The 55831-nt window shown below is 65.1% G+C and carries 56 protein-coding genes and 1 tRNA gene (1 of these 57 cut by a window edge); 45 read left to right on the top strand and 12 right to left on the bottom strand.

The window, feature by feature from the left end; genetic code table 11:
* Positions 1–166: 166 nt before the first annotated feature.
* Entirely contained in the window at positions 167–1525 is a 1359-nt protein-coding gene (aroA, locus tag EOA23_RS02465) for a 3-phosphoshikimate 1-carboxyvinyltransferase (RefSeq protein WP_127302779.1), read from the bottom strand.
* Positions 1526–1719: 194 nt separating this feature from the next.
* On the opposite strand from aroA, the gene EOA23_RS02470 reads away from it, so the two are divergent.
* Both EOA23_RS02470 and EOA23_RS02475 read left to right on the top strand, forming a co-directional pair.
* The gene (locus EOA23_RS02470; protein ID WP_042645159.1) at positions 1720–2115 is read left to right on the top strand and encodes a TIGR02300 family protein; all 396 of its coding nucleotides are present in this window, start codon (positions 1720–1722) and stop codon (positions 2113–2115) included.
* A gap of 177 nt (positions 2116–2292) precedes the next feature.
* Positions 2293–2368, top strand: a tRNA-Ala gene (locus EOA23_RS02475).
* Between the two features lie 105 nt (positions 2369–2473).
* On the opposite strand, the gene EOA23_RS02480 is transcribed toward EOA23_RS02475, so the two are convergent.
* Both EOA23_RS02480 and EOA23_RS02485 read right to left on the bottom strand, forming a co-directional pair.
* On the bottom strand, positions 2474–2974 hold the full coding sequence (locus tag EOA23_RS02480; RefSeq protein ID WP_127302780.1) for a DUF6496 domain-containing protein: 501 nt from the start codon (positions 2972–2974) through the stop codon (positions 2474–2476).
* A gap of 62 nt (positions 2975–3036) precedes the next feature.
* A complete protein-coding gene (locus tag EOA23_RS02485; RefSeq protein WP_127302781.1) occupies positions 3037–3495 on the bottom strand; it encodes a YbhB/YbcL family Raf kinase inhibitor-like protein in 459 nt (152 codons plus the stop codon).
* On the opposite strand from EOA23_RS02485, the gene EOA23_RS02490 reads away from it, so the two are divergent.
* The 3 genes from EOA23_RS02490 (at position 3485) to EOA23_RS02495 (ending at position 4775) form a co-directional block, all read left to right on the top strand.
* A complete protein-coding gene (locus EOA23_RS02490) occupies positions 3485–3742 on the top strand; it encodes a hypothetical protein (RefSeq protein WP_127302782.1) in 258 nt (85 codons plus the stop codon). The two genes, EOA23_RS02485 and EOA23_RS02490, sit on opposite strands and share 11 nt — an antisense overlap.
* 97 nt (positions 3743–3839) lie before the next feature.
* Complete coding sequence (locus EOA23_RS36855; protein WP_281058740.1) at positions 3840–3965, top strand: hypothetical protein; 126 nt, start codon at positions 3840–3842, stop codon at positions 3963–3965.
* Positions 3966–4418: 453 nt separating this feature from the next.
* The gene (locus EOA23_RS02495) at positions 4419–4775 is read left to right on the top strand and encodes a hypothetical protein (RefSeq protein WP_245456240.1); all 357 of its coding nucleotides are present in this window, start codon (positions 4419–4421) and stop codon (positions 4773–4775) included.
* Positions 4776–4788: 13 nt separating this feature from the next.
* Here the strand turns inward: EOA23_RS02495 and EOA23_RS02500 are convergent, their stop codons facing one another.
* Positions 4789–5901: a lactonase family protein gene (locus EOA23_RS02500; RefSeq protein WP_127302783.1), complete on the bottom strand. Its 1113-nt coding sequence runs from the start codon at positions 5899–5901 to the stop codon at positions 4789–4791.
* A gap of 261 nt (positions 5902–6162) precedes the next feature.
* Between EOA23_RS02500 and EOA23_RS02505 the strand changes: the two genes are divergently transcribed.
* From EOA23_RS02505 to EOA23_RS02540, 8 genes are read left to right on the top strand one after another with little or no spacing between them, the layout of a single operon-like run.
* Positions 6163–6714: a MaoC family dehydratase gene (locus EOA23_RS02505; RefSeq protein ID WP_127302784.1), complete on the top strand. Its 552-nt coding sequence runs from the start codon at positions 6163–6165 to the stop codon at positions 6712–6714.
* 3 nt (positions 6715–6717) lie between these two features.
* A complete protein-coding gene (locus EOA23_RS02510; RefSeq protein ID WP_127302785.1) occupies positions 6718–7878 on the top strand; it encodes a CaiB/BaiF CoA-transferase family protein in 1161 nt (386 codons plus the stop codon).
* Positions 7875–9026 carry an extracellular solute-binding protein gene (locus tag EOA23_RS02515; protein ID WP_127302786.1) on the top strand — a complete coding sequence of 384 codons (1152 nt, stop codon included), beginning with the start codon at positions 7875–7877 and terminating at the stop codon, positions 9024–9026. Before EOA23_RS02510 ends, EOA23_RS02515 begins: the two co-directional genes overlap by 4 nt.
* A 25-nt stretch (positions 9027–9051) precedes the next feature.
* A complete protein-coding gene (locus EOA23_RS02520) occupies positions 9052–10236 on the top strand; it encodes a substrate-binding domain-containing protein (RefSeq protein ID WP_127302787.1) in 1185 nt (394 codons plus the stop codon).
* A gap of 55 nt (positions 10237–10291) precedes the next feature.
* The gene (locus EOA23_RS02525; protein ID WP_127302788.1) at positions 10292–11029 is read left to right on the top strand and encodes an ATP-binding cassette domain-containing protein; all 738 of its coding nucleotides are present in this window, start codon (positions 10292–10294) and stop codon (positions 11027–11029) included.
* The gene (locus EOA23_RS02530; protein ID WP_127302789.1) at positions 11022–11759 is read left to right on the top strand and encodes an ATP-binding cassette domain-containing protein; all 738 of its coding nucleotides are present in this window, start codon (positions 11022–11024) and stop codon (positions 11757–11759) included. Before EOA23_RS02525 ends, EOA23_RS02530 begins: the two co-directional genes overlap by 8 nt.
* Positions 11756–12697, top strand: a complete 942-nt coding sequence (locus tag EOA23_RS02535) for an ABC transporter permease (RefSeq protein WP_127302790.1) — start codon at positions 11756–11758, stop codon at positions 12695–12697. The genes EOA23_RS02530 and EOA23_RS02535 overlap by 4 nt, the downstream gene beginning before the upstream one ends.
* Positions 12698–12702: 5 nt before the next feature.
* Complete coding sequence (locus EOA23_RS02540) at positions 12703–13668, top strand: ABC transporter permease (RefSeq protein WP_189341477.1); 966 nt, start codon at positions 12703–12705, stop codon at positions 13666–13668.
* Between the two features lie 356 nt (positions 13669–14024).
* Here EOA23_RS02540 and EOA23_RS02545 read toward each other — a convergent pair whose 3' ends face one another.
* A complete protein-coding gene (locus EOA23_RS02545) occupies positions 14025–14864 on the bottom strand; it encodes an amidohydrolase (protein ID WP_127302791.1) in 840 nt (279 codons plus the stop codon).
* A 65-nt stretch (positions 14865–14929) separates the two neighbouring features.
* Complete coding sequence (locus EOA23_RS02550) at positions 14930–15718, bottom strand: IclR family transcriptional regulator (RefSeq protein WP_127302792.1); 789 nt, start codon at positions 15716–15718, stop codon at positions 14930–14932.
* 167 nt (positions 15719–15885) lie between these two features.
* On the opposite strand from EOA23_RS02550, the gene EOA23_RS02555 reads away from it, so the two are divergent.
* From EOA23_RS02555 to EOA23_RS02605, 11 genes are all read left to right on the top strand, one after another.
* Entirely contained in the window at positions 15886–17202 is a 1317-nt protein-coding gene (locus EOA23_RS02555; RefSeq protein WP_127302793.1) for a sugar ABC transporter substrate-binding protein, read from the top strand.
* Between the two features lie 119 nt (positions 17203–17321).
* Complete coding sequence (locus EOA23_RS02560; protein WP_127302794.1) at positions 17322–18218, top strand: sugar ABC transporter permease; 897 nt, start codon at positions 17322–17324, stop codon at positions 18216–18218.
* Positions 18219–18220: 2 nt separating this feature from the next.
* Positions 18221–19087: a carbohydrate ABC transporter permease gene (locus tag EOA23_RS02565; RefSeq protein ID WP_127302795.1), complete on the top strand. Its 867-nt coding sequence runs from the start codon at positions 18221–18223 to the stop codon at positions 19085–19087.
* A 5-nt stretch (positions 19088–19092) separates the two neighbouring features.
* Positions 19093–20190 (top strand): sn-glycerol-3-phosphate ABC transporter ATP-binding protein UgpC, encoded by a 1098-nt coding sequence (gene ugpC, locus EOA23_RS02570; protein WP_127302796.1) that lies wholly within the window; start codon positions 19093–19095, stop codon positions 20188–20190.
* A gap of 2 nt (positions 20191–20192) precedes the next feature.
* Positions 20193–21305, top strand: a complete 1113-nt coding sequence (locus EOA23_RS02575) for a mandelate racemase/muconate lactonizing enzyme family protein (protein ID WP_127302797.1) — start codon at positions 20193–20195, stop codon at positions 21303–21305.
* Between the two features lie 10 nt (positions 21306–21315).
* Positions 21316–21645 carry an L-rhamnose mutarotase gene (locus tag EOA23_RS02580; RefSeq protein ID WP_127302798.1) on the top strand — a complete coding sequence of 110 codons (330 nt, stop codon included), beginning with the start codon at positions 21316–21318 and terminating at the stop codon, positions 21643–21645.
* Positions 21638–22708 (top strand): Gfo/Idh/MocA family oxidoreductase, encoded by a 1071-nt coding sequence (locus EOA23_RS02585; RefSeq protein ID WP_127302799.1) that lies wholly within the window; start codon positions 21638–21640, stop codon positions 22706–22708. The genes EOA23_RS02580 and EOA23_RS02585 overlap by 8 nt, the downstream gene beginning before the upstream one ends.
* 8 nt (positions 22709–22716) lie before the next feature.
* Positions 22717–23163: a MaoC/PaaZ C-terminal domain-containing protein gene (locus EOA23_RS02590; RefSeq protein WP_127302800.1), complete on the top strand. Its 447-nt coding sequence runs from the start codon at positions 22717–22719 to the stop codon at positions 23161–23163.
* 16 nt (positions 23164–23179) lie between these two features.
* Positions 23180–23911 carry an SDR family oxidoreductase gene (locus tag EOA23_RS02595; protein WP_127302801.1) on the top strand — a complete coding sequence of 244 codons (732 nt, stop codon included), beginning with the start codon at positions 23180–23182 and terminating at the stop codon, positions 23909–23911.
* A gap of 38 nt (positions 23912–23949) precedes the next feature.
* The gene (locus EOA23_RS02600; protein WP_127302802.1) at positions 23950–25227 is read left to right on the top strand and encodes an L-fuconate dehydratase; all 1278 of its coding nucleotides are present in this window, start codon (positions 23950–23952) and stop codon (positions 25225–25227) included.
* A 66-nt stretch (positions 25228–25293) separates the two neighbouring features.
* Positions 25294–25953, top strand: coding sequence for a DUF2161 family putative PD-(D/E)XK-type phosphodiesterase (locus EOA23_RS02605; protein ID WP_127302803.1), 660 nt, complete (start codon positions 25294–25296; stop codon positions 25951–25953).
* Positions 25954–25981: 28 nt separating this feature from the next.
* On the opposite strand, the gene dgoD is transcribed toward EOA23_RS02605, so the two are convergent.
* Complete coding sequence (gene dgoD, locus EOA23_RS02610; protein ID WP_127302804.1) at positions 25982–27130, bottom strand: galactonate dehydratase; 1149 nt, start codon at positions 27128–27130, stop codon at positions 25982–25984.
* Between the two features lie 7 nt (positions 27131–27137).
* On the bottom strand, positions 27138–27827 hold the full coding sequence (locus tag EOA23_RS02615; RefSeq protein WP_127302829.1) for a FadR/GntR family transcriptional regulator: 690 nt from the start codon (positions 27825–27827) through the stop codon (positions 27138–27140).
* A 271-nt stretch (positions 27828–28098) separates the two neighbouring features.
* Between EOA23_RS02615 and EOA23_RS02620 the strand changes: the two genes are divergently transcribed.
* The 10 genes from EOA23_RS02620 to ugpC (EOA23_RS02665) all read left to right on the top strand — a co-directional run bounded on the left by EOA23_RS02620 (position 28099) and on the right by ugpC (EOA23_RS02665) (position 38927).
* A complete protein-coding gene (locus EOA23_RS02620) occupies positions 28099–29091 on the top strand; it encodes an arabinose ABC transporter substrate-binding protein (protein ID WP_127302805.1) in 993 nt (330 codons plus the stop codon).
* 71 nt (positions 29092–29162) lie between these two features.
* Positions 29163–30674: an L-arabinose ABC transporter ATP-binding protein AraG gene (araG, locus tag EOA23_RS02625; RefSeq protein WP_127302806.1), complete on the top strand. Its 1512-nt coding sequence runs from the start codon at positions 29163–29165 to the stop codon at positions 30672–30674.
* A gap of 9 nt (positions 30675–30683) precedes the next feature.
* The gene (araH, locus tag EOA23_RS02630) at positions 30684–31634 is read left to right on the top strand and encodes an L-arabinose ABC transporter permease AraH (protein ID WP_127302807.1); all 951 of its coding nucleotides are present in this window, start codon (positions 30684–30686) and stop codon (positions 31632–31634) included.
* Positions 31631–32395: an SDR family oxidoreductase gene (locus EOA23_RS02635; protein WP_127302830.1), complete on the top strand. Its 765-nt coding sequence runs from the start codon at positions 31631–31633 to the stop codon at positions 32393–32395. The genes araH and EOA23_RS02635 overlap by 4 nt, the downstream gene beginning before the upstream one ends.
* Before the next feature lie 177 nt (positions 32396–32572).
* Complete coding sequence (locus EOA23_RS02640) at positions 32573–33304, top strand: FadR/GntR family transcriptional regulator (protein ID WP_127302808.1); 732 nt, start codon at positions 32573–32575, stop codon at positions 33302–33304.
* The gene (locus EOA23_RS02645; RefSeq protein WP_127302809.1) at positions 33301–34503 is read left to right on the top strand and encodes a PLP-dependent transferase; all 1203 of its coding nucleotides are present in this window, start codon (positions 33301–33303) and stop codon (positions 34501–34503) included. Before EOA23_RS02640 ends, EOA23_RS02645 begins: the two co-directional genes overlap by 4 nt.
* A 27-nt stretch (positions 34504–34530) precedes the next feature.
* Entirely contained in the window at positions 34531–35808 is a 1278-nt protein-coding gene (locus tag EOA23_RS02650) for a sugar ABC transporter substrate-binding protein (protein WP_127302810.1), read from the top strand.
* Between the two features lie 276 nt (positions 35809–36084).
* A complete protein-coding gene (locus EOA23_RS02655) occupies positions 36085–37008 on the top strand; it encodes a sugar ABC transporter permease (protein ID WP_127302811.1) in 924 nt (307 codons plus the stop codon).
* Positions 37008–37856 (top strand): carbohydrate ABC transporter permease, encoded by an 849-nt coding sequence (locus EOA23_RS02660; RefSeq protein ID WP_126063068.1) that lies wholly within the window; start codon positions 37008–37010, stop codon positions 37854–37856. The genes EOA23_RS02655 and EOA23_RS02660 overlap by 1 nt, the downstream gene beginning before the upstream one ends.
* Before the next feature lie 3 nt (positions 37857–37859).
* A complete protein-coding gene (gene ugpC / locus EOA23_RS02665) occupies positions 37860–38927 on the top strand; it encodes a sn-glycerol-3-phosphate ABC transporter ATP-binding protein UgpC (RefSeq protein ID WP_127302812.1) in 1068 nt (355 codons plus the stop codon).
* Here the strand turns inward: ugpC (EOA23_RS02665) and EOA23_RS02670 are convergent, their stop codons facing one another.
* The 3 genes from EOA23_RS02670 to EOA23_RS02680 are packed head-to-tail and all read right to left on the bottom strand — an operon-like array spanning position 38928 to position 42095.
* On the bottom strand, positions 38928–39779 hold the full coding sequence (locus EOA23_RS02670; RefSeq protein ID WP_127302813.1) for a TIGR01459 family HAD-type hydrolase: 852 nt from the start codon (positions 39777–39779) through the stop codon (positions 38928–38930).
* Complete coding sequence (locus EOA23_RS02675; protein WP_126063065.1) at positions 39776–41050, bottom strand: FGGY-family carbohydrate kinase; 1275 nt, start codon at positions 41048–41050, stop codon at positions 39776–39778. Before EOA23_RS02675 ends, EOA23_RS02670 begins: the two co-directional genes overlap by 4 nt.
* A 4-nt stretch (positions 41051–41054) precedes the next feature.
* Positions 41055–42095 carry a class II aldolase/adducin family protein gene (locus EOA23_RS02680; protein WP_126063064.1) on the bottom strand — a complete coding sequence of 347 codons (1041 nt, stop codon included), beginning with the start codon at positions 42093–42095 and terminating at the stop codon, positions 41055–41057.
* A gap of 193 nt (positions 42096–42288) precedes the next feature.
* Here EOA23_RS02680 and EOA23_RS02685 point away from each other — a divergent pair, with 193 nt between their 5' ends.
* The 6 genes from EOA23_RS02685 to EOA23_RS02710 all read left to right on the top strand — a co-directional run bounded on the left by EOA23_RS02685 (position 42289) and on the right by EOA23_RS02710 (position 48981).
* Positions 42289–43071, top strand: coding sequence for a DeoR/GlpR family DNA-binding transcription regulator (locus EOA23_RS02685; RefSeq protein WP_127302814.1), 783 nt, complete (start codon positions 42289–42291; stop codon positions 43069–43071).
* On the top strand, positions 43068–44447 hold the full coding sequence (locus EOA23_RS02690) for a carbohydrate kinase (RefSeq protein WP_127302815.1): 1380 nt from the start codon (positions 43068–43070) through the stop codon (positions 44445–44447). Before EOA23_RS02685 ends, EOA23_RS02690 begins: the two co-directional genes overlap by 4 nt.
* Positions 44444–46000: a sugar ABC transporter ATP-binding protein gene (locus EOA23_RS02695; RefSeq protein ID WP_127302816.1), complete on the top strand. Its 1557-nt coding sequence runs from the start codon at positions 44444–44446 to the stop codon at positions 45998–46000. Before EOA23_RS02690 ends, EOA23_RS02695 begins: the two co-directional genes overlap by 4 nt.
* Positions 45997–46995, top strand: coding sequence for a ribose ABC transporter permease (locus EOA23_RS02700; protein WP_126063060.1), 999 nt, complete (start codon positions 45997–45999; stop codon positions 46993–46995). The genes EOA23_RS02695 and EOA23_RS02700 overlap by 4 nt, the downstream gene beginning before the upstream one ends.
* Before the next feature lie 83 nt (positions 46996–47078).
* Entirely contained in the window at positions 47079–48017 is a 939-nt protein-coding gene (locus EOA23_RS02705; protein ID WP_126063059.1) for an ABC transporter substrate-binding protein, read from the top strand.
* Between the two features lie 70 nt (positions 48018–48087).
* The gene (locus EOA23_RS02710; RefSeq protein ID WP_127302817.1) at positions 48088–48981 is read left to right on the top strand and encodes a sugar phosphate isomerase/epimerase; all 894 of its coding nucleotides are present in this window, start codon (positions 48088–48090) and stop codon (positions 48979–48981) included.
* A 4-nt stretch (positions 48982–48985) separates the two neighbouring features.
* On the opposite strand, the gene EOA23_RS02715 is transcribed toward EOA23_RS02710, so the two are convergent.
* Positions 48986–50791, bottom strand: a complete 1806-nt coding sequence (locus EOA23_RS02715) for an ABC transporter ATP-binding protein (protein ID WP_127302818.1) — start codon at positions 50789–50791, stop codon at positions 48986–48988.
* Between the two features lie 190 nt (positions 50792–50981).
* Here EOA23_RS02715 and EOA23_RS02720 point away from each other — a divergent pair, with 190 nt between their 5' ends.
* The 5 genes in view from EOA23_RS02720 to EOA23_RS02740 are tightly spaced (at most 56 nt apart) and all read left to right on the top strand, a layout consistent with a single transcriptional unit that may run on beyond the window.
* Complete coding sequence (locus tag EOA23_RS02720; protein ID WP_127302819.1) at positions 50982–52340, top strand: LLM class flavin-dependent oxidoreductase; 1359 nt, start codon at positions 50982–50984, stop codon at positions 52338–52340.
* A gap of 11 nt (positions 52341–52351) precedes the next feature.
* Entirely contained in the window at positions 52352–53125 is a 774-nt protein-coding gene (locus EOA23_RS02725) for a DUF427 domain-containing protein (RefSeq protein ID WP_126063055.1), read from the top strand.
* Positions 53126–53181: 56 nt separating this feature from the next.
* Positions 53182–54822, top strand: coding sequence for an ABC transporter substrate-binding protein (locus tag EOA23_RS02730; protein ID WP_127302820.1), 1641 nt, complete (start codon positions 53182–53184; stop codon positions 54820–54822).
* 31 nt (positions 54823–54853) lie between these two features.
* Positions 54854–55813, top strand: a complete 960-nt coding sequence (locus EOA23_RS02735) for an ABC transporter permease (RefSeq protein ID WP_127302821.1) — start codon at positions 54854–54856, stop codon at positions 55811–55813.
* A protein-coding gene (locus EOA23_RS02740) for an ABC transporter permease (protein WP_127302822.1) crosses the window boundary here: on the top strand, positions 55810–55831 show its beginning. The gene runs 866 nt beyond the window's last position; 22 of the gene's 888 nt are visible here — the first part of the coding sequence; it begins with the start codon at positions 55810–55812; the stop codon falls past the right edge of the window. Before EOA23_RS02735 ends, EOA23_RS02740 begins: the two co-directional genes overlap by 4 nt.

The raw sequence follows: 55831 nt of genomic DNA on the forward strand, positions 1-55831 counted from the left end.
CTTCGGGGGAGATTGGCAGCTTCGGCGCCCCGCCCGGTCCTGAGGCATTGTAGATTGGCGAAAGCCGATGCGACAGCTGATCTCCCCCCTTGTGGGGAAGATGTCCGGCAGGACAGAGGGGGGCGCTGTCCCGCCAGCATCTTAGTTCGGCTCCAACCCATCGCCGTCACTCAATCTCCGCGCCCAGGCCCTTCATCAGTCCCATGAATTCCGGAAAGCTCGTCGCGATCATGTTCGCGTCGTCGATCGTCACCGGCTTCTCCGTCGCCAGTCCCATCACCAGGAAACTCATGGCGATGCGGTGGTCGAGATGCGTCTTCACCGCGGTGTCCGGTCCGTTGGGGTGCGCGCCCAAGCCCTTGCCGCCCGGTCTGCCGCGAACCGCAAGCGAAGCTTCGCCCTCGGTGCAATCGACGCCGTTGAGCTTCAGCCCGGTGGCGACCGCCGCCAGCCGGTCCGATTCCTTGACCCGCAATTCCTCCAGCCCCTGCATCAGCGTCTCGCCCTCGGCGAAGCTGGCCGCGACCGCCAGCACCGGATATTCGTCGATCATCGACGGCGCGCGCTCCGGCGGCACCACCACGCCTTTCAATTCCGAATAGCGCACCCGCAGATCCGCCACGTCCTCGCCGCCGGCATTGCGTGGGTTGAGGATATCGATCCGGCCGCCCATTTCCTGCAATGTGAGAAGCAGGCCGGTGCGCGTCGGGTTCATCAGCACGTTTTCGATGACAATGTCCGAGCCCGGCACGATGAGCGCCGCGACCAGCGGGAAGCCGGCCGAGGAAGGGTCGCCGGGCACGGCGATCGTCTGTCCGGTGAGCTTGCCCTGACCCTCGATGAAGATGTGGCGCACGCCGCGCTCATCGGTCTCGACGGTCAGATTGGCGCCAAAGCCTTTGAGCATCTTTTCGGTGTGGTCGCGCGTCATCACCGGCTCGATCACCGTGGTGATGCCGGGCGTGTTCAGGCCGGCAAGCAGCACCGCCGACTTCACCTGGGCCGAGGCCATCGGCACGCGATAGGTGATCGGCGCGGCATGTTTCGGGCCGCGCAGCGTGATTGGCATGCGGTCGCCGGGCGCAGCCTTCAGCACCTGCACGCCCATCTGGCGCAGCGGGTCGAGCACGCGGCCCATCGGCCGGCCCGACAGCGAGGCGTCGCCGATGAAGGTGGTCTCCATGTCATAGGTGCCGACGAGACCCATGGTGAGGCGCGAGCCGGTGCCGGCATTGCCGAAATCGAGCGGCCCTTCCGGTTGCAGCAGCGCGCCGTTGCCGGTGCCGCGGATCACCCACTCGGCGCCGTTCTTCTCGATATGCGCGCCCATCGCCTTCATGGCGGCTCCGGTGCGCATCACGTCCTCGCCTTCGAGCAGGCCGGTGATGCGCGTCTCGCCCGAGGCAAGGCCGCCGAACATGAAGGAGCGGTGCGAGATCGACTTGTCGCCCGGCACGCGCGCGGTGCCTGCAAGGGCAGGGGATTTGCGGGCCGTGGCTGGTTTAGCGGCGGCGGAATGAGACATTTTGTCTTCCAAATGAAAGGCCGGCTGGCCGGCCCGGTTCGTCATGATGCGGCGGTCTCGTATCACGGCGCGCGGCAATGGTCATCCCCTTGGCGCAAGCCTTTGAAAAGCGGGTTTCGGGCACATGTCTTTTGGCTTTGACAGCACGGAAAACTGCGGTTAAGGGGACCATTCTTTTTTTGACGAGGCCTGACGTGGCAAAAGCTGAACTTGGCACCAAGCGTGTCGACCCCGAAACGGGTCGGAAATTCTACGATCTGAACAAGGACCCGATCGTCTCGCCCTATACCGGCAAGAGCTATCCGCGCTCCTATTTCGACGAAGGCAAGATTTCCGCCGTCGAGGAAGATGAGGAAGTCGCCGACAAGGAACTGGACGGCGACGAGGAGGAAGGCGCCGAAGTCGTCTCGCTCGAGGAAGCCGATGACGAGGCCAAGGGCGGCGGCGACGATCTTCCCGATCTCGGCGATGACGAGGACGATGTCGATCTCGGCGATGATGACGAGGACACCTTCCTAGCCGACGAAGAGGAAGAGGACGACGACGTCTCCGACATGATCGGCGTCGGCGATGACGAGGACGAGGTCTGATTTAAGACCTCGGCGCGATTGTTTGCCGGCGATTTTCGCCTGTGACGAAAAAGCGGTCTTTCGAGGCTTGATCTTGACCGAAGGCGGCGCTAGAAGCCGCCAGCACTAAACGACGGCGCGGTTCCCAACCGCGCCGGATCTCTTCGCCGGAAACGGCGCCGGCTGACTGCCGGGAGTGGGGCCATAGCTCAGTTGGGAGAGCGCTTGAATGGCATTCAAGAGGTCGTCGGTTCGATTCCGATTGGCTCCACCAAACAGTCCTTCCTGAGCAGATTTCTTGGCGGCAGAAACCGTCACCCCTGTTCACGCTTGTCTGCGCGGCGCCCGAGCCCGTAGGGACGGCTTGGACGCAATGCGGCTAACCGCGCTCGGCGCGGGTTCTGGCTGCCTTGCGCGCAGCCGCTGATCGTCCGGCGGCGCCTTTGGTCTGCGCGGCTTTCCTGGCCGCAGCCGACCGCTCTGCGGCCGTGCGGCTGGATGCAGCGCTCTTGGCCTGCCGCGACAGGGCCTTGCGGGAGGCGGTGCTTTTCGGCTCGCCCTCGAGCACCTTCGACACCGCCTTCGAGACCTTCGGCTGGCGCTTCGGCTTGCGTTCGCCCTGGCCTGCCTCGTAGGCATATTGGGCGCTCTTGCGCGTGGTCTCCTTCACGTCGCCTTTTTTGGGCGGCGGCAGGTCGACGCCCGCGCGGCGCGCTTCCGAAAGGCCGATGGCGATCGCCTGCTTGGTGGAGCGGGCGCCGTGCTTGCCTTGGCGGACTTTATCGATTTCCGCGTGAACGAACTCACCGGCCTGCGTGCTTGCCGATTTGCCTTCGCGCTTGTCCTTGCGCGCCTTTTCGATGGTTTTCTTGTCCGGCATTGTTTTTCTCCTTGTTCGAACGGGGCACGATCGAACGCCGACGGGCCGCTTGGGATCGCGCGTCAGCGGCTTTCATAGGTGCCGACAAGCTCGGCTGTGGCGATCATGTGCGGCCTCGCACGGGCCACAAGATCGGCTATTCCCGTTTCGCCGCCGGTTTCCAGCGTCTCCACGTCGAGTGCTGAAAGGCGGAAGTGATAGTGATGGACGCCATGACCTTTCGGCGGCTGGGGACCGTCATAATGGGCGTTGCCGAAGTCGTTCACGCCTTGGCGGAAACTCTCCGGCCCGGCAGTGCCTTCCGGCAGGCTGTCCCGCCCGGCGGGGATGTCATAGACCGCCCAATGGCGAAACATGCCGCGCGGCGCGTCGGGATCCTCGACGACAAGCAGGAAGCTCCTGGTCCCGGCCGGCGCGTTCTTCCATCGCAGGGGAGGAGACAAGTTGCCTCCGTTGCGGACATAGGGCTCGGGAATGGTCTGCCCGGTTTCAAAGGCTGGACTCTCAAGCGTGAAAGCCATGCTGAAACTCCTTGCTCTTATCGCGTTCTTCTCGAAGGAAATCGACAAACGATCTCTGCTCGGATCGGTGGAGCGCAATCGTTCCTGGTTTCTTGGGAACGCCGGGTACGGGCGGGAGTTCCAGCATCACGCCCCGCCGACGGCGGTCGATGAATGCTCGCAGGTGGAGCTATCGCCTCTTGGAAAACCACCCCGGACGGAAGCGACGCAGGCCGTATCCGGCGAAAGAGTTGGCAGGTCGGCATAAGAGCCGTTGACGCGGAACCGCAGGTCTCGAAGATTTTGCCGGCCGCATTTTCGGTATATTGAAGCGGGAAGGTGTCGGCGCAACAGGTAACAACGTCATGCGCGTTCTGGTCCGGATTGCGGTTATCGTCGCGATATTGTTGGCGTTGCTGTATCTGGGATTGTGGTATTCGACTGGCGAACAGGGCTTTCTGCTGCTCCCCGGCGGCGCGCCGTCTCAATAGATGGAGTGTCCGTCTCGCGGGCCTGTTCGCTTGAAATGGTCCTGACGTTTGAACTGGCCCTGACATTTAAACTGGCTTTGACGTTCCTGCGATGAATTCTCCGCTGGGCCACGGCGTCCCTGCGATGACCTGCTCGCCCGATTGTTTGGCCCGGGTACAAAGGAAAGTGCCCGAGGAAACCCCTATGCCGGCGGCGGCAACTAGGCTAAGTGGCTTCCTGTCAGAGGGATGCCTATGAGAATTCCGGTTTTGGGTGGGAAACTGGCACAGGGACGGGTTCGATCCGGATTGCTTGCGCGATCAAGCAGTCTCTTGCCGATGCTGGGGGTTGTGGCCGCGCTTGCCGCTTGCCAGTCGACTCCAGACACACAGCCCGTTGATGGTTCGCAACCTGTTGCTGACCCGCAACCCGCTCCGGCCGCTGCGCCCGCTCCGGCCTTGCCGAATTCGGCGGTGCTGGATCAGACGGTCGCGGTCGTTCCGCCCGCCAAGGGCGTTCCGGCGAGATATGCCGCCTTCTCCGGCATATGGGCGGGGCAGCTGAACGGCATGTATGATGGCAAGCTGGCCGTTCTGACTGTGTCCTCGGGCGGACAGGTGACGGTCAGCTACGCATGGGGCGATCTGGCCGACAACAAGCCGGGCGTCGCCGACGGCTCCGGCAGGATCGTCGGCAGTACCTTGAAGCTCGGGCGCCTGCCGAACGGTGCCGACATCACCGCCACAATGCCGTCGCCGGGAACGCTCAACGTCACCTACGCGCTCGCCGGCCAGACTTACACCGGCTCGTTCGCGCGAGTCGGCCAGTAAGCAACGCCAACCGCTAGGATCGAGACGTGTCGCGCGTGATCCGCACGCACATCGGCGTTCCGATCTCGATGGCATGCCCGGTGTCGGTGAGCCGGCCGCTCGCCTCGTCGCGGGCGAAGATCGAGATGCGGTCGGCATTCTGGTTGGCCGAGAACAGATGCTTGCCCGATGGCGTCAGCGCCAGGTTGCGGGGCGTCGCGCCGCCGCAGGGCGTGAAGTCGACCGTTTGGAGCTTTCCCGATTGCTGATCGACGGCAAAAATGGCGACGCTGTCGTGACCGCGGTTGGAGCCGTAGAGGAAGCGGCCGTCGGGCGAGATCTGGATGTCGGCGCAGTGATTGTGCGCGCGAGCCTCTCCGGGCACCGCCGGCTTGGTGTCGATGAGTTCAAGCCTGCCTGAAGCAGGATCAAACGCCAGCGACACGACCGTCGAGTCCAGCTCGTTCATGACGAAGACGAAGCGGCCGTTCGGATGCAGCGCGACATGGCGCGGCCCTGCGCCGGGCGCGAGCGCCGACGACGCGAGCTTTACCAGCGCGCCGCCCGGCTCGATCTGGTAGGAGACCAATTGGTCGATGCCGAGATCGGCGACGATGGCGACGCCGCCCTGGATGGTCTCGGTGACGCTGTGCGCATGCGAGCGCTCCTGCCGCTCTGCATTCGGGCCGGTGCCGGAATGCGCGACGCTCGCCAGCGGCGCCGTCAGGCCGCCATCGGCCGTAAAGCCGAACACGGCGACCGCCTTGTCGGGGCCGCCGCTGCCCATGCCGTAATTCGCGACCAGAAGCTTGCTGCCGTCGCGGGTGATCGTGTTGTGGGCGGTGATGCTGCCGAGCGATGGCTGCTTGTTGATATAGGCGAGCGAGTTTGTGGCGCGGTCGAAGCGATAGGCCGTGACCGTTCCCTCGCGCCAGGCGAAGACTTCCGAATTGGCATAGATCAGCGTCCCGTCCGGCGTCACCGACAGGAAGGTCGGATTGTCGACCTCATTGGTCTCGGCAACTTTTTGAACGGCAAGCGTTGCCTCGTCGAAGGCGTAGACGCCGAGGCCGACGCCGCGCGCGCCCTGGAAATAGGGCGCCTCGCGGTTGAGGCTGCCGACAAAGACAAGACAGGCGCTTTGCATCGATCTTCCTCCCTAAGCAGGTTCCGCAAAAGTGTCTTACGGTCTTGCGAAGAGAACCTGCGAAACAACAATGCCGGCGGCTCCTCCGCCTGTGCCGGCTTTGCAAAAATTTCGCCGATCGTCGCTTGCAAGGCAATCCCATATGTGAAAATATTATTCACAAAAGAAAATTGACGGGAGGAAAGCGATCATGCGTCTCGCCATCCGGCATCGTGTCCGGAACCGCCTTGCAGGCCGCGCCGAAAGCTCCCGGAGCACGGCATGAGCGCGTTCTCCCCGACCGTCGGCATCGCCTCGACGCATCCGGCCGACATGCCTGAGGCGCATGCCGACATCCCCGTCTGGAATTCGGAAAACTGGTTCTACGAGGACTGGCAGGTCGGCCACAAAATCCGCTCGCTCCGTCGCACCATCGCCGAGGGCGAAAGCCATATGTTCAATGCGCTCGTGCTGGATATCCACCCTTACGTCCAGGACCAGATGTTCGCCGAAAGGGAAGGCATTTTCGGCAAGCGCCTGGTGGCCGGCGCCTTCGTCTTTTCCGCCGGACTCGGCCTCGTCGCCACTAACTGCGTCAACGCCTTTTCCTATGGCTATGACAAGCTCCGCTTCATCAAGCCGGTCTTCATCGGCGACACCATTTATTCGATCCGCACCAACCTCGACAAAAAGCCGCGCTATCACGACATGGGCCTGATCCGCGCCAGCTATGAAGTCTTCAAGGGTGAAGGAGAGCTCGTGCTCTACTGCGAGCATCTGCAGACGGTGAAATACAAGAACCCGGCCGATTTCGTCGGCAAGACCGAGAAGTGAACCGTGGCCGCTGACGCTGAACTTCCGCTGACCGGCCTCGTGGTCGTCGACATGAGCCAGTTCCTGTCGGGGCCTTATTGTTCGCTGCGCCTGCTCGACCTCGGCGCGCGCGTCATCAAGATCGAGCGGCCGGATGGCGGGGATCTTTCGCGCCGGCTCTATCTCAGCGACACCGAGATCGGCGGCGATTCCACCATCTTCCACGCCATCAACCGCGGCAAGGAGAGCCTGGCCATCGACCTCAAGAATGAGGCCGACCTCGCCGCGCTGCGCGGCCTGATCGCCAAGGCCGACGTGCTGATCCAGAACTTCCGGCCGGGCGTCATCGAGCGGCTCGGCCTCGATTACGAGCATGTCAGCACTATCAACCCGCGGCTCGTCTACGCCTCGATCAGCGGCTATGGCGAGGACGGCCCCTGGGTGAAGCGCCCGGGGCAGGATCTGCTCGCACAGGCGCGCTCCGGCGTGATGTGGCTGAACGGCGACGAGGAGCAGGGGCCGGTGCCGTTCGGGCTGGCGATCGCCGACATGCTGGCGGGCGCGGCCTGCGCGCAAGGCATCCTCGCCAAACTGGTGCGGCGCGGCATCAGCGGCGAGGGCGGCCATGTCGAGACCAGCCTGCTCGAGGCGCTGGTCGATTTCCAGTTCGAGGTGCTGACCACGCATCTCAACGACGGCCGCCGCCTGCCGAAGCGCTCGTCCTTTCGCAGCGCCCATGCCTACCTCTCGGCGCCTTACGGCGTCTATCCGGCCAAGGACGGTTACCTGGCGATCGCCATGACGCCGATCCCGAAGATTGCCGATCTGCTCGACTTGCCCGAGCTCGACCCGTTCCGCGACAAGCCCGCGACCTGGTTCACCGCCCGCGACGAGATCAAGGCCATCATCGCCAGGCGCATCGCCGAAAAAACCACCGACGAGTGGCTGGCCATTCTCGAGCCCGCCGACATCTGGTGCGCCAAGGTGCTGACCTGGCCGGAGCTGATGGAAAACGACGGCTTCAAGGCGCTCGACATGCTGCAGACCGTGACGCGCGAGGACAATGTCTCGATCCTCACCACGCGTTCGCCGCTGCGCGTCGACGGCGCCCGCGCAAAGGTGGATCGTGCCGCTCCGCGCATCGGCGAGAACAGCGAGAAGATCCGCGCGGAGTTCGGCCTGTGAGCGGTGTTGTTCTGAAAGGCATGACCTGGAGCCATCCGCGCGGCTACGACCCGATGGTGGCGTGCTCCGCGCTATGGCGGGAAAAGACCGGCGTCTCGATCGAATGGGAGAAACGCTCGCTGCAGGATTTCGAGTCCTTTCCGGTGGAAGAGCTCGCCCGCGCCTATGATCTGATCGTCATCGACCATCCGCATGTCGGCCAGATCACCGCCGAAAAGTGCCTGGCGCCGCTCGATGTGGCCGGACGCGAGGCGGAACGTGCAGCGCTCGCCGAGGGAAGTGTCGGCAAATCCTATCCGAGCTACAATTGGCAAGGGCGGCAATGGGCTTTTCCGATCGACGCCGCCACCCAGGTGCAGGCCTGGCGGCCGGACTTGATCGAAGCCGCGCCGGTGATCTGGACCGAAGTGCTGGCGCTTGCCGAGCAGGGCCGCGTTCTCTTGCCGCTCAGGCCGCCGCATTCGCTGATGTGCTTCTACACTTTGGCCGCCGAACTCGGCCGGCCCTGCACGATCGACGGCTCGCTTGACCTCGTCGATGGCGAAACCGGCGAAACTGCCTTTGAGATGCTGAGCGAGATCGCGGCGCTCGTCGATCCCGCATGCCTGACGATGGACCCGATCGCGGTTTTCGAGAAAATGGCCGAGCCCGGCTCGCGCATCGCCTGCGCGCCGCTGATCTATGGCTATGTTTCCTATGCGGCGGCGGGTTTCCGGCCGCATCGCATCGCCTTTGCCGACATGCCGGTCGTCGGCGGCAACGGCCCGGTCGGCTCGGCGCTCGGCGGCACCGGCATTGCCGTCTCCGCCTTTTCCGCCCAACGCGAGGCGTCGATCGACTTCGCTTATTGGATCGCCAGCGGCGACGTGCAGCGCGGGCCTTATGCCGCCGCCGGCGGCCAGCCAGGCCATGCCGCGGCCTGGGAGGATGACGTCGTCAACGCTGCGACTGGCAATTTCTATCGCGACACAAGGGCGACGCTCGAAGGCGCCTGGGTCCGCCCGCGCCATGACGGCTACATGGCGTTCCAGCAGCAGGCCTCCGACCGCATCAATGAAGGCCTTGCAGGCAGACAGGACGCGGGCCGGGTCGTCGCCGACATCAATCGCCTGTTCCGGGAGAGTTTCGCGCCGGCCGCCGCCGGCTAGTTTCACTGCACCAAGGGAGGAAAAAATGACCAGCCTGATACGCGGCCTGCTCGCCGCAACCGCCTTAGTCTCGATCCCGTTCGCCGCCCATGCCGCTGACGTGAAGTCGGTGATCGACGGCCTGCCCGCCGACCTCAAGGCGCAATATGACGGCGCGCCGCAGAAAGTGCTGCCCTCGGCCTGGGATAATTTCACGCCGCCGGCGAAGCCCTGGAAGTGGTGCCATTCGGAGAGCTACCAGGGCAATCCGTGGCGCGTCTCGGTCACCAAGGAGCTGAAGCGACTGGTCGACGGCCTCATCGCCGACGGCACGGTGTCGAGCTTCGAAGTGTCGGATTCGAACAACGACCCGAGCCAGCAGATCAACCAGATCCGCGCCTTCATCGACAAGAAATGCTCGATCATCACCTCGATCCCGGGCTCGGCAACGGCGCTCGACGACGCTGTCGATGCGGCGGCCAAGGCGGGCATTCCCTTCATCACGGCGGCAGGTTCGATCACCAGCCCCAACGCCATCAATGTCGATTCCAACTATGCCCGCTGGGGCTACGACATGATGACGGCGATCGGCAAGGCGAAGCCCGACGCCAGCGTGCTGGTGGTCGAAGGCATCGCCGGTCATCCGATCGTGGTCCAGGAGAAGCAGGGCGCCGACAAGGCGCTGTCCGAGAACAAGGGGCTCAAGGTCGCGCGCACCGTCAACGGCAACTGGACGGCCAACGTCACCAAGACGGTGGTGCTGCAGGCGATTGCCACCAATCCGGCGCCGATCGACGCGGTGTGGACGACCGGCAGCGAAAGCCGCGTCGTCGCCGAAGCTTTTGCCGAAGCCGGCCGGCCGGCGCCGCTGATCACCGGCTCGATCACCGGCGATGCGCTCGGCTACTGGAAAGCCAATCCCGACAAGTATCGCTTCGAGGGCCATGCCGTGCTGCCGGGCTGGACGGCGCAGACTTTGTTCCGTGTCGGCGAGCGCATGCTCGATGGCCAGAAGCCGAAGCTCAACACGCTGCTGATCCCGATCCCGCCCGTGCACGCCGCCGAGCTCGACAAATGGTACAAGGACTGCATGACGCCGGATGCCGTGTCGGTCTTCCCCGTACCGCCGACCGACCCGATGCCGGAGGACGTGCTCGACGCCTATTTCGCCAATCCCGCGCCGACCAAGGGCTGGGATTATTCCAAGGTGCCGGACGCCTGCGCCAAGTGATGTTTTATGAAGCCGGTTCTTCTTGAGGAGCCGGCTTCTCTTTCCGGGAAGAAAAATGCTCGAGGTCCAAGGCGTTTCAAAGCGCTATGGCGAAACCGTCGCGCTGGCGGAGGCGTCGATCGCCTTCCGTCCCGGCACGATCCATACGATCCTGGGCGAGAACGGCTCGGGCAAGAGCACGCTGGTGAAGCTGCTGTCCGGCATCGTGCAGCCGGATGGCGGCGCGATCCTGCTCGATGGCAGGGCGTTTTCCGGCGCGCAGCCCGCCGCCTTCCAGGCCGCCGGCTTCGCCACCGTGTTCCAGGAGGTGCTGGTCGCGCCTGAACGTTCGGTGACCGACAACATCCTTCTCGGTCTCGACGGCCTGTGGCGACGAGGCGTGCCGCGCGGCGAGCGTCGAGCCCGGGCGCAGGCCGCGCTTGCCCGCTTCGCGGTGACGCCGATCGATCTCGACCGGCCGTGCGGCGAGCTGCCGCTTGCCGCTAGGCAGCTTGTGGTGCTCGCCCGCGCGGTCATCCGCAACCCGCGTGTCCTGATCCTCGACGAGGTGACGGCGGCGCTCGACTTCGCCGACCGCGAGTCGGTCTTTTCGCTGATGCGCGCCATCGCCGGCGCGGGCACGCTGATCCTGTTCATCACGCACCGCATGGACGAAGTGATGGCTTTGTCCGACCGCATATCCATCCTGCGCGCCGGCCGCGTCGTGAAGACCGAGGAGCGCGGCGCATCGACCCCGGCCGAGCTTCTGACCGCGATGGCACCGCAAACGGCAGCGGAGCTGGCGCATGGCTGAGACAACGGCGCTTCGCGTGCGGGGGCTGGTCATCGCGCCCGGTGTCGATCCGATCAGCCAGACCATCGCGCCGGGCGAGATCGTTGGTCTTGCCGGGCTCGACGGTCACGGCCAGGAACGTTTCTTGCGCGCGCTGGCTGGGCTCGAGCGTCCGATCGCGGGCGAGATCGCCGTCGACGGTAAGGCTGGCTCGATCACCAGCTTCCGCAAGGCCGTCGCCGGCGGCATTGCCTATCTGCCGCGCGACCGCCGTTCGACCGGCATTTTCCCGGCCCAGTCGGTGCTCGATAATTTCGCCATCTCCACCGTGTCGAGCGATCGTCGCTTCGGCCTCTTGAGCTTCGCGGCGCGACTCCGTCGCTACGAGACGTACAGGCAAAGGCTTGGCATCGTGGCGTCGCGTCCCGATGCGGCCATAACCACGCTTTCCGGCGGCAACCAGCAGAAGGTGCTTCTCGCCCGCGCCCTTGCGCTGGAGCCGAACTTCCTTCTGCTCAACGACCCAACGCGCGGCGTCGACGTGGCGACCCGGCACGTGCTCTACGACGTCTTTCGAGGCCTTGCCGCCGAGGGCATGGCGCTGGTGATCCTGTCCAGCGAGATTGAGGAGATATTGCTTCTGTGCCACCGCGTGCTGGTATTTCGCGAGCAGCGCGTGTCGGCCGAGTTCTCGGGCTCGGAAATGACCACAGACGCGGTGATCGCCGCCATGTTCGGACGCGCCGCATGAGCCCGGTCCTTCGCAAATTGCGCGGCGTCGGCTTTGCCGTGGTGATGCTCGTCGTGCTCCTGGTCCTCAACGTCGCGCTCAATCCGGCGCGCTTTCAGCCTTCGTCCTGGGGCACGCTGCTCGGGCTGGCCGCCCCTCTGATCGGCGCGGCCGTCGCCTCGGCGCCGGTGATCCTGGCGGGACGCGGCGGCATCGACATCTCCGTCGGCCCGCTGATGGGCTTCGTCAACGCCCTGGTCATCCAGGTCCTGTTCCTCAATCTCGGCATCTCTTCGCCATGGATCGTCTTACCGGCAGCGCTGTTGGTCGGGGCGACAGTTGGCGCCGCGAACGGCGTGCTTGCGACGATCGTCCGCATCCAGCCGATCGTGGCGACGCTCGGCACCTATCTGATCCTCACCGGCGTCACGCTCACCATCCTGCCGGCGCCGATCGGTCCAGCGCCGGACTGGCTGAAGGCCATGGCCGGGCCGCTCTCGATCGTGCCGCTGGCGCTGATCGGCTTGTGCTGGTTCCTGGTGCGCCGCACACCCTATTACGACCTGCTGATGGCCGTCGGCAGCGACGACCGCGCCGCCTATACAGCCGGCGTGCCGGTGACCAGGGTGCGCCTCATCGCCTATGTCCTGACCGGGCTCTTTGCCGCCGCCGCCGGGCTGATGCTCACCTCGCTGATCGGCTCGGCCGACCCCAATATCGGCCCGACCTACACGCTGATCGCGATTGCCGCGGTGGCGCTCGGCGGCGTCAGCCTTGCCGGCGGGCGCGGCGGTCTCGGCGGCGCCGCGATCGGCGCCATAGACATCTTCCTGCTGCAGAGCCTGCTCACCACCTTCAACGTTTCAACCTATGTGCTGCAGATCGCCTATGGCCTGATCCTCGTTATCGCCGTGGTGCTGACGGCGGTGCAGGAACGGCTGTCGAGGCGGAAAGGCTGATCGGGATGACAAGCAACTGGTTCCAGTCCACTAACGCCCGCATCGCCGGCGCCTTCGCGATGGCGCTGCTGCTGCAGTTCGTCGGCTCGCTGCTCATTCCCGGCTATTCGGCGCCCTTCGCCATCCGCGCGCTGCTGGTCATCGCCTCGCTGCTGGCGGTCGCTTCGATCGGCCAGACGCTGGTCGTCATCCTGGGCGGCATCGATCTTTCCATCCCCTTCGTCATCGGCTTCGCCAATGTCGTGGCGGCGCAGCTTTACGGTCAGGGCTGGAACTTCGCCCTGGTCTGCGGTCTCGTCGGTGTTCTTGCGATAGCGATCGGCGTGCTGAACGGGCTGATCTCGCGCGGGCTCAACATTCATCCGCTCATCGTCACGCTAGGCATCGGCATGGTTGTCCAGGGCGCAGTGCTGTTGTGGACCGGCGGCTTCCCCTCCGGCTCGGCACCGGAAGCCGTGTCCAGCTTCGTCTCGATCGGCGGCTCGGTCGGGCCCTTGCCTGTGCCCTTGCTGGTGCCTTGCCTCGTGGCGCTGACGGCGCTGATCGAGCTGGTGCTCGCCCGTACGGCCTATGGGCGCCGGCTCTATGCGGTCGGCAGCAACCCGGAGGCCGCGCCCCTGGCGCTGATCGACCCGCTGCGCATGTGGATCGTCACCTATGCCGCGAGCGCCTTCTTTGCGGCTGTCGCCGGCGTGCTTTTGCTCGGCTTCACCGGCTCAGCCTATGGCGACGTCGGCCAACCCTATCTGTTCCAGACGATCGCCGCCGTCGTGGTCGGCGGCGCAGCACTTGTCGGCGGCCGCGGCAGCTATCTCGGCACCATTGCCGGCGTCCTGGTGCTGACTGAAATCAACACGCTGCTGATCGGCCTCGGCTTCCGCCCATCGACGGTGCAGGCCGCGCTTGGCCTGGTCATCCTGCTTCTGGTCTCGCTCTACGGCCGCGAGCGCCACGTGCGGACGACGATCTAGGTGCAGCTGCTAATAGCACTGCACAGGGATTTTGGCCGGTTGGAGATTGGCCGAAACGCCCATCGCGATCGTCATTCCAGGGCGGAGCAGGAGCGAAGCTCCGTCGCGAAGACCCTGGAATCCATGCCGTTACCTTCGCCAAGGCGCGCAACGGAGCAAAATCCTGCACCGTGGCGGCGCTTCCAAGTCACGGCATGGATTCTATGGTCTGCGCCGCGTCGCTTCGCTCCTTGCTCCGCCATAGAATGACGAGGTTGGGGTGGCTTCAAGCAATCCCCGGCGTTTGCGCTGATTTCACGCAAATGAACGGAAATAGTGCGGTTCGCCGTTTCCGGGAAACGGCGAACCGCACTAGCCTAGCCAAGCCGCCACAGCCGGCGCGCATTGCCCGAAAGCAGGCGCGTCCGCTCCGACTCGCTCGCGCCGGCCAGCAGCGCGTGTGTGGCGGCGATCCAGGTGGTCAGCCCGCCGCCCAGCGTGCAGACCGGCCAGTCGCTGCCCCAGATCACCCGGTCCCAGCCGAACGAGCCTATCGTGTGCTCGACATACGGCCGGAGCGTATCGACCGTCCAGGTCGCCGGATCGGCATAGGCGACGACGCCGGAGATCTTGGCCGTGACGTTGGGGCGCCTGGCGATCGCTTCCATATGCTCGCGCCACGGATGCTCGGCATTGCCCTTGATGTCGGGCACGCCGCAATGGTCGAGGTTGAACTGGACGTCGGGCGCGAGATCGGCAAGCGCCATCGCCTTCGGGATCTGATGCGGCAGCACCACCAGGTCGAAGGTCAGGCCGGTGCCGGCCAGCCGCTTGATGTTCTGGCGAAACAGCGCCCCTTCCGAGACATCGTCGGGCACGACATGCAGCACGCGGCGGAAACCCTTGACGAACGGCTCGGCCTTGACCGTCTCCAGATAGGCCTCGAAACCGGCCTCCTCCGGCCGGCAGGCGGCGATCGCTCCGCGAAGCAGGCTCCCGGCCCGACCGGCGAGCGACTTCACATAAGCCGTCTCGGCGGCAATGTCGGCGGGATCGACATCGACCTCCATGTGCAGGACGCCTTCGATGCCCGAGCGCCGCGCGTCGGCAGCATATTCCTCATAGGAAAAGTCGCGGTTCAGCGCCGGCACGCCGGCCAGCCACGGGTAGCGCAGCGCGCTCTGGTCGATGAGGTGCAGATGCGTGTCGATGATCATGGCGGCGTCTCCTCCCTTTGCGCCAGACAATATCCCGCCTAAAAATCCATTATTCAAATAAGAAATTACGACGATTGCGGCACATCCGACCCAGCGAGCTGCGACAACCTTGCGGCGGCGTCCTGCAGGTGCCGAATCGTCAGCGTGATATCCGGCGCCGCAGGGGCGTTGACGAGGGTGATGTAGGGAATGGTCAGCGCCGCGATGGCTCTGCCGTCGGGTCCGAGCACCGGCGTCGAAAGGTTGTAGACGCCGGCGGTCTGCAGCGATGCCATCATCTCGTAGCCGCGGTCGCGCACCTGGTCGAGGCGGGCGAAGAACTCGGGTGTCAAATTGAGTTGTTCGGTGCTCTGCAGATGCTCGGCGATCATCATCTTGCGCTCTTCCGGCGAGCGGAAGGCAAGCAGCACATGGCCGGAGCCGGTGTCGAACAGGCTGATATGCGAGCCGACCCGGATCGAGATGCCCCAGTAGCGCGGCGCTTCCTGCTGGGCGATAACCACGGCGGCGCCGCGGTCGAACACCACCAATTGGTTGGCCTGCCATGAGGTTTCGGCCAAATCGCGCATGATCGGCGTCGCGTAGGAAACCAGCCGCCGCACCGGCGCGTGCAATTGCGCCAGCCCGAAAAGCTTGAGCGTCAGCGAATAGCGATCGCCGTCGATCTTGGTGACATAGCCGCGCCGCACCAGGCGGTCGAGCATGCGGTAGAACTCGTTCGGGCTGCGGTCGAGCCGCTTGGCGATCTCCGCCTGGGTCAGGCCGCCGTCCACGCTCGCCAGCAGCTCGAGGATGTCCAGCCCCTTGTCCAGCGCCGGCGCGCGGTAGCGGTCCCCGTCTTCTTCGTCGGCCACCTGCCCCTCCAGTGAATTTCGATCTGCATATATGCATGAAGTTCGTTCCGCTGAAAGCACATTCGTCTTGACCCGGCAATGAAAATGCTATTTGCATATGAATGAAGCTTAAGCGATCGGCTGCGCATCCGGCCGGCCGTCGCCGCGAGCTCGTGGGAGGAGAGAACATGACGAGACTGCTTCTAGGCGTTTCCGCCGGCCTGGCCGGCTTGCTGCTGAGCGGCACGGCGTTTTCAGCCGATCTGCCCGGTAAGTTTCCGGGCGTGACGATCGACGCGAAGCTGATTGGCGGTCAGCAATATGAGAAGCTCTACGAGCGCATTCCCGAATGGGAGAAGCTGACCGGCGCCAAGGTCAACATCCTGTCGAAGAAGAACCACTTCGACCTCGACAAGGAGATCAAGTCGGACATTGCCTCCAACTCGATCACCTGGTGCGTCGGCTCCAACCACACCTCGTTCGCGCCGCAATATCCGGGCATCTACACCGATCTCGCCAAGCTGCTGCCGAAGGAAGAGCTCGACGCCTTCGTGCCGGCCAACATCGCCGCCGGCACGCTGGACGGCAAGCTGGTCATGCTGCCGCGCGCCCAGTTCGACGTCTCGGCGCTCTACTATCAGAAGAGCCTCTACCAGGACGAAGCCAAGAAGAAGGCCTACAAGGACAAGTACGGCGAGGAGCTTGCTCCGCCGGACACGTTCGACGAGATGGCGCAGCAGGCCGAATTCTTCGCCAGCCCGCCTGACTTCTACGGCACGCAATATGCCGGCAAGGAAGAGGCGATCAACGGCCGCTTCTACGAGATGGTGGTCGCCGATGGCGGCGAATATCTCGATAAGGACGGCAAGCCGGCGTTCAACTCCGAGGCCGGCGTCAAGGCGCTCGACTGGTTCGTCAACCTCTACAAGGCCAAGGCGGTTCCGGCCGGCACCACCAACTATCTGTGGGACGATCTCGGACAGGGTTTTGCTTCGGGCACCGTGGCGATCAACCTCGACTGGCCGGGCTGGGCCGGTTTCTTCAATGACCCCAAATCGTCCAAGGTCGCCGGCAATGTCGGCGTCAAGGTCCAGCCCAAGGGCTCGTCCGGCAAGCGTTCCGGCTGGTCCGGCGCGCATGGCTTCTCGGTGACCGAGAACTGCGCCAACAAGGAAGCCGCCGCTTCGCTGGTCTGGTGGCTGACCAATGAGGACAGCCAGAAGCTGGAAGCCGCGGCCGGCCCGCTGCCCACCCGAACCAAGGTTTGGGAATGGGATCTCGAGCAGGCGAAGTCCGATCCGTACAAGACCGAAGTGCTGCAGGCTTTCCAGGAAGCCGCCAAGAACGCCTTCGCGGTGCCGCAGACGCCGGAATGGATCGAGATATCCAACGCCGTCTATCCCGAGCTGCAGGCCGCCATCCTCGGCGACAAGACGTCGAAGCAGGCGCTCGACGACGCTGCCGCCAAGGCAACGCAAATCCTCCAGGACGCAGGCAAGCTCTAGGCAGCCGCATCCCGCAGCCGCCTCCCCGCAAACCGGGGAGGCGGCCGCGTAGCCTCGCAAAATGGCCATCCTCGGTTTCGGCCGGGGCTGGATCACATCACCTCGCTGACAGGATCCCGATGAAGGGCTTGAAGCCATCCGCGCCGATTCTTCTGCTGCTGCCGGCTTTCGTCGTGCTGGCGGCCGTTGTGCTCGTGCCGCTGCTTTTGTCGCTCTATTCCAGCTTCACGCCCTTCCGCCTGACTCGGCCCGAGACCTTCTTCGTGCTGATCGGCTTCCGGAACTATGTCTCGATCTTGATCAACCCGGACTTCTGGTGGGCCTTCGGTCGCACCGTTCTCTTGCTCACCATCGCGCTCAATCTTGAAATGCTGCTCGGCCTCGGCCTGGCCATGCTGGTCGAGAAGGCGACGCGCGGCCAGCGCATCCTGCGCACGCTGATGATGTTCCCGATGATGTTCTCGCCGATCCTGGTCGGCTTCCAGTTCAAATTCATGTTCAACGACAATATCGGCCTGGTGAACAACGCGCTGCAGTCGCTGGGCATCACCCAGGACGCCATCCCGTGGCTGATCGAAAGCCACCTCGCCTTCACCGCCATCACCATAGCGGAAGTCTGGTCGTCGACCTCGATCTTCGCCATCCTGATCCTGGCCGGTCTGCTCGCCATGCCCAAGGAGCCGATCGAGGCGGCCCGCGTCGACGGCTGCACGCCTTGGCAGACCTTCCGCTATGTGACCTGGCCCTTCGTCATGCCCTTCGCCTATATCGCCATGACGATCCGCTCGCTCGATGTCGCGCGCGCCTATGACATCGTCAAGATCATGACCGATGGCGGCCCGGCCGGTCGCACCGAGCTGTTGTGGACGCTGGTCGGGCGCACCGCCTACAGCGATGCGCGCATGGGGCTGGCCAACGCCATGGCCTATTTCTCGATCCTGCTGTCGATCGCCTTCACCGTCTATTTCTACAACAAGCTCGCCGCGGCGCGCGCGCAGATCGGTGCGGAGTGGTGACGATGGACGAGAACGCCTCCGCCCGCCTGATCCGCCGCGCGCTGACCGTCGCGCATCGTGTCGGCCTGTTCATGGCCATGCTGCTGATCTGCCTGCCGGGCATCTGGATCGTGCTGTCGTCGCTCAGGCCCACGGTCGAGATCATGGCCAAGCCGCCGGTCTGGATCCCGCAAGAGCTGTCCTTCGATGCCTATGTCGCCATGTTCAGCGGCATCGGCAAAGGCGGCATTCCGGTGCTCGACTATTTCCGCAACTCGCTGATCATCTCGGTCACCTCGACGGTGATCGCGGTCGCCATCGGCATGGCCGGCGGCTACGCCTTCGCGCGCTATCGCTTCCGCGGCAAGTCGGGCATGTTCCTCGGCCTGATGCTGACCCGTACCGTGCCCGGCATCGCCATGTCGCTGCCGCTCTTCTTCGTCTATGCGCGGCTCGGCATCATCGACACGCATTTCGGCATGATCCTCGCTTATGTGGCGCTGAACATCCCCTTCACCATCTGGCTGATCGACGGTTTTTTCCGCCAGGTGCCGAAGGACCTCGCCGAAGCAGCCCAGATCGACGGCTGCACGCGCTGGCAGGCCTTCTGGCAGGTCGAATTCCCGCTGGCGCGTCCCGGCATCGCCTCGGCCGCCATCTTCGCTTTCCTCACCTGCTGGAATGAATTCGCGCTGGCCTCGCAGCTGACCCGTTCCGTCAACTCCAAGACGCTGCCCGTCGGGCTGCTCGACTACACGGCCGAGTTCACCATCGACTGGCGCGGCATGTGCGCGCTGGCCGTGGTGATGATCATCCCGGCGCTGACCCTCACCTACATCGTCCAGAAACACCTCGTCGGCGGCCTCACCTCCGGCGCGGTGAAAGGTTGAACTTCATGGCAACGGTTTCGCTGAAAAAGCTCACCAAGCGTTACGGCAACATGGAGATCGTGCATGGCATCGATCTCGACATCGCCGACCGCGAGTTCATCGCGCTGGTCGGCCCGTCGGGCTGTGGCAAATCGACGACCTTGCGCATGATCGCAGGCCTCGAGGACATCAGCGGCGGCAACATCGACATCGGCGGCCGCGTGGTCAACGACTTGCCGCCGCGCTCGCGCAACATCTCGATGGTGTTCCAGTCCTACGCGCTCTACCCGCATATGACGGTGCGCGAGAATCTCGGCTTCTCGCTGAAGATCGCGGGCGCCGCCAAGGACGACATGGACCGCCGTGTGGCGGAAGCCTCCGCCATCCTCGGCCTGGACGAACTGCTTGACCGTAGGCCTTCGCAGCTCTCCGGCGGTCAGCGCCAGCGCGTCGCCATGGGCCGCGCCATCGTGCGCGATCCGGATGTCTTCCTGTTCGATGAGCCGCTCTCCAACCTCGACGCCAAGCTGCGCACGCAGATGCGCACCGAGATCAAGAAGCTGCATGCCAAGGTGAAGTCGACGGTGATTTACGTCACCCATGACCAGGTCGAGGCGATGACGCTTGCCGACCGCATCGTCATCATGCGCTCCGGCCATATCGAGCAAGTCGGCACGCCGGACGAGGTGTTCAGCCGTCCCGCCACCCGTTTCGTCGCCGGCTTCATCGGCTCGCCGCCGATGAATTTGCACGAGGCGACCGTCAGCGACGGGCGGCTGGTCTTCAGCGGCGGCGACAGCCTGCCGCTGCCCGGACAGTTCAAATCGAAGACAGCGGCCGGCGACAAGGTAGTGTTCGGCATCCGCCCGGATGATTTCTATCCCACCGGCCACGGCCTGAGCTCGGGCGGCGAAACCGAAGTCCACCGGGTGGATCTGCCGGTCAGCATCACCGAGCCGCTCGGCAACGAAACATTGGTCTTCGCCGAGTTCAACGGCGCCGACTGGGTCTCGCGCATGCTCAATCCCAAGCCGCTGAAAGCCGGCGACAGGATCGGCATGAGCTTCGATCTCAGCCGCGCGCATCTGTTTTCCGCCGAAACCGGCAAGTCGCTTAGGAGCTGAGCATGGCGAAAATCGAGAAGATCGAACTGCGTATGGTCGACCTCGTGCCGAAGGTAAAGCGCACGGACGCCATCCAGAGTTTCGTCAGCCAGGAGACGCCGATCGTCACCATCACCGATTCCGACGGCGCGACCGGCACCGGCTACAGCTACACGATCGGCACCGGCGGCTCGTCGGTGATGCGGCTTCTCGCCGACCATCTCGCGCCGCGCCTGATCGGCCGCGACGCCGACCAGATCGAGGCGATCTGGCACGATCTCGAATTCACCACCCACGCCACCACCATCGGCGCCATCACCGCGATCGCGCTTGCCGTGATCGACACAGCACTTTGGGATCTGCGCGCGAGAAAACAGAACCTGCCGCTCTGGAAGCTCGCCGGCGGCGCCAAGGACCGCTGCCCGCTCTACACCACGGAAGGCGGCTGGCTGCATATCGAGACGCAGGCTTTGGTCGACGACGCGCTGGAAGCGAAGGCCAAGGGTTTTACCGGCTCGAAGGTCAAGATCGGCAAGCCGCACGGCTCGGAGGATTTTTCGCGGCTGTCGGCGGTGCGCAAGGCGGTCGGCGACGGCTACGAGATCATGACCGACTGCAACCAGGGTTTTTCCGTCGACGAGGCGATCCGCCGCGCCGAGCGGCTGCGTGACCTCGATCTCGCCTGGATCGAGGAGCCGCTGCCGGCCGACGACATAGACGGCCATGTGCGGCTGTCGAATTCGACGGCGACGCCGATCGCCGTCGGCGAGTCGCTCTATTCGATCAGGCATTTCCGCGAGTACATGCAGAAAGGCGGCGCCAATATCATTCAGGTCGATGTCGGCCGCATCGGCGGCATCACGCCCTGGCTGAAAGTCGCCCATGCCGCGGAGGCCTTCGACATGCCGGTCTGCCCGCATTTCCTGATGGAGTTGCATGTCAGCCTGGTCTGCGCCATCCAGAACGGCAAATATGTCGAGTATATTCCGCAGCTCGACGAGTTGACGGGCGCCAAGATGCGCATCGAGGATGGCCATGCGCTGGCGCCCAGCGAACCCGGCATCGGCATCGACTGGGACTGGGACGCGGTCAAGGCAAGAAGCATCGCCGAATTCACCACGGCGATCGTGAAATAGGGAGGCGGATATGCAGCGCATGGGAATGGTGTTGGGCCTGAAGCCGGAGAAGGTCGACGAGTATGTCCGCCTTCACGCCGCCGTCTGGCCGGACGTTCTCGCCATGATTTCGGCCTGCAACATCAGGAACTACTCGATCTACCTGAAGCGGCCGGAGAACCTCCTGTTCTCCTATTTCGAGTATCACGGCACCGACTACGCCGCCGACATGGCCAAGATGGCCGCCGACCCGAAGACACAGGAATGGTGGTCGGTCTGCATGCCTTGCCAGGAGCCGCTGGAAACACGCAAGGAATGCGAGTGGTGGGCGACGATGGACGAGGTCTTCCATCATGACTGAGGCCTTCGATCCGGCAGCGCTGGCCCAGTCCTGGCCAAAGCCGTCGAAGCCGCGCCCGATCGTCACCTTCGGCGCCGGCTCGATCGTCGGCGATGCGCATTTTCCCGCCTATCGCAAGGGCGGCTTCCCGATTGCCGGCCTCTACGATCCGGACCAGGCGAAGGCGCAGAAGCTCGCCGAGACATGGGGCGTGACGGCGTTCCGTTCGGTCGAGGAGGCGGCGGTGCAGGACGCGATCTTCGATCTGGCGACCCCGCCCGGTAGGCATGCCGAGGTGCTGAAGGCTCTGCCCGATGGCGCGGTGGCGCTGATCCAGAAGCCGATGGGCAATTATCTCGGCGAGGCGACCGAAATCCTCGAAATCTGCCGCGCCAAGAATCTCAGGGCCGCGGTCAACTTCCAGCTTCGCTTCGCGCCGATGATGCTGGCGCTGAAGGACGCCATCGCCCGCGGATGGCTGGGCCAGGTCGTCGATTTCGATGCGCTGCTGGCGCTCGACACGCCGTGGCAGCTCTGGGAGTTCCTGCTCAAGGCGCCGCGCGTCGAGATCGCCATGCACTCGATCCATTATCTCGACCTGATCCGCCAGCTTCTCGACGATCCGCTGGGCGTCCACGCCAAGACGCTTGGCCATCCCAACCACAAGGTCGCGCAGACCCGCACCAGCGCCATCCTCGACTATGGCGACACGGTGCGCTGTGCACTCTCGATCAACCACGATCACAAATTCGGCCGCCGCTACCAGGCCTGCGAGTTCCGCATCTGCGGCACCGAGGGCGCGGCCTATGTCAAGCTCGGCCTCAACCTCGACTATCCGCGCGGCGAGCCGGACATTCTGGAAATCCATCCGAAAGGCGGGTCGGAGTGGGTCACCGTTCCGCTTGCCGGCGAATGGTTCCCCGATGCCTTTGTCGGCCGCATGGCCAATGTCCAGCGCTTCGCGTCCGGCGAGGACGCCGAGCTTGTCAGCTCCGTCGAGGATGCCTGGCACACCATGGCGCTGGTCGAGGCCGCCTATAAATCGAGCGCCGCGCCGGCGACGCCGCTGGCCGCGAAGCCGTAAGGCCGGACATGGAACAGACCACCTATTTCGAGGATTACGAGATCGGCTCGTCGCGCGTTACCAGCGGCCGCACCATCACCGAGACCGACTTCGTCGTGCATGCCGGCCACACTGGCGATTTCTTCCCGCATCACATGGACGCCGAGTTCATGAAGACGACGCCTTTCGGCCAGCGCATCGCGCATGGCACGCTGGTCTTCTCGGTCGGCGTCGGCCTGACGGCGAGCGTCATCAACCCGGTCGCCTTCTCCTACGGCTACGACCGGCTGCGCTTCATCAAGCCGGTCTTCGTCGGCGACACGATCCGCACGCGCACCACCATCGCGGCCAAGGAAGACGACCCGAAACGGCCAAACGCCGGACGCGTCATCGAACGCGTCGAGGTTTTGAACCAGCGCGACGAGGTCGTGCTGGCCGCGGACCACATCTACATCGTCGAGCGACGGCCCGGCTGAAGGACGGAGATAAAGAATGACTGACATCACAGGCAAGGTCGTGGTCGTCACGGCGGCCGCGCAAGGCATCGGGCGGGCAAGCGCGCTGGCCTTCGCCAGGGCAGGCGCCATCGTCCATGCCACCGACATCAACGAGACGGCCCTGGCCGAGCTCGCCAGGTCGCCGGGCATCACGACGCGCAAGCTCGATGTGCTGAACGACGAGGCGGTGAAAGCCGCCTTTGCCGAGATCGGCCACGTCGACGTGCTGTTCAACTGCGCCGGCTTCGTCCATGCCGGCTCGATCCTGGAGATGAAGGACGAGGACCTCGACTTCGCCTTCAACCTCAATGTGCGCGCCATGATCCGCACGATCCGCGCCGTGCTGCCCGGCATGCTGGAGCGCGGCGACGGCGCGATCATCAACATGGCCTCGGTCGCCGGCGCCCCGAAGGGCGTGCCGAACCGTTTTGCCTATGGCGTGACCAAGGCGGCCGTCATCGGTCTCACCAAGTCGATCGCGGCCGACTATGTCGCCAAGGGCATACGCTGCAACGCCATCTGCCCAGGCACGGTCGAAAGCCCCTCGCTTCAGGGCCGCATGCAGGCGCAGGGCGACTATGAAGCGGCGCGCGCGGCCTTCATCGCCCGCCAGCCGATGGGCAGGATCGGCACGCCGGAAGAGATCGCCGACCTAGCCGTCTATCTCGCCGGCGCCACTTATACGACGGGACAGGCCTACAACATCGACGGCGGCTGGTCGATCTGAGGCCGTTACGGCGGTCCAATGACGAGCACGAGGCAGCAATGACGAAAATCACGGACCTCAGAACCTTCGACCTGCGCTTCCCGACGTCGCAAAGCCTCGATGGCTCCGACGCGATGAACCCGGATCCTGACTACTCGGCCGCCTATGTCATCCTCGACACCGATGTCCCGTCGCTGAAGGGCCATGGCCTCACCTTCACCATCGGCCGCGGCAACGAGATCTGCTGCGCGGCGATCGAGGCGCTGCGCCATCTCGTCGTCGGGCTCGATCTTGACTGGGTGAAAGAGGACCCCGGCCGTTTCTGGCATCACGTGACCGGCGACAGCCAGTTGCGCTGGATCGGGCCGGACAAGGGCGCCATGCATCTCGCAGTCGGCGCGGTGGTCAACGCGGTGTGGGATCTCTGGGCCAAGGAAGCCGGCAAGCCGGTCTGGCGGCTCGTCGCCGAGATGAGCCCGGAAGAAATCCTGCGCATCGTCGACTTCCGCTATCTCACCGACGCCATCACGCCCGCTGAAGCACTGGCAATCCTGAGGAAGGCCGAGGCCGGCAAGGCTGAGCGCATCGCCACGCTCGAGCGCGAGGGCTATGCCTGCTACACCACCTCGGCCGGCTGGCTCGGCTATCCCGACGACAAGCTCAGGCGTCTCTGCCAGGAAGCGGTCGACGATGGCTTCAACCACATCAAGCTGAAGGTCGGCCGCGACCGCGCCGACGACATCCGCCGCTTGCGGATCGCCCGCGAGGTCATCGGCCCGGACCGCTATCTGATGATCGACGCCAACCAGGTCTGGGAGGTCGACCAGGCGATCGATTGGCTGAAGGACCTTGCCTTCGCCGAGCCCTTCTTCATCGAGGAGCCGACCAGTCCCGACGATGTCGCCGGCCACGCCAAGATCCGCAAGGCTGTCGCGCCGATCAAGGTCGCGACCGGCGAGATGTGCCAGAACCGCATCATGTTCAAGCAGTTCATCGCCGGCGGCGCGATCGATGTGGTGCAGATCGATTCCTGCCGCATGGGCGGGCTGAACGAAGTGCTGGCGGTGCTGCTGATCGCCGCCAAGTTCGGCCTGCCGGTCTGGCCGCATGCCGGCGGCGTCGGCTTGTGCGAATATGTCCAGCATCTGTCGATGATCGACTATGTCGCCGTGTCAGGCAGCAAGGACGGGCGCGTCATCGAATATGTCGATCATTTGCACGAGCATTTCATCGAGCCCTGCGTGATCCGCGATGCCGCCTATATGCCGCCCCAGTCGCCCGGCTTCTCGATCGAGATGAAGGCGAAGTCGATCGAGGATTACCTGCACCGCGCCTGACATCGGTGCCCGTGATCGCGATGGTGCCGCTGGGCCGACCAGCCGCGAATCGGCTATGCCTGTGGCATGCAGGAAACCTCCCTCTATGAGCCGGTGAAGCGGTTTCTCGAGAGCATGGATTTCGCCGTCAAGGGCGAGGTCGGCGGCTGCGACGTGGTCGGCGTGCGCGCCGGCGAGCCGCCGGTCGTCGTCATCTGCGAGCTCAAGCTGCAATTCAACCTCGAGCTCGTCCTGCAAGCCGTCGACCGCGCGGCGGCCTGTGACGAGGTGTGGCTCGCCGCCTTGATGTCGGCGCGCGGCAAGGGCCGGGAGCACGACCGACGCTTTCGCGCGCTTTGCCGCCGCCTCGGCTTCGGCCTGCTGGGCGTCGGGAAGAAGGGCGAGGTGGAGCTGCTGCTCAGTCCCGCCGCCCTGCCGCCGCGACGCGACCCGCGCCGGCGCTCGCGCTTGGTCGAGGAACATCACCGCCGCAAGGGCGATCCGTCCGTCGGCGGCAGCACGCGCAAGAAGCCGATCATGACCGCCTACCGGCAGGAGGCGCTGGCCTGCGCCGCCGCGATGGCCGACGGCCCGAAACGGCCGCGCGACCTGAAGACGCTTTCGCCGCGCGCCGCGAGCATCCTGCAGCACAATTACTATGGCTGGTTCGCCCGCGCCGAGCGCGGCATCTACGCGCTGACGGAAGCCGGCCTCGCGGCGATCGCACCCGCGGCAGTGGCCCTATAAACCATCGCGTGGCGAAAAACTCGCCGGCTTACCATTCGGCAAACGAACCGTCCTTGTGGCGCCAGACCGGGTTGCGCCAGCGATGCCCTTCCCTGGCACGCTCCTTCACATGATCCTCGTCGATCTCGACGCCCAAACCGGGTCCGTCGGGGATCGCGACATAACCATCTTCGTAGCGGAACACGTCCTTGTTGGCGGCATAGTCGAGCAGGTCGTTGCCGGCATTGTAGTGGATGCCAAGGCTCTGCTCCTGGATGAAGCAATTGTAGCTCACGGCGTCGAGTTGCAGGCATGCGGCCAGCGCGATGGGCCCCAGCGGACAATGCGGCGCGACCGCCACGTCATAGGCTTCTGCCATTGCCGCGATCTTGCGGCATTCGGTGATGCCGCCGGCATGGGAGAGATCCGGCTGGATGATGTCGACGACAGCCTCCTCGAACACCGGCTTGAAGTCCCAGCGGCTGTAGAGCCGCTCGCCGAGCGCGATCGGCGTCGAGCCGAGCGCGGCGATCTCCTTCAGCGCCTCGCGGTTTTCGCTGAGCACCGGTTCCTCGATGAACATCAGCCGGTAGGGCTCCAGTTCCTTGACCAGGATGCGCGCCATCGGCCGGTGCACGCGGCCATGGAAATCGACCGCAATGCCGATATTGGGGCCGACGGCTTCGCGCACCATGGCGACGCGCTCGACCGCGGCGTCGATCCTGTCGTGGCTGTCGACGATCTGCAGTTCCTCGGTGCCGTTCATCTTGAGCGCCTGGAAGCCGCGCGCCACCACGTCCCTGGCGCCGGCGGCGACTTCCGCCGGCCGGTCGCCGCCGATCCAGGAATAGACCTTGATCGTCTCGCGCAGCTTGCCGCCGAGCAGCTCGTGCACCGGGACACCGAGCGCCTTGCCCTTGATGTCCCACAGCGCCTGGTCGATGCCGGCGATGGCGCTCATCAGGATCGGCCCGCCGCGATAGAAGCCGCCGCGATGGATGACGGTCCAATGATCCTCGATCAGACGCGGGTCCTTGCCGATCAGATAGTCGGCCAGTTCCTTGACCGCCGCTTCGACCGTCAGCGCCTTGCCTTCGACCACAGGCTCGCCCCAGCCGCTGATGCCGGCATCGGTCTCCACCTTGAGGAACAGCCAGCGCGGCGGAACGATATAGGTGGTCAGAGCGGTGATCTTCATGCCGGTCTCAGTTGTTCTTCAGTTTCTTGGCGCTGACAAGGTCGCGTGCGGCGAGATCGAGTATCTTGTTGGCCGCATTGCGCGCGGCGACGGCGTCGCGCATGCGCAGCGCCTCGACGACCTCGCCATGCGCCGCAGCCGCTTCCTTGCGCCGGACCGGCGAGATCGTCGCGGTGGCTTCCAGCGAAAACAGCAAAGCCGTGTCGATCAGCTTGCCGATCTGGCGGAAGATCGGGTTGTGGCTGGCGCCATAGACGATCTGGTGGAAGACGATGTCCGAGCGCGAGAATTGCGTCAGATCCTCGCCGGCGCCGGCCATGCCTTGCCAGGCCGCTTCGAGGTCGGCGATCTCCTGCAGCGTCGCGCGTGTCGCCGCGAGTTCCGCGACCAGCGGCTCGATGGCGCGGCGGGTCTCGAGGATCGCGTCGAACAGCTTGTCGTCCAACGCATGCGGCACATGCCAGGCCAGCACCTGCGGATCGATGATGTTCCAATTGTCCTGGTCGCACACCACCGTGCCGATGCGCGGCCGGGACAGCACCAGGCCTTTGGCCGCCAGCACTTTTAGCGCCTCGCGGATCACAGTGCGGCTGACGCCATATTCGACGCCCAGTTCATTCTCGGTCGGCAGCGATGACCCCGCCGGATAGCGGCCGGAGAAGATGTCGGAGGCGAGCGCCTTGGTCACGTCGGGCATGACGCGCGGGCGACGCGCCGTCTCGCGCTCTTGCTTGTCCTCGTCAGCCTTCTTCGGTGTTTCGTTCACCTCAGCCCCTCCTCCAAGGCAGCGAACCCTTCGGTTTGCGCGCAATTGGTCCGGCCTTAGCGGATGCGAGTGATTTGCGCCAGCGACCACTTGTCGGACTATCTATCTCATTTATCATACCAGATCAATTGACGGGTATGATAAAATTGACTACACACGATCAATCCGGGCTGAGCGCCCGGCCGTTTGCTGGGAGGTAATCATGCGACTTTTGAAAACCGCGCTCGTCGCGGGTGCTCTCGCCGTCTTGTCGGTCACCACGATCGCGTCGGCCTACGCTCAGGACAACAAGATCGGCTTCATCGTCAAACAGCCCGAGGAGCCCTGGTTCCAGGACGAATGGAAATTCGCCGACCAGGCTGCCAAGGAGAAGGGTTTCACCCTCGTCAAGATCGGCGCCGAGGACGGCGAGAAGCTGATGTCGGCGATCGACAATCTGGGAGCTCAAGGAGCGCAGGGCTTCGTCGTCTGCACGCCGGACGTCAAGCTCGGCCCGGGCATCGTCGCCAAGGCCGCCGCCAACAATCTCAAGCTAATGACGGTGGACGACCGTCTCGTCGGCGCCGACGGCAAGCCGCTGGAAGACGTGCCGCATATGGGCATCTCCGCCACCAAGATCGGCGAGGCGGTCGGTCAGGCGATCGTCGACGAGATGAAGGCGCGCGGCTGGAAGATGGACGAGGTCGGCGCGATCCGCGTTTCATACGACCAGCTGCCGACCGCCGTGGACCGCGTCGAGGGCGCGATCTCGGTGCTGAAGGCAGCCGGCTTCAAGGCGGAAAACATCTTCGACGCGCCGCAGGCCAAGACCGATACCGAAGCCGCGCTCAACGCCGCGACGGTTGTGCTAAACGCCCATGCCGGCATCAAGAAGTGGATCGCCTTCGGCCTCAATGACGAGGCGGTGCTGGGCGCCGTGCGCGCGTCCGAAAGCGTCGGCATTTCGGCCGACGGCGTGATCGGCGTCGGCATCGGCGGCGCGGAATCGGCGATCAACGAGTTCAAGAAGCCCGCCGCCACCGGTTTCGTCGGCACGGTGATCATCTCGCCCAAGCGCCACGGCTACGAGACGGCGCTCGACATGTATGACTGGATCGCCAACAACAAGGAGCCGGCTAAGCTGACGCTGACTGCCGGCGCGCTGGCCAAGCGCGACGACTACCAGAAGGTGCGCAAGGACCTCGGCATCGAATAGTCCTCCCTGTACAAACGGGCGGGGGCTTGATGCCGCCGCCCGTTTGGCATGCTCAAGAAGGATCGAGGCCCGTGTCCTTTCTCGAATTCTCCAACATCACCAAGACCTATCCTGGCGTCAGAGCCTTGTCGGATGTGTCGTTCGGCGTCGAAAAGGGCGCCGTGCACGGGCTGATGGGCGAGAACGGCGCCGGCAAATCGACCCTTATCAAGATCCTGTCCGGCGACCAGCATGCCGATGCCGGGGAGGTACGCATCGACGGCAAGGTCCAGGCCTATGCTTCGACCAGGAACGCCTTCGACAACGGCGTGATCGTCATCCACCAGGAACTGCAGCTGGTGCCGGAGCTGACCGTCGCCGAGAATCTCAGCCTCGGTCGGTTTCCAGCAAGCGCCGGCGTGATCGCCCGCCGCCGCATGCTCGACGATGTCGGCGCCAAGCTGAAATCTGCCGGCATCGACATCGACATGCGCCGCAAGGTCAAGACGCTGTCGATCGGCGAGCGCCAGATGGTCGAGATCGCCAAGGCGGTGATGCTCGACGCCCGCGTCATTGCGCTTGACGAGCCGACCTCGTCGCTGTCCTCGCGCGAAAGCGAGATCCTGTTTAAGCTGATCGACCGGCTGCGCGGCGAGGGCAAGGTCATCATCTATGTCTCGCACCGCCTCGACGAAGTGTTCCGGCTCTGCGACAGCCTGACGGTGCTGCGCGACGGCAAGCTTGCCGCGCATCACCGATCGCTCAAAGGTGTGACGCGCGACCAGGTCGTGGCCGAGATGGTCGGCCGCGAAATCTCCGACATCTGGGGTTTTCGCCCGCGCAAGGCCGGCGAGGTTCGCCTCAAGGTCGATGGCTTGAGCGGCGCCCGGCTGCGCACGCCGGCAAGCTTCGAAGCCCGCGCCGGCGAGATCGTCGGCTTCTTCGGCCTGATCGGCGCCGGACGCTCGGAACTTATGCGGCTGGTCTTCGGCGCCGACCCGCGCTCTGGCGGCACGATCGCCGTCGACGGCAAAGCGATTGCCGCCGACAGCCCGCATGACGCGATCCGCGCCGGCATCGTGCTCTGCTCGGAAGACCGCAAGCATGACGGCATCATCCAGGGCCGCTCGATCGAGGAGAACATCAACATCTCGTCCAGGCGCCATCACACGCGCTTCGGCGTGCTGAGCCGCGCCAGCGAGATCGAGACCGCCGAAACCTTCATCAAGAAGCTCAAGGTGCGCACGCCGTCGCGCAAGCAGGACATCGTCAACCTCTCCGGCGGCAACCAGCAGAAGGTCATCCTCGGCCGCTGGCTGTCCGAGCAGGACATACGCGTTTTGATCGTCGACGAGCCGACGCGCGGCATCGATGTCGGCGCCAAGTCGGAAATCTACGAGCTGCTCTACCAGCTCGCCGAGGACGGCATGGCGATCATCGTCGTCTCCTCCGAGCTGCCGGAGGTGATGGGCATCTGCGATCGCATCCTGGTGATGTGCGGCGGGCGCATCAGCGCCGAGCTCGCGCGCGGCCAGTTCGCCGAAAGGGCGATCCTGGCGGCCGCGCTCCCCGACAAGAAAACCCCCGACGCGATCGCATCCTGAGGATTTGTAATGACCGATCGATTGAAGAAGATCCTGCTCGGCGAACAAGGCCTCGTCGTCATCTTCATCGTCGCTTTCGCGCTGGTGTCGCTGCTCGTGCCGAACTTCCTCACCGACCGCAACATGCTGGGCCTGCTGCAGTCCGTGGTCACCGTCGGCATCGTCGCCTGCACGATGATGTTCTGTCTCGCGGCGCGCGACTTCGACCTGTCGGTCGGCTCCATCGTCGCCTTTGCCGGCATGGTCGCGGTGATGGCCTCGAACGCAACCGGCTCGATCCTGCTCGGCCTGCTCGCAGCCATCGCCTGCGGCGCCGTCGTCGGCTGGATCAACGGCGTCGTCATCGCCAAGTTCCGGATCAACGCCCTGATCACCACTCTGGCCACCATGCAGATCGTGCGCGGCTTCGCGCTGATCTCCTCGGACGGCAGAGCGGTGGGCATCAACAGCCCGGATTTCTATCAGCTTGCCCTGTCGAAGCTGCTAGGCATCCCGACGCCAATCTGGGTGCTGGCGGTGCTCTTCGCCATCTTCGGCTTCGTGCTCAACAGCACGGTCTTCGGCAAGAACACGCTGGCCATCGGCGGCAATCCGGAGGCCTCGCGGCTGGCCGGCGTCAATGTCGACCGGACGCGCATCTGGATCTTCACGCTGCAGGGCGTGGTCTGCGGCATCGCCGGCATCCTGCTTGCCTCGCGCATCACCTCCGGCCAGCCCAACGCCGCGGTGGGCCTGGAGCTTTCGGTCATCTCGGCCTGCGTGCTCGGCGGCGTCTCGCTGGCCGGCGGCAGGGCGACGATGTCGGGCGTCATCGTCGGCGTGCTGATCATGGGCATCGCCGAGAACGCCATGAACCTGCTCAACATCCCGGCCTTCTACCAATATATCGTCAGGGGCGTGATCCTGCTCCTGGCCGTGCTGCTCGACAATCTGCGCTCCTCCGCATTGGGGCGGCGCTGATGGGACGGCTCTCCGGAAAACGCATCTTCCTCACCGGCGCCGCGCAAGGCATCGGCTATGCCATCGCCGAGGCCTGCCTGCGCGAGAAGGCCGAGCTGTTCCTGGTCGACCGCGACGCGGAGCTGCTTGCCGAAAGCGCCGGCCGTTTGGGCAAGGTCGCGCATGTCGCTGCCGACATCGCCGACGCCCAGGCAATCGACGCCGCAATGCAGGCGGCGGCAAAGGCCATCGGCCCGATCAACGCCGTCATCAACAATGCCGGAGTCAATGTCTTCTCGACGCCGCTCGAGGCCACCGAGCACGACTGGACGCGCAATCTCGACGTCAATGTGAAGGGCGCCTGGCACTGCGCCAAGGCGGCGCTGCCGGGGATGATCGGGCAGGGTGGCGGTGTGATCCTCAACATCGCCTCCACCCACGCCTTCACCATCATCCCGCACACCTTTCCCTATCCCGTCGCCAAGCATGCGCTGCTCGGCCTGACCAAATCGCTGGCGATCGAATATGCCGGCAACAATATTCGCGTGAACGCGCTGGCGCCCGGTTATGTCGCCACGCAGAAGGTCATCGACTACTGGAACAGTTTCGACGATCCGGAGGCCGCGCGCGCCAAGACGCTGGCGCTGCATCCAGGCGGGCGCATCGCGACGCCCGAAGAAATCGCCATGGCGACGGTTTTCCTCGTCTCCGACGAATGCCCCTTCATCAACGCCGCCTGCCTCGTCGCGGATGGCGGCCTGAGCGTGCTTCACCACCCCTGACACAAGCCATAGATCGGAGGATAAAATGGCAAATGATGTCTTCGCAAAATCCCTGTCGGCAGGCCGGCAAGCACTTGCGCTCGGTGCAAGCGGCTCTCGCTCATTTCGACCGTTGACTCGCCTTCCGGTCTGTGCAGAAATTGGTTGGACCATTGAACCACTTTAGGCGCAGCCTGCTTGACCGATCTTTTGCCCCCGATCCAGACGACGGCCCGCGATGACGCGGTGCTGAAAGCGTTGGCGGGGTTCGTGCGGCAGGAGGCTCTTGGCCCGGGCGAAAAACTGCCGACGGAGCGCATCCTCGCCGAGCGCCTCAAGGTCAGCCGCAACACGGTGCGCGAGGCCCTGACCCGCTGGGAGGGGCTCGGCCTTGTCGAACGGCGGCAGGGCTCGGGCACCTATCTCAAGGCCGCCGTCTCGCCCGACATGCTGCACATGCCGCTGACATTGGCCGGCGGCAATGATTTCGCCGGCCTGATGGCGACGCTGGAAATCCGCCGCGCGCTGGAGGCGGAGGCGGCGGCGCTTTGCGCCATTCGCGCCGGCAAGGCCGAGATCGCCGAGATCGAGCGCAAGCTCGACCTCATGGAGGAGGCCTTCCGCACCCGCGCCGGCATGTCTTCGGACGAGGATTGGGAATTCCACCAGGCGGTCTTCCGCGCCTCCGGCAACCCGCTGTTCGAGCAGATCATCGCCGCCATGTACGAGATGTTCCACCGCTTCTGGGAACATCCGCTCGGCGTGCGCGATTTCGGCCACGCCAGCTTCCCCTATCACCGCACCATCTTCGACCGCATCGCAGCGCATGATCCGGACGGCGCTCGCGCCGAGGCGCTGAAGCTGATCGCCACCGTCGAGGACGATCTGAAGCGCGGCGCCGCCAACCTCAAACTTTCGGACCGCAGATGAACGAGCAGCCCAACACCTTCGATCCGGCCTCCCTGGCCAGCGACTATCTCGGCGACGCGGCGACGCTGCTGGCGCATGACGATCCGTTCCCCGGCGGCGCGGTGGTGCCGCCGATCTACCAGACGTCGCTGTTCACCTTCGCCAATTACGCCGACATGGCCGACACCTTCGCCGGCAGGAGAAAGCAGCCGATCTATTCGCGCGGCGACAACCCGACGGTGATGGAGTTCGAGGCGCGCGTGGCGGCCTTGGAAGGTGCGGAAGCCGCGCGCGGCTTCTCGAGCGGTATGGCGGCCATCAGCGCCACCGTGCTCGCCTTCGTCGGCGCCGGCGAGCGCATGGTGGCCGTGCGCAACTGCTATGGCGATGCCTACCGGCTGTTCGAACGCCTGTTTCCGCGCCTCCATATCAAGGTCGACTATGTCGACGGCTCGGATCCCGACGCGGTTGCGGCCGCGCTTCCCGGCGCCAAGCTGCTCTATCTCGAAAGCCCGACCTCGATGATGTTCGAGCTGCAGGATCTTGAGCATCTGACGCGGCTGGCGAAGGAGCAGGGCATTGTCACTACGATAGACAATTCCTGGGCGACGCCCGTCTTCCAGAAGCCGATCTCGCATGGCGTCGACCTGGTGCTGCATTCGGCCTCGAAATATCTGGGCGGCCACAGCGACACCGTCGCCGGCGTGGTGGCGGGCTCGGCCGCCCACATCAAGCACATCAACGAGCAGACCTATTCGCAGCTTGGCGGCAAGCTGTCGCCCTTCGAAGGCTGGCTCTTGCTGCGCGGCCTGCGCACGCTGCCGCTTCGCCTGCCGCACCACATGAAGAGCGGGCTCATCCTCGCCGAGCGGCTGAAGGCGCATGGCAAGGTCGAGCGGGTCAACCACCCCGCCTATTCCAACCATCCCGGCAAGAAGACCTTAGCCGGCTATGCCGGGCTGTTCTCGTTCGAGGTCACCGAGGATGTCGACATCCCGGCCTTCGTCGATGCGCTGAAATATTTCCGCATCGGCGTCAGCTGGGGCGGCCATGAAAGCCTAGTCGTGCCGGCAATGGCCTCGCTCGAGCAGACGCCGGGCATCAATTCGATGGCGCGCTTCGGCGTCAGCCCCCGAACCATCCGCTTCAATGTCGGATTGGAAAATGTCGAGGATCTCTGGGCTGACATCACCCAGGCCTTCGACAAGTCAAAAAAATAACGAGTGTACAAAATGGGAGTCCTGAACATGAAAAGACTGACCTTCATGCTTGCCGCCGTCGCCGGCCTGGCGATCTCCGCCAGCGGCGCGCTGGCCGACACCACCATCAAGCTGGTCGAGGTCATCACCAGCCCGCCGCGCACCGAATTCCTGAAGAAGCAGATCGCCGAATTCGAGAGCGCCAATCCGGGCATCAAGGTGGAGGTGGTCTCGCTGCCTTGGGGCCAGGCCTTCGAAAAATTCCTCACCATGGTGCAGGCCGGCGACACGCCCGACGTGGTCGAGATGCCGGAACGCTGGATGGGTCTCTATGCCAACAATGGCCAGCTCGAGGATCTCGGCCCCAACATGGCCAAATGGGATGACGCCAAGACGCTGGGCGACCGCGCCAAGCAGCTCGGCTCGACCGTCAACAACACCCAGTTCATGATTCCCTACGGCTATTATGTGAACGCGCTGTTCTGGAACAAGAAGCTGTTCAAGGAGGCCGGCCTCGACCGGCCGCCGGCAACGCTGGACGAGTTCGTCGACTTCTCCAAGAAGATCTCGGCCATCCCAGGCAAATATGGCTACTGCCTGCGCGGCGGTCCCGGCGCCTTCAACGGCATGCACATGTTCATGAACATTGCCGACGGCAAGGGCGGCTACTTCACCGATGACGGTGTCTCGACTATCAACGATGAAGGCTCGGTCAAGGGCCTGCAGATGCTGGCCGATATGTACAAGAATGGCCTGGCGCCCAAGGACGCCGTCAGCTGGGGCTTCAACGAGACGGTCACCGGTTTCTATTCCGGCACCTGCGCCATGCTCAACCAGGATCCCGACGCGCTGCTCGGCATCGCCGACAAGATGAGCGCCGACGACTTCGCCGTCGCGCCGCTTCCGGTGGGCCCGAGCGGCAAATCCTATCCGACGCTGGGCTATGCCGGCTGGGCGATGTTCGCCAATTCCCAGCACAAGGACGAGGCGTGGAAGCTGATGGCCACACTGCTGTCGCCGAAGGACAATCTGGAATGGGCCAAGGAAGTCGGCGTCGTCCCGATCCACAACGGCGCCGACCAGGACGCGCATTTCAAGACCGAGCAGTTCAAGGGCTGGTTCACCGAGCTCAGCGACAGCTCCAAATACGAAATGGTGACGCCGCCGACGCATCTGGAAAATCTCGGCAACTTCGTCGACCAGGTGGCGATCAAGAACTTCCAGGAAGTGCTGCTCGGCCAGAAGCCGGCCAAAGACGCGGCCGACGAATGGGCCAAGTTCCTGACCAAGGAGCAACAGGACTGGCTGGCCAAGAACAAGAAGTGACGCTGTCTTCGCCTTCTCCCCGTTCAACGGGGAGAAGGTGGCCCGATAGGGCCGGATGAGGGGCAGCGCCAGCATTTCTAGGTTCGCGCCTCTTTTCCTTCTCCCCGTTCTACGGGGAGAAGGTGTCACGAAGTGACGGATGAGGGGCAGCGCTGAGTTCTGAAAAGCTGGCGCCGCCCCTCATCTGCCTGCCGGCATCTTCTCCCCGTAGAACGGGGAGAAGGGCGCTGTCGCATACGCCAGCATCCACCTATCACCCCGTAGAGCCAAAAACGCATGACCTACGCAGTGTCCGAAATCCGATCCGCCGCCCGGCCGCGCAACAGGCGGCTGAGCAAGGCTGCGATCGAGCCATGGCTCTATCTTTCGCCTTCTATTGTCCTGCTGGTCCTGGTGCTTCTGGTGCCGCTGATCATCGGCATCAGCTATTCCTTCCGCAAATTCTCCGCCTTCAAGTCGCAATATGTCGGCCTTGCCCAGTACCAGGCGATGTTTTCCGACCAGGTGCTTGGACAGGCGCTGATCAATACGCTGTGGTGGACGGTCGCCAGCCTGTTCTTCCAGTTCTTCCTTGGGCTGGGCCTGGCGCTGCTGCTCGACAAGCCCTTCTACGGCCGCAAGGTCGTGCAAGCTGTCGTCTTCCTGCCCTGGGCGGTGCCGTCTTTTCTCTCGGGCCTCACCTGGGCGTGGCTGTTCAACCCGATCATCGGGCCGCTGCCGCACTGGCTGTTCGCGCTCGGCCTCAAGGCCGAGCCGACCAACGTGCTCTCCGACCCCGCCACCGCCATGTGGGGGCCGATCGTCGCCAACATCTGGTTCGGCATCCCCTTCTTTGCCATCACGCTGCTCGCCGCGCTGAAGTCGATCCCGTCCGAACTGCATGAGGCCGCGGCCATCGACGGTGCCTCGCCCTGGCAGCGCTTCACCAAGGTGACGCTGCCCTTCCTGGCGCCCACCATCGTCATCACTGTCATGCTGCGCACCATCTGGATCGCCACCTTCGCCGATTTGATCTTCGTCATGACCGAGGGCGGGCCGGCGGGCTCCACCAGCACGGTGCCGGTCTACATCTACGTCAGCGCCTTCAAGTCGCTGGACAAGGGCTATGCCTCGGCCGTCGCGGTGCTGCTCCTTGTGCTGCTCATCGCCTACGCCATCGGCCTGATCGCCATCCGCCGCACGCTGGTGAGGCACGTCTGATGATCGCCGGTCGCTCCACCTCCTCGCGCATCTTCGGCGGCATCGGCCTCTACGCGGCCATCGCGGCTTACGTGATCTTCGCGCTGTTCCCCATCTTCTGGACGCTGAAGATCTCGGTGACGCCCGAGCGCCTGCTCTATTCCGAAGGCATCACCTTCTGGCCGTCTGAGACCACGCTCAAGAACTTCGCCACCGTGCTCGAGGCCTCCGACTTCCCGCGCTATTTCCTGAACAGCGTCATCGTCTCGGTGTCGACGGCGGCGTTCGTCACGGTGATCGCCACGCTGGCCGGCTACGCCATGTCGCGCTTCACCTTCCGCGGCAAGGCGACTTTGGCGATCCTGTTGCTGCTCACCCAGACCTTCCCGCTGGTCATGGTCATCCCGCCGATCTACCGCATCATGGGCGATCTCGGACTCACCAACAGCCTGATCGGCCTGATCATCATCTACACGGCCTTCAACACGGCCTTCGCCACCTTCTTGATGCAGTCCTTCTTCGACGGCATCCCGAAGGACCTCGAGGAAGCGGCGATGATCGACGGCTGCACCCGCGCCCAAGCGATGCGCCGGGTGATCGTGCCGCTGACCTTGCCCGGCATGGGCGCCACGCTCGGCTTCGTCTTCACCGCCGCCTGGAGCGAATTGCTGTTCGCGCTGATGCTGATCTCCAGCGACGAGCAGAAGACCTTCGCCGTCGGTCTGCTCACCTTCATCGGCAAATTCGCCGTCGACTGGGGGCAGATGATGGCGGCCTCCATCCTGGCGCTGATCCCGGTCTGCGTCTTCTTCGCCTTCCTGCAACGCTATCTCGTCACCGGCCTCACCGCCGGCGCGGTCAAAGGATAAAAGATGGCATCCGTAACGCTGCAACATGTCGAGAAGGATTACGGCTCGCTGCGCATCCTGCACGGCGTCGATCTGGAGATCGCCGACGGCGAGTTCGTCGTGCTGGTCGGCCCGTCCGGCTGCGGCAAGTCCACGCTGCTGCGCATGATCGCCGGCCTCGAAGAGGTCACCGGCGGCGAGATCCATATCGGCGAGCGGCTGGTCAACGATGTCGCGCCGAAGGACCGCGACATCGCCATGGTGTTCCAGTCCTACGCGCTCTATCCGCATATGGATGTCTCGTCGAACATGGGCTTCAGCCTGATGCTGAAGAAGGCCGAGAAGACGACGATCGAGGGCAGGGTGGGCGCCGCCGCCAAGCGGCTCGGCCTCGACGCCTATCTCGGCCGCCTGCCGCGCCAGCTCTCCGGCGGCCAGCGCCAGCGCGTCGCCATGGGCCGCGCCATCGTGCGCGATCCGAAGGTGTTCCTGTTCGACGAGCCGCTTTCCAACCTCGACGCCAAGCTGCGCGTCCATATGCGCGCCGAGATCAAGGCGCTGCACCAGCAGCTTAAGACCACGTCCGTCTATGTCACGCACGACCAGGTCGAGGCGATGACCATGGCCGACCGCATCGTCGTCATGCATGACGGATATGTGCAGCAGGTCGGCCGCCCGCTCGAGCTTTACGACCGGCCGGCCAACACCTTCGTCGCCGGCTTCATCGGCTCGCCCGGCATGAATTTCTTGCCGGCTAAGGTCGCCAAGGGCGGCAAGGTCGATGCCGTGTTCGCCGACGGCCAGAAGCTTCGGCTGCCGGATGGTCTGCCGCTTAAGGACGGCGACGCTCTCACCATCGGTCTGCGGCCGGAGCACATCAAGCTGGTCGACGATGGTGCGCTCAAAGCCGAGGTCGAAGTAGTCGAGCCGCTCGGCCTGTCGACACAGTTCTATGTCAGGCTGGCCAACCAGCAGATCTGCGTGTTCGTCATGGGCCGCAGCGATGTCAGGCCCGGCGACACGATTCGGCTGGCCGCCGATCCCGCGGCGCTGCATCTCTTCGACCCGGCGAGCGGCAGCAGGATCGAATAGTCAGCGCCACCGGAACGCGTCCAGCATGTAATCCGGATGCGCGTCCAACTCGTCGAAAAGTCCGGCAAGGTCGCCGCTGTCGGCCAATATCCCGGATAGAACCAGCGCGGTCGCCACGCCGGCGGCTTGTCCGCCGGCGATATCGTGCTCGACACTGTCGCCGACACAGACCACGTCGCCGCGCGCTGGATTTCCTGCCAGCGCCAGCGCCGCTTCGTAGATCGCCGGGAAGGGCTTGCCGATACGGGTGACGCTGCCGCCGAGACGTTCGTAAAGGTCGGCGATTTCGCCGGCGCCGAAGCGCGGTCCGACCGCGGTCAGCATGATCCGATCCGGGTTGGTGCAGAAGCACGGCACCTGCCGCGCCGCTGCCGGGCCGAGAAGCCCGCGGTAGTGATCGAGGTCGTAGCGGTCGCCTTCGCTGGCCGCGATCAGCACCAGTTCGGCGTCGTCGCCGCGCTCGGTCAAAACAAGCGGCAGGCCCTCGATCGCCGAGCGGTCGCTGTCGCGGCTGATCAGCAGGCATCTTGTGCCGGCCGGAAGCGTGCCTTCGCGCGCCATGTCCGTGAAAATGCGCCAGGCCACCTCGCCGGATGAGACGAAATGGTCCCAGCTTCCCGCCTCGAAACCAAGCTTAAGCAGCCGCCTCTCATTGGGCTCCGCCCGCTTGCCGGAGTTCGAGATCAGCGCCACCGTTTCGCCGGCCCGCTTTAGCGCCGACAGGGCTTCGACCGCGCCAGGGTAAGGCCGCTGCCCGTCATGCAGCACGCCGAACTGGTCGAGCAGGAACACGTCGTAGCGCTCCGCGAGCGCTGCGATCCCGTCGAGATGCTCGGCATGTTTCTCGATCACAGCAGCCCCGCTTCGCTTGCGCCCTTGAGCGCCAGCCGTGCCGTGCCCGCGGCTGCCTCGTCGGACAGAGCGGCCCGGAATTCGACGCCGAGCTTTCGTTGCCGGATCGCGGTCCAGGCGGCATTGGCGGCGCCGCCGCCGACGCTGCGCACCGATGTCAGCCGGGGTGCGCCGAGTTCGGCAAGCCTCCGGTAGCCGAGCGCCTCGACGGCCGCGATCCCTTCCAGCATCGCCTTCAGATAGTCGGCGTCGGATCGCGGCCGGGGCAGGAGCCGCGGCTGCAGCGCCGGATCGGCAATGGGAAAGCGCTCGCCGGGCGAGCCGAGCGGATAATAATCGAGGCCGGTCTCCGTCGCGGGATCGATCGCCGCGCTGAGCTCGATGATGCGGGCAAGCGAAAAATGCTGCGCGAGCACCTTGCCACCGGTGTTCGATGCGCCGCCCGCCAGCCAGGCGTCGCCGAGCCGGTGGCTATAGATGCCATAGCGCGGTGCAAAGATCGGCCGGTCGGACAGGATCTTGATGGTCAGCGACGATCCGAGCGCGGTCACGCCGTCGCCGGCGGCCACCGCGCCCGTTGCCAGGAACGAGGCACAGCCATCCGTGGTGCCGGCAACGACGGCGACGTCGCGCGGCAGGCCAAACAGGCCGGCGGCGGCTGCCGTAAGCCTGCCGGTTACGCTGCCCGGCCTGACAACGGCAGGAAGAAGCTCCATGCGCATGCCGGTCGCCGCGATCCATCCCGGCCAGCGGCGCGCCTCGGCGTCGTAGCCGGTCTTCAGGCCGTTGTTCTCGTCGCTGACGTCGAAGCGGCCGGACAATTGTCCGGCGATCCAGTCGGCCTGGTGCAGCACGGCATGGATGTCTGGCAGGCGCTGGAACCAGAGCGTCTTGGCGAGACCGGATGTCGCCCCATGCGCGGCGCTTGCTTCCGGCGCCGCGCCGCCGATCGCGGCGAGGATGGCCGCATCGGGAACCTTGTCGTTGTACATCAGCGGCTCGGCCAGCGGCCGGCCGGCGCTGTCGATCGGCAGCAAGGTGCCGGACGTGCCGTCCACGGCGATTGTCCGCACCGCTCCGCGGTCGATTTGTGAGAAGAGTTCCCGTAGCGTCGCCTCGACCGCGGCCCACCAGACGGCAGGATCGCGGCCGTTCGCGCCGAAGCGATCGAGCGGCGCGGCGGCGCTCGCGGCGATGGAGAAGTCCGGACGCATCGCAACGGCACGCGACCCGGACGTGCCGATGTCGATGCCTACTGCGAGCGGCACCATTCACCTAACCCGCGGCGTTGAGTTTCTGGCGATACTGCTCGGCATCCCAGTTGACCAGCTCGTCATTCTCGGCGGCGGTGAGATAGTTCAATCGCGCCGTGATGTCGATGCGCGCGGTCACGTCGGCGAGGCAGCGCTGCATGGCGTCAGCGCCGGAGCTGGCGTCGCCGCGCATCAGCACGCCGGCGCCGGGAAAGAGCACCGCGACGGGATTCGTGCTCAGCCGAGCGGCGACGTCGGCGACCTGCTCGCCGGACCTTGCCACGACGGAGCCCCGGCCAAGAAAGATGACGTGGTCCGGATAGAGGCTGCCGGCTTCTGCGATGCGGCAGCTGTCCGGGTCGAGCGCCACCGCATGCGCCTCGACATCCGCCGGCAATCGGTAGCCGCTGGCGCCGGCAAGCGCCGTCAGCGCCGCGATATCCGGGGCTGCTGTCTGTCGCGCCGGGCGGGCCAGGAGCGATCTTACCCGATGCAGCAGACGCTCCGCCTCGGCCACCGTCTCCGCCGCGACGACCAGGCCGTGATTGCCGAGGATCAGCACGTCGACCCCCGGCCGGAGGCGTTCGGCAATGCCCTGGGCAAGCGGCAGGCCCGGCCGGCGATAGGGGACATACGCCCACGCAATCCCCTGAAGACGCCGCCCGGCCTCGGCCTCGCAATCGGCCTGGACGGCAAGTGAGATCGTCTCGACGCAGTGGACATGCAGCACGACCCGTTGCGGCATCAGCGCATGCACGGTGGTCTCGATCGATGGCCGCAGGCCGCGCGGATTGAGGGCATCGATGGCGAAGGCCTGCGGCTTGTCGGCGCTCGGATCGCGTCGTTCCACCGCCTCGATGAGCGGACCCATCGCCACCGGCACCATGATGTCGTCGGTCAGCGCGTCCTTCAGCCATGTGCCGGAGGCCTTGATCCACAGTGTGTCGCCTGCCTTCAGCGATGTGTTGCCGCCGGCTGCCTGGGTCAGGTGCGGATCGGCGCCGATGGCGGCCGAAAGCGCCCGCAAGGCAGCCAGCTCCTGCGCATCAACTGTGGTCGCCATGGCGATCTTCCTCCAACGGCTCGGTCGGTCTCGCACGATCTCCCGTCACGGGAGAGTGATGGGTGATGATATCGCAGATGCGAGCGATCTACGTCAACTGTGATCTACTATCATCAAAACTGGCTTGCAATCCGTCCGATGTTGAGTAAGTTGCACCAATTGCCGTGCAAATGGCATTGTCGGGAGGAAAAAATTGAGCGACTCCGGCCGCCAGCGTCAGATCGTCGAGCTATTGCGGGACCGGCCGTTCGCCTCGGTGCGCGAGCTGCAGGAGCGGCTCGGCGTCTCGGCCGCGACGGTCAGGCGCGACATCGACAAGATCGACGAGGCTGGCGAGGCCAGGAAGGTCTATGGCGGCATCTCGGCGCTCGACGGCGCCTCGCAAGCCGGCATCGCCTATGCCAGGCCGTATGACGAGAACCGAGATCTGGCGGTCGATGCCAAACGGCAGATCGCCGCTGTCGCCGCCACCATGGTGCGCGACGGCGATGCGGTCATCGTCCATGGCGGCTCGACCTGCTTCCATCTCGGCGTCAGGCTCGCCGACCGCAACATCCGCCTCTTCACCAATTCCATGCCGCTCGCCGCCTATCTCAGCGACCATGGCCACTGCAGCCTGACCATCGCCGGCGGCGATCTGCACCGCGAGCCCGGCATCATCCATTCGCTCACCCAGGCCACGCCCTTCTATGCCTCGAAGTTCTTTCTCGGCGCGCAGGGGCTGGGCCATGAGGGCGTGCTGGAATCTCATCCGCTGCTGGTGCGCTCGATCGTCGACCTCAGTCTCTGCGCCGACCAGATCGTGGTGCTGGCCGACAGCCGCAAGCTGTCGATCCATGCCCGCAACGTCGCGCTGCCGCTGTCGCGCATCGGCACGTTGGTGACCGATGACGGCCTTTCCGACGCCGACGCGCGCATGCTGGAAGATGCCGGCGTCACCGTGCGTATCGCCTCGACTTCGGGAGCCGTCCAGTGAAGATGGCGGTGCTCGATTTCGGCAAGACCAACTCGAAGCTGTTCGTCTTCGGGCAGGACGGGCGCATCGTCGACGAACGGCGCACGAAACCTGACTGGATACGTAAGGGCAGCCTCAGTGTGCTTGACGAAGCGGCCCTGCATGACTGGGCGCTGGACGCCGTCGACGAAGCCGCCGATGCCCACGGCATCGGAGGTCTGATGGTGTCCGGCCATGGCTGCACCTTCGCGCTGGTCGACGATACGGCGCTGACGCATCCGATCCTCGACTATGAGCAGGAGCCGCCGGCCGATATCGCCGCGCGGATCGATCGCCGCATTCCCGATTTCGCCGAGACCTTCTCGCCGCGCCTGCCGCTCGGCTTCAACTATGGCCGCCACATGCTGTGGCTGAAGGAAGTGGAGCCCGGCGCCTTCTCGGCGGCGAAGGCGATCCTCGGCTATCCGCAATATTGGAGCTGGCGCTTCGGCGGGCGCGCCGTTTCGGAGGTCTCCTATCTCGGCTGCCACTCGCATCTGTGGGCGCCGCGCAAGCGCGACTTCTCCTCGCTGGTCGACGCCGAGGGCTGGCGTGGTCAAATGCCCGCCTTCGCGCGCGCCGGCGCCGTGACCGGCGAGCGGCGCTTTGGCCGGGCCGGCAAGCCGGTCGCTATTCACAACGGCGTCCATGACAGCAACGCCGCGCTTCACGCCTATCGGCGGCAGGATCTCGGACCAGTCACTGTGGTGTCGACGGGCACCTGGGTGATCGTGCTCAACCCGGACTGCCCGCTCGAGGCGCTCGACCGCGAACGCGACATGCTGGTCAATGTCGATGTCGATGGCGGCCCGGTGCCGACCATTCGCTTCATGGGCGGGCGTGAATTCGCCGTGATCAGCGGCGATTGGCAGGGCGTGATCGCGCCCGCCTCAATACAGCGGGCGATCGAGGCCGGCACTATGGCCGTGCCGAGCTTTGCCCCGGGCGGACCGCTGTCGGGCCGGACGGGCGAAATCGTCGGACCGGTTTCCGATGCCGAGGAGCGCGCAGCCGTGGCATTGCTCTATGTGGCATTGATGATCGATCTGTCGCTCGATCTGATCCGTTCAAGCAACACCGTCATCGTCGATGGCGGGCTGAATACCGGCGGTCTGCTCGCCGCCCTGCTGGCCGCGTTACGGCCGGGCCAGCCCTTCAGGCAGGGCGCCACGCTGGAAGGCAGCGCCACGGGCGCCGCGGCGCTTGCCTTCGAGAGCGTTGGCCGCGAGTTCGCCGCCGAGACTCCGGAGCCGGTACGCGCCGCGGACTTCAAGGGTCTGGACCGCTACCGCGACGACTGGCGCGGCCTCATTGCCGGACGCCACATAGCCCGCGCGGCGGCAGGAGCTGCGCAATGAGCGCCGCCGCCCATGTCGAGGCACCGCAAAGGCCGGTGCTGGAGATGCGCCACATCTCCAAGACCTTCGGTCCCGTCCGCGCCCTGCAGGACGTATCGCTCACCGTCAATGCCGGTGAGCTGCATGCGCTGATGGGCGAGAACGGCGCCGGCAAATCGACGCTGATGAAGGTGCTGTCCGGCGCCTATCGGCCGGATGCCGGCGGCGAGATCCTGATCGACGGCACGTCGGTCGCCACCGGCGATCCGATCAAGGCCCGCGCCCAGGGCATCGCCGTCATCTACCAGGAGCTGTCGCTGGCGCCGAACCTGACGGTGGCGCAGAACATCTTCCTCGGCAACGAGCCGCGCAGGTTCGGCATCGTCGATCGCGACCAGTGCAATCGCCGCGCCAGGGAAATCGTCGAGCGGCTCGGCGTTTCCTTTTCGGCGCGCGCCCTGGTCTCCAGCCTGTCGCTCGGCGAGCGCCAGCTGGTCGAGATCGCCCGCGCGCTGTCGACCAGCGCCCGCATCATCGTCATGGACGAGCCGACCACCTCGCTGACCTCGCGCGAAACCGACCGCCTGTTCGAGGTGATCGCGACGCTGAAGGCGCAGGGCATCGCCATCATCTACATCAGCCATCGCATGGAAGAGGTCTATCAGCTCGCCGATCGGGTCAGCGTATTGCGCGACAGCGGCTATGTCGGCACCCTCGAGCGCGCCGACCTCAACGCCTCGCGCCTGGTCTCGATGATGGTCGGCCGCGATCTCTCGGCCTTCTACAAGAAGGATCACCGGCCGCCGGACAGCCAGCGCCGTGTGGCGCTGTCGGTGCGCGGCATGTCGGACGGCGGATTGCTGAAGGACTGCTCGTTCGATCTTCACCACGGCGAAGTCCTGGCGCTGGCGGGGCTGGTCGGTTCCGGCCGCACCGAGCTTGCCCGGTTGATCTTCGGCGCCGACCGCCGCAGTGCGGGCGAGTTGGAACTCGACGGCAAGCCGATTGCCATTGCTTCGCCGCGCGAGGCGCTGGAGGCCGGCATTGCCTACCTCACCGAGGACCGCAAGGAGCTCGGCCTGTTCCTCGACATGTCGATTGCGGACAACATCAATATGGGCGTGCTTGCGAAGGACGCGCGCGCCGGCGGTTTTCGCGATTTCACCGCCGCCGACAGGCGCGCGGCAAAGGCTATTGCGGACCTCTCGATCCGCACGCGCTCGGCGCAGGCCAATGCCGGCTCGCTGTCGGGCGGCAACCAGCAGAAGGTGCTGCTTGCCCGCCTGCTGGAGACCGAGCCCAAGGTCGTCATCCTCGACGAGCCGACGCGCGGCGTCGACGTCGGCGCCAAGTCGGAGATCTACCGGCTGATCGACAGCCTTGCCGGCAGGGGCATCGCCATCCTGATGATCTCCAGCGAGCTGCCCGAAGTGATCGGCGTGGCCGACCGCGTGCTGGTGATGCGCGACGGCGCCATCGCCGGCGAGGTGACGGCGTCGGAGGGCAGGCCGCTGCGTCAGGAAGAGATCATGGAACTTGCGACGGGAGCGGCCCAGGAAGGACCGACAAGATGACCGACAGCTCAACAGTGGCGAAAGCGGCGGATCAGGCAGTGGTCAGGAGCCGGCGGCTGCGCACGGCCTTCGCCGCGCTCGGCATGCTGCCGGTTCTGGTGCTGCTTGCCGTCGGCTTCCAGTTCATCAACCCGCGCTTCCTTACCGGCACCAACCTGCTCATCGTCAGCCAGCAGTCGTCGATCAATATCGTGCTCGCCGCCGGCATGACTTTCGTCATCCTCACCGGCGGCATCGACCTCTCCGTCGGCTCGATCCTCGCCGCCTCGGCGATGGTCGCGGTGCTGGTGTCGCTGGTGCCGGACTGGGGCATGCTCGGCATTCCGGCCGCCATCCTGCTCGGCCTCGGCTTCGGCGTCATCAACGGGCTGCTTGTCGCCTATATCAAGCTGCCGCCCTTCATCGTCACGCTGGGCTCGCTCACCGCCGTGCGCGGCGTCGCCCGCCTGCTCGGCGAGGACACGACGGTGTTCAATTCCGACCTGCCTTTCGACTTCATCGGCAATGGTTCGCTGTTCGGCATTCCGTGGCTCGTCATCATCGCGCTGACGGTGGTGGTGCTGTCCTGGCTGGTGCTCAAGCGCACCGTGCTCGGCACCTGGATCTATGCCGTGGGCGGCAATGCCGAGGCGGCGCGCCTCACCGGCATCAAGGTGCCGCTGGTGCTGCTCTTCGTCTATGGCGTGTCGGGCCTGCTCGCTGGTCTGGGCGGCGTCATGTCGGCCGCCAGGCTCTACGCCGCCAATGGCCTGCAGCTCGGCCAGTCCTACGAGCTCGATGCCATCGCCGCCGTCATTCTCGGCGGCACCAGCTTCGTTGGCGGCGTCGGCTCGATCTGGGGCACGCTGATCGGCGGGCTGATCATCGCCGTGCTTTCCAACGGGCTCATTTTGGCCGGTGTCTCGGACATCTGGCAGTACATCATCAAGGGTTTGGTCATCATCGTGGCGGTCGCCCTCGACCGTTACCGGCTCCAGGCCGGAGCAAGAACGTGATTGACCTTGGTCGCCGGCCAAGATGAGCCGGATTGTGTGTAACGCACCGTGAGAGGCGCGGAGCAATCGGAGGAAGCAAGTAAATGAAGACCATCGCCAAACTTCTCTGCGGCGCGGCTCTCGCGGCCCTCGCCATCGCGCCGGCATCGGCCAAGGACCTCAACAAGGTCGGCATCTCGGTCGGCCTGCTCGGCAACCCCTTCTTCGTCGCCACCATCAAGGGCATCGAGGACGCGGCCAAAAAGATCAATCCGAAGGTCGAGGTAACGTCCGTCTCGGCAGACTACGACCTCAACAAGCAGGTCTCGCAGATCGATTCCTTCATCGCCGCCGGCGTCGACGTCATCATGCTCAACGCCGTCGACGCCAAGGCGATCGCGCCCGCGGTCAAGAAGGCGCAGGCGGCCGGCATCGTCGTCGCCGCCTTCGACGTTTCGGCGCCGGGCGCCGACGTCACCGTGATGACCAACAACGTCAAGGCCGGCGAGGAAGCCTGCCAGTATCTGGTCGACCACACCGGCGGCAAAGGCAACTACGTCATTCTCAACGGCCCGGCCTCGTCGTCGATCCTGGAGCGGGTCAAGGGCTGCAAGAACGTGCTTGCGCAGCATGCCGACATCAAGGTCCTGTCCGACGACCAGAACGCCGAAGGCTCGCGCGACGGCGGCCTGAAAGTGTTCCAGTCGCTGCTCACCCGCTTCGACAAGATCGACGCGGTGTTCGCCATCAACGATCCGACGGCGATCGGCGCGCAGCTCGCCGCCAAGCAGCTCAATCGCTCGGAATTCATCATCACCGCGGTCGACGGCGCCCCCGACATCGAGAAGGAGTTCGCCTCCGGCACCTCGATGATCAAGGCTTCCGCCTCGCAGGATCCCTATGTCATGGCCGGCCAGTCGCTGACGATGGCGGCGGATGTGCTTGCCGGCAAGAAGCCGGCCGAGCCGACCGTGCTGCTCGATCCGAAGCTGATCACCGCCGAGAACCTGAAGGACTACAAGGGCTGGACGGCGGCCCGCTAAAAAGCCTGCTCCCAAGGCTGGCGCGGCCGGATCGGTCCGGCCGCGCCTCATTCATCGGACGGAGATGATCATGTCGCGCATTGGAATCCATTCTTTCGTCTGGTCTGCGAGCTCGGCGCAGGCGGATCTCGAACGCACGCTCGCCAACACCAAGGAAGCCGGCTTCGACTTGATCGAGTTCTCCTATCTCGATCCGGCCGATGTCGATATCGGCAGGCTCGCCAAGAGCATCGCCGATCTCGGCCTTGGCGTTGCGATCAGCATCGGCCTGCCGGCCGATGGCGATATCTCCAGCCCCGACAAGGCGGTCGCCGCGCGCGGCGTCGAGATCCTGAACCGCACTGTCGCCCTCACGCGCGACCTCGGCGGTCAAAAGGTCGGCGGCATCCTCTCGACCAGTCACGGTTTGCAGACCGAAGCACCGACGCGCGACCAGTGGAACCGCAGCGCCGGGACACTTGCCAAGGTTGCCGAGAGCGCCAAGGCTGCCGGGGTCACGCTCAATCTCGAAATCGTCAACCGCTTCGAGAGCAACCTGCTCAACACCGCCGCGCAAGGACTGGCCTTCATCGAGGACACCGGCTCCGACAACATCTTCCTGCATCTCGACACTTTCCATATGAACATCGAGGAGGCCGATGTCGGGCTGGCCATCCGCCACGCCGCGAAGAAGATCGGCTATGTCCATATCGGCGAGAGCCATCGCGGCTTCCTCGGCACCGGCAGCATCGACTTCGCCGCGATCTTCGATGCGCTGACGGCGATCGGCTACAGCGACGACCTCAGCTTCGAGTCCTTCTCCTCGGAGATCGTCGACGAGAACCTGTCGCGGAAGACGGCGATCTGGCGCAATCTGTGGACCGACAATATGGAGCTCGCCCGCCATGCGCGCCGCTTCATCGCGGTCGGCCTGGAGACGGCGCGGCGCAAGGCCGATCTCGTCTCGGCTTCGCAGCGGCCCTGAAGCTTCAGGACAATTCGCCGCGCCGCCAGCAGGCGATCAGATGGCCGTCGCCCGCATCGGTGGCGGGCGGTTCCGCTTTCAGGCAACCGGGCTGCGCCAACGGACAGCGGCCGGCGAATGCGCACCCGCTGTTCGAATTGATTTCGGCCGTAATCTCCGCCTGGACGGAGACCGCAGGTGACTCATCCGAAGACGCTGCCAGAAGCTGCTTCGTGTAGGGGTGGTTGGGCCCGCCAAATACCTGTTCGGACGTGCCGGTCTCGACCAGCCGACCGCGATAGAGCACGCCGATCCTGTCGGCCATGTAACGCACCACCCTGAGATCGTGGCTGATGAACAGGTACGTCGTGTTCCTGTCGCGCTGCAGATCGTTGAGCAGGTTGAGCACCGTCGCCTGCACGGAGACGTCGAGCGCCGAGGTCGGCTCGTCCAGCACCACCACTTTCGGCGCGCCGGCGAAGGCGCGAGCGATCGCCGCCCTCTGCCGCTGGCCGCCGGACAGCGAGCGTGGCTTCTGTTCCGCGGTTGTGTCCGCCAGCCGGACGGAGCGGAGAAGCTCGGCAACGCGGTTTTTCGCATCGCTCCGGCCAAGCCCGGCAAGCCGCCGCAGCGGCCGGCTGATGATCCGCCCGATCCGGTGGCGCGGATTGAGCGTGCGGTCGGGCGACTGGAAGACCATCTGCACGTCGCGCCGTTCGCCTGGCGCCCGCCTCTCGGCGCGGGGGGCCACCGTCCTGCCGAACAGCTCGACCGATCCTTCGGTGGGCGTCTGCAGCCCAGTGACGATCCGCGCCAGGGTCGATTTGCCGGAGCCGGATTCGCCGATCAGGCCAAAGGTCTCGCCCTGCTCGATGCGGAGGTCGACCTTGTGCAGCACCGCCTGGTCGCCGAAGGAATGACTGATCTCCTTGCAGGCGATGGCGGTCTGCCCGTCTCTTTGATCGAGACCGTTAACGGTCGCCTTGGGGCGATCGCGAATGGTCGTGCCAGTCTCGGCCAGCCGCCCGTCGCGCTTGGTGAAATTGAGCGCCGGGATCGAGGCGATCAGCGCGTTGGTATAGGCATGGGCCGGATTCTCGAAGACATCCGCGGCGCCGCCGCTCTCGACCACGGTGCCTGACTGCATCACCGCGACGCGGTCGCAGGAACGGCGGATCAGGTTGATGTCGTGGCTGATGAGAAGAATGCTGGTTTTGTGGTCGCGGCGCAAATCGTCGAGGATGGCGATGACTTCCGACTGCACGCTGGCGTCGAGCGCCGTGGTCGGCTCGTCCAGCACCAGCAGCGTCGGGTCGAGCGCGATGGCGATGGCGATATTGGCGCGCTGCTGCATGCCGCCGGAGAGCTCATGCGGATAAAGATCGAGCACCCGCTCCGGATTGGCGACCCGCACGCGTTTGAGCAACTCGGCCGAACGCCAGCGCGCCTCCTCGTGGCGCACCGGGCGATGGCGCATGATCGTCTCACCGATCTGCCGGCCGATCGTCATGGCCGGACTGAGCGCCGCGCCCGGATGCTGGTAGACGGCGGCGATACGATCGCCCCTTAGGCCACGCAGTTCTTCGCCGGAAAGCCCGCGGATTTCCCGGCCCTGGAACTCGATCGCCGAGGCCTCCAGGCGCGCATTGCCGGGCAGGTAGCGCAGGATCGCCATGGCCACCGAACTCTTGCCCGAGCCGGATTCGCCGACCAGTCCCAACGCTTCGCCCTGGCCTATTGTGAGCGACACGCCATTGACGGCGGATTGCCATCCTCTTTTCCCGCCATAGGCGATGGAAAGTTTTTCCACATTCAGCACCGAAGGGGACATCAAGACCTCGAAATCGCTTTCTGCCGGTGCCCTAATCAAGGGCAATCGCTTCCGCTTGCATAGTACATTACCTCTATAAAATTACTCGAATAAAGCCCAAGCGCAATCTAGCCTTTTGCAAATTGGAGATCGCGGGCCGCCGGACAAAACGGCGCCCGCCTCTCTCCCAGCGATTTGCAAGGAGGCCGGCATGGCGCGAAATCAGTTGATCCTGAGCGCATTCTTCTTCAACCCGCAGGGCGACCATCGCATGTCGTGGCGCCATCCGCGCGCGCCCGGCCGGGAAGTGCTTGGCTTCGACTACTATCGCGATCTGGTCCAGGCCGCCGAACGCGCCAGGATCGACACCATATTCGTCGCCGACCATGTGTCCATCTGGGATTCGGTGAAGAGCGGCGTCGCGCATTACGCCAATGCCCGCCTCGAGCCGCTGACGCTTCTGTCGGCACTGGCCGGCGTGACGAAACATATCGGCCTTATCACCACCGCTTCGAGCTCCTACAGCGAACCCTATAATGTCGCGCGCCTGTTCGCCTCGCTCGACCATATCAGTGGCGGCAGGGCGTCGTGGAACGTCGTCACCTCGGCCATGGACGAGGAGGCGCGCAATTTCGGCCGCGACGGCAATATCGAGCACGCCTTCCGCTATCAGCGCGCCGCCGAATTCCTCGATATCGTCAAGGGGCTGTGGGACAGCTGGGAGGACGAAGCCCTGCTGTTCGACAAGGAGACCGGCTACTTCGCCGATCCGGACAAAGTCCATGTGCTCGACCATCGCGGCGCGCATTTCAAGGTGCGCGGGCCGCTCAACGTCTCGCGGCCGCCGCAGGGCCACCCGCTGATCGTCCAGGCCGGTTCGTCGGAAGACGGCAAGAATTTCGCCACCGCCCATGCCGACGCCCATTTCGCCATCTACAGCACCAGGGAAGACGGCATCCGGTATCGCGAGGACATCAACGAGCGCCTCGCCCGTCATGGCCGGCGGCCGGAGAGCTTCAAGATCCTGCCCGGCATATTGCCGATCGTCGCCGCTTCCGAGGCCGAGGCCCGCGACAGGCAGGATTATCTCCAGACGCTGCTCCCCGATCGTGTCGGCATCGATCTCCTGTCGAGCTGGAGCGGCATCGATCTCTCGGCCTATCCGCCGGACGGCCCTCTGCCGCAGCTTCCCGACGAAAGCACCTTCAACGGCGGCCGCACCTCGCTCAACCGCGTCAAGCAGTGGGCGACGCAGAACCTGACGCTGCGCGAGATCGCGCGAAAACTCGCCAACAGCGGTTCGGTGCCGACCGTCGCCGGCACGCCGAAGCAGATCGCCGACCAGTTGCAGGACTGGTTCGAGGCAGGTGCCGCCGACGGCTTCAACCTGATGTTCCCGCTGCTGCCGGAAGACTGGATCAACTTCGCCGAACAGGTCGTGCCGGAGCTGCAGCGCCGCGGCGTCTTCCCGACCGAATACGCGCCCGGAACGCTGCGCGACCGCTTCGGCCTCGCCCGCCCTGCCAACCGCTTCGCCGAGCAGCGCGCCAACCAGCGCGCCGTGTCCTGAGGAGAGCCGTCATGACCGCCGCACCGAGATTGCAGCCGCGCGAGGCGACCGCGCCGCAACTGATCAACGTCCTGCACAGCCCCAAGCGCATCCGCGTTAAGTTCGGCGGCCGCGTCATCGCCGACAGCCGCAACGTCCTGGTGCTGCGCTCCAACCATTTCCTGCCGATCTACTTCTTCCCGCTGGCGGCCGTCGACCAGTCGGTGCTGAAGCCGTCGAAACAGGGCCAGCAGCATCCGATCGGCGGCGAGACGAAATACTGGGACATCGAAGCCGGCGACAGGCGCGCCGCCGATGCCGCCTGGTCGTTCACGGCGCCGCCGGATGAGAACCTCGCGCCGCTCGCCGGCCGCGTCGCCTTCACCTGGAACCTCGTGGACCAGTGGTTCGAGGAGGACGAAGAGGTCTTCGTCCATGCCCGCGATCCCTATGCGCGCATCGACGTGCTGCAGAGCTCCAGCCATGTCGAGATCTGGTTCGACGGCGAGCCGATCGCCGACAGCCGCCGTCCCGTGCTGCTCTTCGAAACGCACCTGCCGACGCGCTTCTACCTGCCGCCGGAGGATGTCCGGCTCGACCGGTTGAGGGCCTCGTTGACGAGGACCCGATGTCCCTACAAGGGCATCGCGTCCTACTGGTCGGGCGTGCTCAAGGACGGTTCGCTGCGCGAGGACATCGCCTGGGCTTACCGCGATCCGATCGCCGAGATGCCGAAGATCAAGGGCCTGATCGCCTTCTATCCGCAAGCAGTCGACCGCATCCATCTCGACGGCCAGCCGGTCTGATCCGGCCCCGTCTTCTCCGCTTCATTTCAGAAACCACGATTTTCACAGAGGCAAAAATGACCAAACGCAACGAAATCGACGCCCTTCGCAATCTCTCCGGCGACATCTGGAACGTCGCCGTCGACGAATACGCCAAGGGCTATCTCAAGCGTCGCGACCTGTTGAAATACGCCGCGCTCATCGGCCTGACCGGCTTTGCGGCTTCGCAAGGCCTCGGTTTCTCCCGGGCCCGCGCAGCTGCCCCCGGCGGCACTGTTCGGGTCGGGCTCGGCCAGCCGACCAAGGCGATCGATCCGGTCACGGTCACCGATCCGGCCAGCATCGGCGTGCTCAGCCAGGTCGGCGAATATCTCATCCTCGACGATCCCAAGGACGGGCTGCAGCCGAAGCTCGCTTTGTCCTGGGAAGCCGACGAGACGGCCAAGCGCTGGACTTTCAAGCTGCGGCCCGGCGTGAAATTCCATGACGGCCGCACCGTCACCGCCAAGGACGTGGTGGCGAGCTTCGAGCGTCTGGTCGATCCGAACAGCGGCTCCTCGGCGCTCTCCGCCTACAAGGGCATCCTCTCCAAGGGCGGCGCCAAGATCGTCGACGACGAGACGGTCGCCTTCGATCTCGACCAGTCGAACTCGAATTTCCCCTTCTATGTCTCCTCCGACGTCTACAACGCCGTGATCCTGCCGGCCGACTATGCCGGCGACTTCGAGAAGAATTTCAACGGCACCGGTCCGTTCAAGCTCGAATCCTTCCGTCCCAAGCAGGGCGCCAGCTTCGTGCGCAATCCCGATTACTGGGGCGACAAGGCGCTGCCCGACCGGGTCGAGATCAAATTCTTCGACGACGAGCAGGCGCAGGTCGTGGCGCTGCAGGCCGGCCAGCTCGACGTCATCCCGAGCACCACGCGCCTGGAACTCGCGATCGAGGGCAATGCCAATTTCAAGCTGCTCAGCGTCCAGGCGAGCTCGCACGACGCCGTGCATCTGAGGACCGACCAGGCGCCGTTCACCGACAAGCGCATCCGCCGGGCCCTGGCTCTCACCCTCGACCGCGAGGCCATCGTCAAGGGCCTGCTCAAGGGTCGCGCCATCGTCGGCAACGACACCCCGTTCGCGCCGATCTTCCCCTCGGCCGATCCGTCGGTGCCGCAGCGCAAGCAGGACATCGCCGAGGCCAAGCGTCTGCTGGCCGAAGCGGGCGTGCCCAACGGCTTCGAGGTGACGCTGACCACCGAACGCGCCTACGACATTCCCGACTACGCCGTGATCATCCAGAACTTCGCCAAGAAGGCTGGCATCGACATCAAGCTCAATGTCCTGCCGCAGGATGCCTATTACGGTTCCGCGACCTTCGGCAGCTCGCCATGGCTCGATTCCAATCTCGGCATCACCGATTTCGGCCATCGCGGCACGCCCGACATCTTCCTCAACGCGACGCTGAAGAGCGATGGTGCGTGGAACGCTGCGCATTTCAAGAATGCGGACTATGACGCATTGCTGGTCGAATACGGCAAGGCCCGCGACCTGCAGACGCAGCGCATCGCGGCCGGCAAGATCCAGACCCTGCTGCTCGACGAGACGCCGGAAATCATCAGCTACTTCTCGCAGTATAGCCGGATCGCCAGTGCGAAGGTCGAGGGCGTGCGCTTCACCGCCATCTCGCATCTCCTGCTCGACCGCGTTTCCTTCGTCCAGGCATGATGCGCAAACGCCAAACCGGCCGGGGCACCGGATGCTGACCGGCCGCGCCTTGTCGGCGCGCGCGGCCTCGCTGCTCCTCACCTTGTGGCTGGTTAGCGCGCTGGTCTTCCTCGCCGGGCAGGTCCTGCCCGGCGATGTCGCGCGCGTCATGCTGGGTCCCTTCGCCGATGCGCAGGCCGTCGCGGCGCTGAACAGACAGCTCGGCGCCGACCAGCCGGTGCTTGTCCAGTACTGGCGCTGGTTCAGCGCGGCGCTTGGCGGCGACTTCGGCACGTCGCTGTCGATGCGCGCGCCGGTCGCACCCTTCGTGCTGGCAAGCCTCGGCCGCTCGGCGGCCCTTGCCGGCATCATCCTTTTGTTTCTTGTGCCGCTGGGCGTCGGCGCGGGCATCGTCGCGGGCTTGAACCAGGGTCGGCTCGCCGATCGGCTGATCGTGCTCGCCGGCATCACCTTCGGCATCGTCCCGGATTTCGTCTCCGGCCTGCTCCTGCTCCTGGTCTTCGGCCTGTGGCTGGACTGGCTGCCGATCACCGGTGCCGCGCCCGATGGCGTAGGCTTCTGGACGAGCGGTTACTATCTGATCCTGCCGGCGCTGCCGCTGGTGCTCAACCTCGCCGGCTATCTGGCGCGCATGACGCGGGCCGGCGTCATCGAGGCGCTGGCCGCCGACTATACGCGCACCGCCATCCTGAAAGGGCTTGATCGCCGGCAGGTCATTGTCCGCCACGTGCTGCCCAACGCGCTGACGCCGACCATCGCGGTGCTGGCGACGCAGAGCGGCTACATGCTCGGCGGGCTGGTGGTGATCGAGGCGCTGTTCGGCATCCAGGGCCTCGGCAATCTTGTGCTCAATGCCGCCAAGTCGCGCGATTTCCCGATGCTGGAAGCAGGCGTGCTGGTCATGGCGACGATCTTTGTCCTGTCGGCCGCGGCCGGGGATCTCGTCCAGGCGCTGCTCGACCCGCGGCAGCGGCGGCGGGCGTCGTTATGATGGATCTCCTGGAGTTCC

The organism is Mesorhizobium sp. M2A.F.Ca.ET.042.01.1.1 (genome assembly GCF_003997405.1).
Classification (GTDB): domain Bacteria; phylum Pseudomonadota; class Alphaproteobacteria; order Rhizobiales; family Rhizobiaceae; genus Mesorhizobium.

What these genes read in the sequence shown, in the direction of transcription:
- aroA (WP_127302779.1), bottom strand. Translation starts at nt 1,525, where the DNA reads ATGTCTCATTCCGCCGCCGCTAAACCAGCCACGGCCCGCAAATCCCCT.
- EOA23_RS02480 (WP_127302780.1), bottom strand. Translation starts at nt 2,974, where the DNA reads ATGCCGGACAAGAAAACCATCGAAAAGGCGCGCAAGGACAAGCGCGAA.
- EOA23_RS02485 (WP_127302781.1), bottom strand. Translation starts at nt 3,495, where the DNA reads ATGGCTTTCACGCTTGAGAGTCCAGCCTTTGAAACCGGGCAGACCATT.
- EOA23_RS36855 (WP_281058740.1), top strand. Translation starts at nt 3,840, where the DNA reads ATGCGCGTTCTGGTCCGGATTGCGGTTATCGTCGCGATATTGTTGGCG.
- EOA23_RS02500 (WP_127302783.1), bottom strand. Translation starts at nt 5,901, where the DNA reads ATGCAAAGCGCCTGTCTTGTCTTTGTCGGCAGCCTCAACCGCGAGGCG.
- EOA23_RS02505 (WP_127302784.1), top strand. Translation starts at nt 6,163, where the DNA reads ATGAGCGCGTTCTCCCCGACCGTCGGCATCGCCTCGACGCATCCGGCC.
- EOA23_RS02520 (WP_127302787.1), top strand. Translation starts at nt 9,052, where the DNA reads ATGACCAGCCTGATACGCGGCCTGCTCGCCGCAACCGCCTTAGTCTCG.
- EOA23_RS02525 (WP_127302788.1), top strand. Translation starts at nt 10,292, where the DNA reads ATGCTCGAGGTCCAAGGCGTTTCAAAGCGCTATGGCGAAACCGTCGCG.
- EOA23_RS02530 (WP_127302789.1), top strand. Translation starts at nt 11,022, where the DNA reads ATGGCTGAGACAACGGCGCTTCGCGTGCGGGGGCTGGTCATCGCGCCC.
- EOA23_RS02535 (WP_127302790.1), top strand. Translation starts at nt 11,756, where the DNA reads ATGAGCCCGGTCCTTCGCAAATTGCGCGGCGTCGGCTTTGCCGTGGTG.
- EOA23_RS02540 (WP_189341477.1), top strand. Translation starts at nt 12,703, where the DNA reads ATGACAAGCAACTGGTTCCAGTCCACTAACGCCCGCATCGCCGGCGCC.
- EOA23_RS02545 (WP_127302791.1), bottom strand. Translation starts at nt 14,864, where the DNA reads ATGATCATCGACACGCATCTGCACCTCATCGACCAGAGCGCGCTGCGC.
- EOA23_RS02555 (WP_127302793.1), top strand. Translation starts at nt 15,886, where the DNA reads ATGACGAGACTGCTTCTAGGCGTTTCCGCCGGCCTGGCCGGCTTGCTG.
- EOA23_RS02560 (WP_127302794.1), top strand. Translation starts at nt 17,322, where the DNA reads ATGAAGGGCTTGAAGCCATCCGCGCCGATTCTTCTGCTGCTGCCGGCT.
- EOA23_RS02565 (WP_127302795.1), top strand. Translation starts at nt 18,221, where the DNA reads ATGGACGAGAACGCCTCCGCCCGCCTGATCCGCCGCGCGCTGACCGTC.
- ugpC (WP_127302796.1), top strand. Translation starts at nt 19,093, where the DNA reads ATGGCAACGGTTTCGCTGAAAAAGCTCACCAAGCGTTACGGCAACATG.
- EOA23_RS02575 (WP_127302797.1), top strand. Translation starts at nt 20,193, where the DNA reads ATGGCGAAAATCGAGAAGATCGAACTGCGTATGGTCGACCTCGTGCCG.
- EOA23_RS02580 (WP_127302798.1), top strand. Translation starts at nt 21,316, where the DNA reads ATGCAGCGCATGGGAATGGTGTTGGGCCTGAAGCCGGAGAAGGTCGAC.
- EOA23_RS02585 (WP_127302799.1), top strand. Translation starts at nt 21,638, where the DNA reads ATGACTGAGGCCTTCGATCCGGCAGCGCTGGCCCAGTCCTGGCCAAAG.
- EOA23_RS02590 (WP_127302800.1), top strand. Translation starts at nt 22,717, where the DNA reads ATGGAACAGACCACCTATTTCGAGGATTACGAGATCGGCTCGTCGCGC.
- EOA23_RS02595 (WP_127302801.1), top strand. Translation starts at nt 23,180, where the DNA reads ATGACTGACATCACAGGCAAGGTCGTGGTCGTCACGGCGGCCGCGCAA.
- EOA23_RS02600 (WP_127302802.1), top strand. Translation starts at nt 23,950, where the DNA reads ATGACGAAAATCACGGACCTCAGAACCTTCGACCTGCGCTTCCCGACG.
- EOA23_RS02605 (WP_127302803.1), top strand. Translation starts at nt 25,294, where the DNA reads ATGCAGGAAACCTCCCTCTATGAGCCGGTGAAGCGGTTTCTCGAGAGC.
- dgoD (WP_127302804.1), bottom strand. Translation starts at nt 27,130, where the DNA reads ATGAAGATCACCGCTCTGACCACCTATATCGTTCCGCCGCGCTGGCTG.
- EOA23_RS02615 (WP_127302829.1), bottom strand. Translation starts at nt 27,827, where the DNA reads ATGCCCGACGTGACCAAGGCGCTCGCCTCCGACATCTTCTCCGGCCGC.
- EOA23_RS02620 (WP_127302805.1), top strand. Translation starts at nt 28,099, where the DNA reads ATGCGACTTTTGAAAACCGCGCTCGTCGCGGGTGCTCTCGCCGTCTTG.
- araH (WP_127302807.1), top strand. Translation starts at nt 30,684, where the DNA reads ATGACCGATCGATTGAAGAAGATCCTGCTCGGCGAACAAGGCCTCGTC.
- EOA23_RS02645 (WP_127302809.1), top strand. Translation starts at nt 33,301, where the DNA reads ATGAACGAGCAGCCCAACACCTTCGATCCGGCCTCCCTGGCCAGCGAC.
- EOA23_RS02650 (WP_127302810.1), top strand. Translation starts at nt 34,531, where the DNA reads ATGAAAAGACTGACCTTCATGCTTGCCGCCGTCGCCGGCCTGGCGATC.
- EOA23_RS02655 (WP_127302811.1), top strand. Translation starts at nt 36,085, where the DNA reads ATGACCTACGCAGTGTCCGAAATCCGATCCGCCGCCCGGCCGCGCAAC.
- EOA23_RS02660 (WP_126063068.1), top strand. Translation starts at nt 37,008, where the DNA reads ATGATCGCCGGTCGCTCCACCTCCTCGCGCATCTTCGGCGGCATCGGC.
- ugpC (WP_127302812.1), top strand. Translation starts at nt 37,860, where the DNA reads ATGGCATCCGTAACGCTGCAACATGTCGAGAAGGATTACGGCTCGCTG.
- EOA23_RS02675 (WP_126063065.1), bottom strand. Translation starts at nt 41,050, where the DNA reads ATGGTGCCGCTCGCAGTAGGCATCGACATCGGCACGTCCGGGTCGCGT.
- EOA23_RS02680 (WP_126063064.1), bottom strand. Translation starts at nt 42,095, where the DNA reads ATGGCGACCACAGTTGATGCGCAGGAGCTGGCTGCCTTGCGGGCGCTT.
- EOA23_RS02695 (WP_127302816.1), top strand. Translation starts at nt 44,444, where the DNA reads ATGAGCGCCGCCGCCCATGTCGAGGCACCGCAAAGGCCGGTGCTGGAG.
- EOA23_RS02700 (WP_126063060.1), top strand. Translation starts at nt 45,997, where the DNA reads ATGACCGACAGCTCAACAGTGGCGAAAGCGGCGGATCAGGCAGTGGTC.
- EOA23_RS02705 (WP_126063059.1), top strand. Translation starts at nt 47,079, where the DNA reads ATGAAGACCATCGCCAAACTTCTCTGCGGCGCGGCTCTCGCGGCCCTC.
- EOA23_RS02710 (WP_127302817.1), top strand. Translation starts at nt 48,088, where the DNA reads ATGTCGCGCATTGGAATCCATTCTTTCGTCTGGTCTGCGAGCTCGGCG.
- EOA23_RS02715 (WP_127302818.1), bottom strand. Translation starts at nt 50,791, where the DNA reads ATGTCCCCTTCGGTGCTGAATGTGGAAAAACTTTCCATCGCCTATGGC.
- EOA23_RS02720 (WP_127302819.1), top strand. Translation starts at nt 50,982, where the DNA reads ATGGCGCGAAATCAGTTGATCCTGAGCGCATTCTTCTTCAACCCGCAG.
- EOA23_RS02725 (WP_126063055.1), top strand. Translation starts at nt 52,352, where the DNA reads ATGACCGCCGCACCGAGATTGCAGCCGCGCGAGGCGACCGCGCCGCAA.
- EOA23_RS02730 (WP_127302820.1), top strand. Translation starts at nt 53,182, where the DNA reads ATGACCAAACGCAACGAAATCGACGCCCTTCGCAATCTCTCCGGCGAC.
- EOA23_RS02735 (WP_127302821.1), top strand. Translation starts at nt 54,854, where the DNA reads ATGCTGACCGGCCGCGCCTTGTCGGCGCGCGCGGCCTCGCTGCTCCTC.